At 67.2% G+C, this 41,024-nt stretch carries 37 protein-coding genes and 1 other RNA gene (1 of these 38 only partly in view); 9 read left to right on the top strand and 29 right to left on the bottom strand.

The annotated features are described in order from the left end of the window. On the top strand, positions 1 to 962 hold a 962-nt coding region (locus tag GQ57_RS13440), incomplete at its 5' end, for a ParB/Srx family N-terminal domain-containing protein (protein WP_034198077.1). Between the two features lie 52 nt (positions 963 to 1,014). Here GQ57_RS13440 and GQ57_RS13435 read toward each other — a convergent pair. Genes GQ57_RS13435 through tyrS form a run of 3 tightly spaced genes read right to left on the bottom strand, consistent with a single transcriptional unit; the run spans position 1,015 to position 3,397 of the window. Further along, a complete protein-coding gene (locus GQ57_RS13435; protein ID WP_031398836.1) occupies positions 1,015 to 1,677 on the bottom strand; it encodes a histidine phosphatase family protein in 663 nt (220 codons plus the stop codon). Between the two features lie 23 nt (positions 1,678 to 1,700). Then, positions 1,701 to 2,159 carry a D-aminoacyl-tRNA deacylase gene (gene dtd, locus GQ57_RS13430; protein WP_031398837.1) on the bottom strand — a complete coding sequence of 153 codons (459 nt, stop codon included), beginning with the start codon at positions 2,157 to 2,159 and terminating at the stop codon, positions 1,701 to 1,703. Further along, positions 2,156 to 3,397 (bottom strand): tyrosine--tRNA ligase, encoded by a 1,242-nt coding sequence (tyrS, locus tag GQ57_RS13425; protein ID WP_034198076.1) that lies wholly within the window; start codon positions 3,395 to 3,397, stop codon positions 2,156 to 2,158. The genes dtd and tyrS overlap by 4 nt, the downstream gene beginning before the upstream one ends. Before the next feature lie 142 nt (positions 3,398 to 3,539). Between tyrS and GQ57_RS13420 the strand changes: the two genes are divergently transcribed. After that, complete coding sequence (locus tag GQ57_RS13420) at positions 3,540 to 4,688, top strand: anhydro-N-acetylmuramic acid kinase (RefSeq protein ID WP_034198075.1); 1,149 nt, start codon at positions 3,540 to 3,542, stop codon at positions 4,686 to 4,688. 107 nt (positions 4,689 to 4,795) lie between these two features. Here GQ57_RS13420 and erpA read toward each other — a convergent pair whose 3' ends face one another. From erpA to rplM, 4 genes are read right to left on the bottom strand one after another with little or no spacing between them, the layout of a single operon-like run. Next, positions 4,796 to 5,167 (bottom strand): iron-sulfur cluster insertion protein ErpA, encoded by a 372-nt coding sequence (erpA, locus tag GQ57_RS13415; protein WP_031398840.1) that lies wholly within the window; start codon positions 5,165 to 5,167, stop codon positions 4,796 to 4,798. A 20-nt stretch (positions 5,168 to 5,187) separates the two neighbouring features. After that, the gene (locus GQ57_RS43330; RefSeq protein ID WP_162531554.1) at positions 5,188 to 5,376 is read right to left on the bottom strand and encodes a hypothetical protein; all 189 of its coding nucleotides are present in this window, start codon (positions 5,374 to 5,376) and stop codon (positions 5,188 to 5,190) included. 9 nt (positions 5,377 to 5,385) lie between these two features. Beyond that, complete coding sequence (gene rpsI / locus GQ57_RS13410; protein ID WP_031398841.1) at positions 5,386 to 5,778, bottom strand: 30S ribosomal protein S9; 393 nt, start codon at positions 5,776 to 5,778, stop codon at positions 5,386 to 5,388. 11 nt (positions 5,779 to 5,789) lie between these two features. Further along, positions 5,790 to 6,218, bottom strand: coding sequence for a 50S ribosomal protein L13 (rplM, locus tag GQ57_RS13405; RefSeq protein ID WP_009687896.1), 429 nt, complete (start codon positions 6,216 to 6,218; stop codon positions 5,790 to 5,792). Between the two features lie 311 nt (positions 6,219 to 6,529). Between rplM and GQ57_RS13400 the strand changes: the two genes are divergently transcribed. Both GQ57_RS13400 and GQ57_RS13395 read left to right on the top strand, forming a co-directional pair. Further along, positions 6,530 to 6,808, top strand: coding sequence for a DUF1090 family protein (locus GQ57_RS13400; RefSeq protein ID WP_034198074.1), 279 nt, complete (start codon positions 6,530 to 6,532; stop codon positions 6,806 to 6,808). Positions 6,809 to 7,218: 410 nt separating this feature from the next. After that, positions 7,219 to 7,683 carry an OsmC family protein gene (locus GQ57_RS13395; RefSeq protein ID WP_075122922.1) on the top strand — a complete coding sequence of 155 codons (465 nt, stop codon included), beginning with the start codon at positions 7,219 to 7,221 and terminating at the stop codon, positions 7,681 to 7,683. A 76-nt stretch (positions 7,684 to 7,759) separates the two neighbouring features. Here the strand turns inward: GQ57_RS13395 and rnpB are convergent. The 3 genes from rnpB to pyrC form a co-directional block, all read right to left on the bottom strand. Beyond that, an RNA gene (rnpB, locus tag GQ57_RS38165) (RNase P RNA component class A) lies at positions 7,760 to 8,171 on the bottom strand. A 12-nt stretch (positions 8,172 to 8,183) separates the two neighbouring features. Continuing rightward, positions 8,184 to 9,074, bottom strand: coding sequence for a DUF3025 domain-containing protein (locus GQ57_RS13390; protein ID WP_034198073.1), 891 nt, complete (start codon positions 9,072 to 9,074; stop codon positions 8,184 to 8,186). Then, a complete protein-coding gene (gene pyrC, locus GQ57_RS13385) occupies positions 9,071 to 10,135 on the bottom strand; it encodes a dihydroorotase (RefSeq protein WP_031398845.1) in 1,065 nt (354 codons plus the stop codon). Before pyrC ends, GQ57_RS13390 begins: the two co-directional genes overlap by 4 nt. A 206-nt stretch (positions 10,136 to 10,341) precedes the next feature. Here pyrC and GQ57_RS13380 point away from each other — a divergent pair, with 206 nt between their 5' ends. After that, the gene (locus tag GQ57_RS13380) at positions 10,342 to 11,253 is read left to right on the top strand and encodes a class II glutamine amidotransferase (protein WP_031398846.1); all 912 of its coding nucleotides are present in this window, start codon (positions 10,342 to 10,344) and stop codon (positions 11,251 to 11,253) included. A 644-nt stretch (positions 11,254 to 11,897) separates the two neighbouring features. Beyond that, positions 11,898 to 17,144 (top strand): autotransporter outer membrane beta-barrel domain-containing protein, encoded by a 5,247-nt coding sequence (locus tag GQ57_RS13375; protein WP_034198072.1) that lies wholly within the window; start codon positions 11,898 to 11,900, stop codon positions 17,142 to 17,144. Positions 17,145 to 17,225: 81 nt separating this feature from the next. Here GQ57_RS13375 and GQ57_RS13370 read toward each other — a convergent pair whose 3' ends face one another. The 6 genes from GQ57_RS13370 to GQ57_RS13345 form a co-directional block, all read right to left on the bottom strand. Continuing rightward, positions 17,226 to 17,951, bottom strand: a complete 726-nt coding sequence (locus tag GQ57_RS13370) for an amino acid ABC transporter ATP-binding protein (RefSeq protein WP_031398848.1) — start codon at positions 17,949 to 17,951, stop codon at positions 17,226 to 17,228. Further along, positions 17,948 to 18,625: a glutamate/aspartate ABC transporter permease GltK gene (gene gltK / locus GQ57_RS13365; protein WP_031398849.1), complete on the bottom strand. Its 678-nt coding sequence runs from the start codon at positions 18,623 to 18,625 to the stop codon at positions 17,948 to 17,950. The genes GQ57_RS13370 and gltK overlap by 4 nt, the downstream gene beginning before the upstream one ends. Further along, positions 18,625 to 19,365, bottom strand: coding sequence for an amino acid ABC transporter permease (locus GQ57_RS13360; protein WP_031398850.1), 741 nt, complete (start codon positions 19,363 to 19,365; stop codon positions 18,625 to 18,627). The genes gltK and GQ57_RS13360 overlap by 1 nt, the downstream gene beginning before the upstream one ends. Before the next feature lie 84 nt (positions 19,366 to 19,449). Then, positions 19,450 to 20,343, bottom strand: a complete 894-nt coding sequence (locus tag GQ57_RS13355; RefSeq protein ID WP_034198081.1) for a glutamate/aspartate ABC transporter substrate-binding protein — start codon at positions 20,341 to 20,343, stop codon at positions 19,450 to 19,452. Positions 20,344 to 20,562: 219 nt separating this feature from the next. Then, complete coding sequence (locus tag GQ57_RS13350; RefSeq protein ID WP_031398852.1) at positions 20,563 to 21,849, bottom strand: Glu/Leu/Phe/Val family dehydrogenase; 1,287 nt, start codon at positions 21,847 to 21,849, stop codon at positions 20,563 to 20,565. Positions 21,850 to 22,127: 278 nt separating this feature from the next. Beyond that, positions 22,128 to 23,081, bottom strand: a complete 954-nt coding sequence (locus GQ57_RS13345) for a LysR substrate-binding domain-containing protein (protein WP_031398854.1) — start codon at positions 23,079 to 23,081, stop codon at positions 22,128 to 22,130. Positions 23,082 to 23,299: 218 nt separating this feature from the next. Between GQ57_RS13345 and purB the strand changes: the two genes are divergently transcribed. Further along, the gene (gene purB / locus GQ57_RS13340) at positions 23,300 to 24,688 is read left to right on the top strand and encodes an adenylosuccinate lyase (RefSeq protein ID WP_031398855.1); all 1,389 of its coding nucleotides are present in this window, start codon (positions 23,300 to 23,302) and stop codon (positions 24,686 to 24,688) included. Between the two features lie 69 nt (positions 24,689 to 24,757). Here purB and GQ57_RS13335 read toward each other — a convergent pair whose 3' ends face one another. After that, on the bottom strand, positions 24,758 to 26,179 hold the full coding sequence (locus GQ57_RS13335) for an NAD(P)/FAD-dependent oxidoreductase (RefSeq protein ID WP_034198071.1): 1,422 nt from the start codon (positions 26,177 to 26,179) through the stop codon (positions 24,758 to 24,760). Positions 26,180 to 26,739: 560 nt separating this feature from the next. Here GQ57_RS13335 and GQ57_RS13330 point away from each other — a divergent pair. Beyond that, the gene (locus GQ57_RS13330; RefSeq protein ID WP_034198070.1) at positions 26,740 to 27,390 is read left to right on the top strand and encodes a TetR/AcrR family transcriptional regulator; all 651 of its coding nucleotides are present in this window, start codon (positions 26,740 to 26,742) and stop codon (positions 27,388 to 27,390) included. 73 nt (positions 27,391 to 27,463) lie between these two features. On the opposite strand, the gene GQ57_RS13325 is transcribed toward GQ57_RS13330, so the two are convergent. The 4 genes from GQ57_RS13325 to edd all read right to left on the bottom strand — a co-directional run bounded on the left by GQ57_RS13325 (position 27,464) and on the right by edd (position 32,071). Beyond that, complete coding sequence (locus GQ57_RS13325) at positions 27,464 to 27,967, bottom strand: gluconokinase (protein WP_031398858.1); 504 nt, start codon at positions 27,965 to 27,967, stop codon at positions 27,464 to 27,466. 13 nt (positions 27,968 to 27,980) lie between these two features. Continuing rightward, positions 27,981 to 29,342 (bottom strand): GntP family permease, encoded by a 1,362-nt coding sequence (locus GQ57_RS13320; protein ID WP_031398859.1) that lies wholly within the window; start codon positions 29,340 to 29,342, stop codon positions 27,981 to 27,983. A gap of 219 nt (positions 29,343 to 29,561) precedes the next feature. Further along, positions 29,562 to 30,188 (bottom strand): bifunctional 4-hydroxy-2-oxoglutarate aldolase/2-dehydro-3-deoxy-phosphogluconate aldolase, encoded by a 627-nt coding sequence (eda, locus tag GQ57_RS13315; RefSeq protein ID WP_031398860.1) that lies wholly within the window; start codon positions 30,186 to 30,188, stop codon positions 29,562 to 29,564. Between the two features lie 26 nt (positions 30,189 to 30,214). Further along, positions 30,215 to 32,071, bottom strand: coding sequence for a phosphogluconate dehydratase (gene edd, locus GQ57_RS13310; RefSeq protein ID WP_034198069.1), 1,857 nt, complete (start codon positions 32,069 to 32,071; stop codon positions 30,215 to 30,217). Between the two features lie 293 nt (positions 32,072 to 32,364). Between edd and GQ57_RS13305 the strand changes: the two genes are divergently transcribed. Next, positions 32,365 to 33,213 (top strand): MurR/RpiR family transcriptional regulator, encoded by an 849-nt coding sequence (locus GQ57_RS13305; RefSeq protein WP_031398862.1) that lies wholly within the window; start codon positions 32,365 to 32,367, stop codon positions 33,211 to 33,213. A 93-nt stretch (positions 33,214 to 33,306) separates the two neighbouring features. On the opposite strand, the gene GQ57_RS13300 is transcribed toward GQ57_RS13305, so the two are convergent. The 8 genes from GQ57_RS13300 to dapB all read right to left on the bottom strand — a co-directional run. Next, positions 33,307 to 33,729 carry a CopD family protein gene (locus GQ57_RS13300; RefSeq protein ID WP_031398863.1) on the bottom strand — a complete coding sequence of 141 codons (423 nt, stop codon included), beginning with the start codon at positions 33,727 to 33,729 and terminating at the stop codon, positions 33,307 to 33,309. 16 nt (positions 33,730 to 33,745) lie between these two features. Further along, positions 33,746 to 35,017 (bottom strand): glutamate-5-semialdehyde dehydrogenase, encoded by a 1,272-nt coding sequence (locus GQ57_RS13295; RefSeq protein WP_031398864.1) that lies wholly within the window; start codon positions 35,015 to 35,017, stop codon positions 33,746 to 33,748. A gap of 153 nt (positions 35,018 to 35,170) precedes the next feature. Then, complete coding sequence (gene holA / locus GQ57_RS13290; RefSeq protein WP_031398865.1) at positions 35,171 to 36,265, bottom strand: DNA polymerase III subunit delta; 1,095 nt, start codon at positions 36,263 to 36,265, stop codon at positions 35,171 to 35,173. Between the two features lie 16 nt (positions 36,266 to 36,281). Further along, positions 36,282 to 36,833, bottom strand: a complete 552-nt coding sequence (locus tag GQ57_RS13285; protein ID WP_034198068.1) for an LPS-assembly lipoprotein LptE — start codon at positions 36,831 to 36,833, stop codon at positions 36,282 to 36,284. Positions 36,834 to 36,871: 38 nt separating this feature from the next. After that, positions 36,872 to 39,466, bottom strand: coding sequence for a leucine--tRNA ligase (leuS, locus tag GQ57_RS13280; RefSeq protein WP_034198067.1), 2,595 nt, complete (start codon positions 39,464 to 39,466; stop codon positions 36,872 to 36,874). 290 nt (positions 39,467 to 39,756) lie between these two features. Beyond that, complete coding sequence (locus GQ57_RS13275; protein ID WP_031398868.1) at positions 39,757 to 40,218, bottom strand: ExbD/TolR family protein; 462 nt, start codon at positions 40,216 to 40,218, stop codon at positions 39,757 to 39,759. 24 nt (positions 40,219 to 40,242) lie between these two features. Then, positions 40,243 to 40,911 (bottom strand): MotA/TolQ/ExbB proton channel family protein, encoded by a 669-nt coding sequence (locus GQ57_RS13270; protein ID WP_031398869.1) that lies wholly within the window; start codon positions 40,909 to 40,911, stop codon positions 40,243 to 40,245. A gap of 18 nt (positions 40,912 to 40,929) precedes the next feature. Continuing rightward, positions 40,930 to 41,024 carry the final stretch of a 4-hydroxy-tetrahydrodipicolinate reductase gene (dapB, locus tag GQ57_RS13265; protein WP_031398870.1) on the bottom strand. 703 nt of this gene lie beyond the right edge of the window, so the window shows 95 of its 798 coding nt (coding positions 704-798); the start codon falls outside the window, past its right edge; the stop codon is at positions 40,930 to 40,932.

Below are 41,024 nucleotides of genomic sequence, written 5' to 3'. Positions count from 1 at the left end.
CACCGCAACCGGGCAAGTGGAAGAGCGCCCGCGCGGGCGACCTGATCGACGTGACGCTCGGCGATCTTCGTCCGACGCAGGGCGCGATCGGTTACGACCAGATCTACTACAAGCTCGGCCGCTACGAACTGCAGCCCGACAAGAAATTCGACGACTTCTGCGCGGACGAAGGCCTCGGCGGCATCGCGACAGGCGGCTATGGCGCAAAGTCGGCGCTGCGCGACCCGGCGAGCTACGCGTGCACGACGAGCGACGCGAACGCCCGCGACCGCTCGGTGCTGAACCCGGTCGTGATCGGCCCGAACGGCGACGCGCTGTACCTGACCGACGGCCACCACGGCCTGTCGACCTATTACGAAACGCCCGATGGCGGCCCGGCCCTGCACGTGCACGTCGTCGTCAAGGACAACCTGAGCGACTACGCGGGCGACACATTCTGGCAGCAGATGCAGAGCCGCGGCTATGTGCGCCTCAAGAACGGCGAGGGCAAGCCGATCACGGCCGCCCAGCTGCCGGCCGGGCTCGGCCTGGCGCTTGGAATGACGAACGACCGTTACCGGTCGCTCGTCTATTTCACCCGCGACATCGGCTACAGCAAGCCCGCGCAATCCACCGACTACCTCGAGTTCTACTGGGCCGACTGGCTGCGCGCGCAGCCGGGCACGTTCGCGCTCACCGGCTACGACCTGACGCGCCTCGGCGCAACCGATCCCGATCCGGCGAAGGCCGACACGGGCTACCTGAACGCGGTCTGGAATGCGTCGACGCGCATGGTCGCGGCCACGGATCCCGTGATCGACGGCAAGACGGGCGCCGACCTCGGGCGCGCCGATGCGATCAACGGCGGAAAGAAATACAACAAGGGGGAATTCGACAAGCTGCGCCAGCCGATCACGGCCGACAAACCCGGCAAGATCGCGTACGCGCTCGACTACAAGACGCGCCACGCGCTGCCGCGGTAAGCGTCGCGCGGAAACGGGCTCCGGCCGGCAAGACTGGCCCGAGCCGGCCCGCTCAGAGCACCTTGCGGTACCCGTCGTCGTCGCTCGGCCCTTCCAGATGCGACACGTCGCCCCACTGCACGACCTGCGCGCGGCCGTCGACGTAATCGACGACGTTGATGCTCGTATTGAGCAACGGGTAATGGCGCGGCGCCGATAGCTCGATCGCGTTTGCGAACCGGTACACGCAATCGAGCACGCCGCCGTGCGCGACGCAGGCGATCCGGCCGCCCGGATGCGCGGCCACGATCGGCTCCAGCGCATGCAGCACGCGGTGATAGAACACGCGCTGCGACTCGCCGCCCTCCGGCGCAAAACCCGGATCGCGTGTCTGCCACGCTGCGTATGCATCCGGAAACAGCGTCTCGATCTCGCCGCTGTCATGCCCCTGGAACGCGCCGTACGAGCGTTCGCGCAACCCTTCGCGCAGTTGCAGCGGCAGGCCGAGCGCATCGGCGAAGGGCTGGGCGGTCTGCTGCGCGCGCATCAGGTCGCTCGAATAGACCGCGTCGATCCGTACGCCCTCGCGCGCCTCCCGTTCGAGCCGGGCAGCCAGCCGCTGCGCCTGCGCGAGCCCCGAGTCGGCCAGCGGAATGTCGGTATGCCCCTGGATGCGCTTGATGCGGTTCCAGGCCGTCTCGCCATGGCGGATGAAAAGAATCTGCGTGGAGGCCATCGCGGCGCGTCTCCGGGGAAGAATCAGGGCCGCACTTGCAGCCAGAACGTCACGGGGCCGTCGTTGACGAGCGACACCTGCATGTCGGCGCCGAATTCGCCCGTCTCGACGACCGGATGGCGCGCGCGTGCAGCCGCGACGAAATAGTCGAACAGCCGCGCGCCTTCGTCGGGCGGGGCGGCCGGCGTGAAGCTCGGGCGCAGCCCGCTGCGGGTATCGGCCGCCAGCGTGAACTGCGACACGAGCAGCAGGCCGCCCGCGCTGCCCGCGCCGTCGATGTTCGACACCGGCAGGTTCATCTTGCCGTCGGCGTCGCTGAACACGCGGTAGCCGAGCAGCTTCGCGAGCAGTTTGTCGGCCGCCGCATCGGTGTCGCCGCGCTCGGCGCAGACCAGCGCGAGCAGGCCCGCGCCGATCTCGCCCGTCGTACGATCGCCGACGCGCACGTCGGCGCGCCTCACGCGCTGGATCAGCGCGATCATGCGGTCAGCGTGACGCGCGCGAAGCGGCGCTTGCCGACCTGCACGACGAACTCGCCGGCCTCGACCTTCAGACCCTTGTCCGACACCGTCGCGCCGTCGATCTTCACGCCGCCCTGCTCGATGTTGCGCAGCGCCTCGCTCGTCGACGGCACGAGGCCGGCCTGCTTCAACAGCTGGCCGATCGCCAGCGGCGCGCCGGCGAGCGTGACCGACGCGATGTCGTCCGGCACGCCGCCCTTCGCGCGATGGTTGAAATCCTCGAGCGCACGTTCGGCATCGGCTTGCGAGTGGAACCGCGCGACGATTTCCTGCGCGAGCAGCACCTTGAAGTCGCGCGGGTTGCGGCCGCCTTCGGCCTCGCGCTTGAAGCCGGCGATCTCGTCGAGACCGCGGAACGACAGCAACTCGAAGTAACGCCACATCAGCGTGTCCGAGATGCTCATCAGCTTGCCGAACATGTCGGTGGGCTTCTCGCTGATGCCGACGTAGTTGCCCTTCGACTTCGACATCTTCTCGACGCCGTCGAGGCCTTCGAGCAGCGGCATCGTGAGAATGCACTGCTGTTCCTGGCCGTACTGCTTCTGCAGTTCGCGGCCGACCAGCAGGTTGAATTTCTGGTCGGTGCCGCCGAGTTCGAGATCGGCGTTCAGCGCGACCGAATCGTAGCCCTGCATCAGCGGGTACAGGAATTCGTGGATCGAGATCGGCACGCCGCCCTGGAAGCGCTTCGTGAAATCCTCGCGTTCGAGGATCCGCGCGACCGTGTAGCGCGACGCGAGCTTGATCATCCCGTCCGCGCCGAGCGGCATCGACCATTCGCTGTTGTAGCGGATCTCGGTCTTGGCGCGATCCAGCACGAGCGCGGCCTGCTCGAAGTAGGTCTTCGCGTTCGACTCGATCTGTTCGCGGGTGAGCGGCGGGCGCGTCGCGTTACGGCCCGACGGATCGCCGATCAGCGACGTGAAATCGCCGATCAGGAAGATCACCGTGTGGCCGAGGTCCTGCAACTGGCGCATCTTGTTCAGCACGACCGTATGGCCGATGTGGATGTCGGGCGCGGTCGGGTCGAGGCCGAGCTTGATGCGAAGCGGCTTGCCCGTGGCCGCGCTGCGCGCGAGCTTCTGCGCGAACTCTTCCTCGATCAGCAGCTCGTCGACGCCGCGCTTCGTGACGGCGAGCGCATGCCGGACTTCGTCGGTGATCGGGAAAACAGGCTTGGAACTGGGTTCGGTGCTCATCGGTGCCAGGAAGAATGTCGCAAAAACAGGGATTTTCCCATAACTTGCGCGGGCATCGCTTAACGATGCATCACGTTGCGCGGATAATCGGGCGCAAGGCGCGCGGCACCGGCCCGCGCCGCACGATCCAGGAGAACCCAACGTGCCGCAACGACATCCGCAAAACGCCCATCCGGCCGACGGCATCTACTTCGGGCTGATGTCGGGAACCAGCATGGACGGCGTCGACGGCGTCGCCGTGCGTTTCGAGGCCGGCAAGGCGCCGGCCGTGCTCGCGGAAGCATTCGTCGGCTTCGCGCCGTCGCTGCGTGACGCGCTGTTCGCGCTGCAGCAGCCGGGCGACAACGAGATCGACCGGGAATCGCTCGCGGCCAACGCGCTCGTCGCGCGCTATGCGGTGTGCTGTCACGAATTGCAGCGCACGGCCGGGTTGTCGCGCGACGAGATCCGCGCAATCGGCGTGCACGGCCAGACGGTGCGCCACCGCCCCGAGCGCGGCTATACGCGGCAAATCAACAACCCGGCGCTGCTCGCCGAGCTGACCCATGCCGACGTGATCGCCGACTTCCGCAGCCGCGACGTCGCCGCGGGCGGCCACGGCGCGCCGCTTGCGCCGGCGTTCCATGCAACGGTGTTCGGCGCGCCGGGCGAGACCCGGGTCGTCTGCAATCTCGGCGGCATCAGCAACATCACGATCCTGCCCGGCGAAGGCGGCGACGTGCGCGGCTTCGACTGCGGGCCGGCGAATGCGCTGCTCGACGAATGGGCGACCCGCCACCTCGGCAAGCCATACGACGAAGGCGGCAAGTTCGCCGCGCGCGGCGCCGCCCATGCGCCGCTGCTCGACGCGCTGCTCGACGAACCGTATTTCGCCGAGCCGCCGCCGAAAAGCACCGGACGCGACCTGTTCAATCCGGCGTGGCTCGACGCGAAGCTCGCCGCGTTCGCGCAGGTCGCGCCGGAAGACGTGCAGGCGACCCTCGCCGCGCTCACGGCCGTATCCATCGCCCGCGAGATCGCCCGGCACGCACCGGGCTGCCAGGCCGTCTTCGCATGCGGCGGCGGCGCCCGCAATCCGGTGCTGCTCGACGCGCTCCGGGCCGCGCTGCACGCGGCCGGCGTGCCGGCCACGGTCGATACGACGGCCGCGCTCGGCGTACCGCCGCAGCAGGTCGAGGCGCTCGCCTTCGCGTGGCTCGCGTACCGCTTCACCGCGCGCCAGCCCGGCAATCTCGCGACGGTCACCGGCGCCGCCGGCGATCGCGTGCTCGGCGCGCTCTACCCGCGCTGACGCGACACGCGCCACGCCGCGCCCGCCGCATGGCGGGCGGATGTAAAAAAACGGGGCATGAAGCCCCGTTTTTCATGCCGGCAAACCGGACAGGATCCGTCGTGCGCTCAAACCGAGAACGACGAGCCGCACCCGCAGGTGGTGGACGCGTTCGGGTTCTTGATCACGAACTGGGCGCCGTTGAGGTCGTCCTTGTAGTCGATCTCTGCGCCGACCAGGTACTGGTAGCTCATCGAGTCGATCAGGAGCTGGACGCCGTTCTTGTTCATCACGGTGTCGTCCTCGTTGACTTCCTCGTCGAACGTGAAGCCATACTGGAAGCCCGAGCAGCCGCCGCCCTGCACGAACACGCGCAGCTTCAGGTCGGGATTGCCCTCTTCGTCGATCAGTTGCTTGACCTTGTCGGCCGCTGCGTCGGTAAAGACGAACGGAACCGGCACTTCGGCCGTCGTTGCTGCGGATTCGGTAACAGCGTTCATTGCGAACTCTCCAAAAAGCTTTAGCCGCTATTGTAGGGCCGATCAGAAGATCGTGCTGAAGTCCATGAAATCAACAGGTTCTTGTCGATTTCGTCAAACGCGCCCGCACGGGCCGCGGCGGCACAAGCCTGGAAGCGGACATAAAAAAACCGCCAGCGCGAAAGCTGGCGGTTTTTCCGGCGAACGCCGCCCGAAAGCGGCGAAGCCATGAAGCGGGATTAACGCTTCGAGAACTGCTTGGCGCGGCGTGCCTTGCGCAGACCGACCTTCTTACGCTCGACTTCACGCGCATCGCGCGTGACGAAGCCTGCGCTCGACAGCGACGGCTTCAGCGTCGCATCGTAGTCGATCAGTGCACGGGTGATGCCGTGGCGCACTGCGCCTGCCTGACCCGTTTCACCGCCGCCCGCGACGTTCACCTTGATGTCGAACGTCTGGCCGTGGTTCGTGAGTTCCAGCGGTTGACGCACGATCATCAGCGACGTTTCGCGCGAGAAGTAGTCAGCGATGGGCTTGCCGTTGACGATGATGTCGCCCTTGCCAGCCTTGATGAAGACACGTGCGACTGCGCTCTTGCGGCGGCCCGTGCCGTAGTTCCAGTTACCGATCATGTGGGCTCCCCTTAGATCTCAAGCGCCTTCGGCTGTTGAGCCGAGTGCGGATGCGTGGCTTCAGCGTAGACCTTCAGCTTCTTGATCATTGCATAGCCGAGCGGGCCCTTCGGCAGCATGCCCTTGACCGCCTTCTCGAGCGCGCGGCCCGGGAAGCGTTCTTGCATCTTGCCGAACGTCGTTTCATAGATACCGCCCGGGTAACCCGAGTGACGGTAGTACTTCTTGTCCAGCGTCTTGTTGCCGGTGACCTTCAACTTGCTCGCGTTGATGATGATGATGAAATCACCAGTATCGACGTGCGGAGTGAATTCAGGCTTGTGCTTGCCGCGCAGACGGCGTGCCACTTCGCTGGCAACACGGCCGAGAACCTTGTCCGTCGCGTCAATCACGTACCATTCGCGCGTCACCTCATGGGCTTTTGCGGAAAACGTCTTCATGATCGATCCAAAAAAAATGCTTTGCCCGGTGTGTTCTTCCTGCTTGTCTGTGTGCGCTTCGAGGCGCGGTGCAGGCTCTCCCTGTTCTTTTTCCGTGGGCATGAATGCGGAAAAGCCCTGAATTATAAAGGAAATCCGGCAACGCGGTCAAAGGGAATCCACTTCCGGTGCGCGCGACGGCCGAAATGGGCCAAAATCCGGTCGTGCCCCGACCCGCCAGGCGAACCGAGCGCCTGGGGCGGCACCCGTCGACGCGCGGCATGCAGCCTCGCCGCGCCGGACCGGCCGAACCCGTAAAACAACAAGCCAGCATGATGAAACAACGACTTACGCCCTTCATTGCGGCCGCGCTCGTGGCTGCCTCGGCGCCTGCCGTCGCCGCCCGCGCCGACTGCGAAGCCAAGCTCGACGCGCTCGATGCGCGCATCGCCGAAGCCCGCTCGGCCCATGCCGAGGATCGCGTCGCCCGCCTGCGCGCGGTGCGCGAACGCGTCCGCCACTTCTGCTCGCGCGGCCACGGTCATGCGTCGGCCCCGCAGGCGCCGGCGCCCGCCGCCCGCTCGCCCGGCGCGGCGTCGCAGCCCGCGTAACGATGCCGGGGCGCGCAAGCCGCGCGCCGATGTTTGCATGGGACGAAAAAAAGCCCGAACGGCTGGTTCGGGCTTAATCCACCATAGGAGGAGGGTGGAGGAGACATTCGGAGGTTGCCGCAGCGCGACAACCAATGAGGCTCATTATACGAACGCGTCACCGACTTCACAAGAAAATTTGCATTACGAAATCAAACACCATAATGCGGAATTTTTCAGAACGCGTTTGAAAAATCGATTTTCCCTTTTAAATCAATGCCATGATCCTGCCCGGCAGGCACAAGGATCGCCCTTGCCTAGAGCGAAACCCCTAAATCCGGAGGGGAATTGGCCGTCCGGCGCGCCGTTTGCGCGGCACAGGCGTTGCGCGTCGTGCAGCGCATCAGCCGACCGTTGCGCAGCGGGCTACAATGCCGGATCGAATCCGAATCAGGCAACGCGGGAGTGCAAGCATGGAATGCAAAGTAAGCTGGATGGGCCAGGACGGCATGGCGTTTTCCGCCGAGACCGGCAGCGGCCATCTCGTCACGATGGACGGCGCGCCGGAAGGCGGCGGCCACAACCTCGCGCCGCGCCCGATGGAAATGGTGCTGCTCGGCACCGGCGGCTGCACGGCCTATGACGTCGTGCTGATCCTGAAGAAGAGCCGCCAGGAAGTCACCGGCTGCTCGGTCACGCTGAAGGCCGAGCGTGCGAGCGAGGATCCGAAGGTGTTCACGAAGGTCCACTTCCACTTCACGGTCACCGGGCGCAACCTGAGCCCGACCACGGTCGAACGCGCGATCAACCTGTCGCACGACAAGTATTGCTCCGCGTCGATCATGATCGCGAAAACGGCCGAGCTCACGCATTCGTTCGACATCGTCGCGGCCTGACCCGCGCCGCGCGTCGATCGCGCATGAAAAAAGGGCCGGCGCTCCGCAAGGAGACGCCGGCCCTTTCGCATTCGAACGGCAAAGCAGGCCGATAAGCCGGATTCTGTGCACGTCGCGCGCCGAAGCGCGCCACGCGTGGCAGCCATTCCTCTAGGCGCGCCATTGCTGACGCGCTCAAGCTTCCTACCCGCAGACGAGACGGGGGCCCCGTCCTGCATCCGAAAATGCGCGCCTGCCTACTTGGAATTGCTCCGGGTGGAGGTTACCGTGCCGGCGAACGTCGCCGTCGCCGCGGTGCGCTCTTACCGCACCGTTTCACCCTTACCTGATCCCGGCTTGCGCCGGGCCATCGGCGGTTTGCTTTCTGTTGCCCTGTTCCGCGTGTCGCCACGGATGGCCGTTAGCCATCACCCTGCCCTGTGGAGTCCGGACTTTCCTCGCCCCCGCGCGCCCGAAGGCGGCGAGGCCGCGACTGCCTGGCCTGCTTTGCGACGCGCATTCTAGCACTGCGCGCCGCCGCCGGCAGCACGCGAGCGGCGGCCGCTGCGGAATACGGCCGGGTCGTCGTAGAACGCGGCCTCGGCATTCGCGTCGCACCAGCCCGGCACACCGAGCACCGGAAGCGGTGCGAAGTCGCGGCTCGTCAGCGCGCAAGTCGCAAGTTCCGCGGCGATGCGCGCGTCGACATGCGCGATGCGCCGCGCCCCGGGCCACGAAAAATAGTCGGCGCTCACTTCGACGATCCACGTATGCGCGGTGCAGGACTTGTAGGGCGCGACGAGTTTCCCGAGCAGCGCATGGCCGACGAGCCGCGCCTCGCAGCGCCCCCCCCACGCGGCGCGCGAGGCAATCAGCAGCCGCGGCCAGTCGAACGCGCGCAGCGCGTCGGCGAGTGTGCGGTCGGCCGTCACGAACAGCGCGGCATTCTCGTCGAACAACGTGAGCGCGTCGCGCAACGCGCCGCGCACCGGGCCCACACCGCCTGCCGCGTCGATCGCCGCGGCCTGGCGCGCATTCAACGCCGCCTTGATGCGCGGATACGCGAACCATACGAGCGCGTTGAAGAAGTCGTGCAGGTTGTGGCGGGTCGGGACGCCGCCCGTCTCCGCAATATGGGTCTCGTATGCGATGCCGGGCGGCAACGCGGCCTGCGGCACGAACCGCAACAGCCTGCCGCGGCCGCTCACGCGCGGGCCGTCGGGGCCGGTATCGCGCAACGCGCCGTTCAGCATGTCGAGCAGCGCGGCCTCGCCCGCCCGTGCGGCCGCCTGCGCGGCGCGGCCGGGCTCCGCGTAGGGCGCGAGCCACGGCACGGACCAGTCGATCCGTGCGACCTCCGCCGCCGCGCCGCCGGCCGCATGGCCGGGCTCGCGCGGCGGCGCGCAGGTCACGCGAGTTTCCAGCCGATCGTCTCGCCGCCGCGCAGCGGCACGACCGGCGTATCGCCCGCGAAGATCTCGCGCGGCAGTTCCCATGCCTCGCGACGCAGCGTGACCGTCTCGGCGCTGCGCGGCAGCCCGTAGAAATCGGCGCCGAAGAAGCTCGCGAACCCTTCGAGCCGGTCGAGCGCGCCGGCGTTGTCGAATGCTTCCGCATACAGTTCGAGCGCGTGCAGCGCCGTGTAGCAGCCCGCACAGCCGCACGCGGTTTCCTTCGCGTCGCGCGCATGCGGCGCGCTGTCGGTGCCGAGGAAGAAGCGCGGGTTGCCCGACGTCGCGGCCTCGACCAGCGCGACGCGATGCGTCTCGCGCTTCAGCACGGGCAGGCAGTAGTAATGCGGGCGAATCCCGCCGACGAACAGCGCGTTGCGGTTGTACAGCAGGTGATGTGCGGTGATCGTCGCCCCCAGCAGGCCGGGCGCCGCGTCGGCGTCGCGCACGTAGTCGGCCGCGTCCTTCGTGGTGATGTGTTCGAACACGACCTTCAGGCCCGGGAAGTCGCGGCGCAGCGGCGTCATCACGCGGTCGATGAAGACCTTCTCGCGGTCGAACAGGTCGATCGACGCATCGGTCACCTCGCCGTGCACGAGCAGCGGCATGCCCGTTTCCTGCATCGCCTCGAGCGTCTTCGCGCATTTCGCGAGATCGGTGACGCCGTGGTCGGAATTCGTCGTCGCACCCGCCGGATACAGCTTCACGCCGTGCACGAAACCGCTTTCGCGCGCGCGGCGGATCTCGTCGGGCGGCGTGTTGTCGGTCAGGTACAGCGTCATCAGCGGTTCGAACGTCATCCCGGCCGGCAGCGCGGCCAGGATGCGCTCGCGGTAGGCCTGCGCCTGCGCGGTGGTCGTCACCGGCGGCTTCAGGTTCGGCATGACGATCGCGCGGCCGAACTGGCGCGCGGTGTGCGGCAGCACGGCGGCCAGCATGTCGCCGTCTCGCAGGTGCAGGTGCCAGTCGTCGGGACGGGCGAGCGAGAGCGTCGCCGGGGAGGAAGCGTTCGAGGCAGTCATAGGAGGCGTCGTGAGGAACGGGCGGGCCATCGGCGGGGCCGGAACACGCATGCCGCGGGCCGACTGACGGCAAACCGCAACACGGGGCCTTCGGTCGGCGGAATCCGCTTTTTACCGCTCGGGGCTCGGTGATATGCTAGAAGCCGCATTGTACCGGGGTTCGCCCGGTTCGTTACCCCCCGCTTCAGCCTGCCGCCCCAAGTAAAATGTGCCAACTCTTAGGAATGAACTGCGCCGCGCCGACGGACGTCACATTCTCCTTCACAGGTTTCGCAGCCCGGGGCGGGCTCACCGATCACCATGCCGACGGCTGGGGCATCGCGTTCTTCGAGGACAAGGCCTGCCGCCTCTTCATCGATCACCAGGCATCGGCCACGTCGCCGATCGCCGAGATGGTGAAGCGCTACCCGATCAAGTCCAAGAACACGATCGCGCACATCCGCAAGGCGACGCAAGGTCACATCCTGCTCGAGAACAGCCATCCGTTCATGCGCGAGCTGTGGGGCCGGCACTGGATCTTCGCGCATAACGGCGATCTGCAGGACTACGCACCGGACATGGACGGCAGCGTCTACCATCCGGTCGGCACGACCGACAGCGAGCAGGCGTTCTGCGTGCTGATGCAGGGGTTGCGCGAAGCGTTCCCCGGCGCGCAGCCGCCGCTGCCCGAGCTGTTCGAGCGCGTCGGCGAGCTGACGCGCGGCATCACCGATCACGGCGTGTTCAACTTCCTGATGTCGAACGGCCAGGCGCTGTTCGCGCACTGCTCGACGCGGCTGCACTATCTCGTGCGGCGCTGGCCGTTCTCGACCGCGCATCTCGTCGACGAAGACCTGTCGATCGACTTCGCGAAATACACGACGCCCGAGGATCGCGTCGCGGTGATCGCCACGCAGCCGCTCACCGACAACGAGGTCTGGACCGCGTTCGAGCCGGGCGAGCTGATCATGTTCCAGTGCGGCGACGTGGCCGCGCGGATGCGGATTCCGGTGCCCGAGCGCGTGCTCGAGAAACTGCGCAATCCGTCGCTCGACGCATCGGCGTCGGCGCCGCGCGTCGCACGCGAGGCGCTCGCAACCGCCACCGACGGCGATTCCGACGACGCGATCGACTTTTGAGCCCGGCGGGCACACCGCGCGCCCTTCCCTGTTCGTCACCGCACGCCGAAACGATTCCACACCCCGCCCGACCGCGACGGTCGGCTTCGCGCGCCAGCGATGCGGCAACGCTCGCCGCCGGGGCCAGTCGTTCGCTTCCGGACCGATTCCGTTTCATCCAGGCCACAGTCCGGGGCAAGTCGAAACGATCGCGCGTAACATTTTCTTGATTTAATTAATTTCCAGTCGAAAATAATCAAAAAACAAAATAGATAATCACGCGCATCCAGAACGCATATAATCCGGAAGCCATATTCTAACGCACCCCCTCGACGCAAACCGTGCGCCACCGCACCGATCCGGCAACCGCGAATCCGCCCTTATAAGATCGGCAAAGCCCTTTACCACAAAGACTTTCAGTTCGATTCGCCACACAATTAAAAAATACCGAATCAAATCGGCATTATTGCCACATTCATTATTTTTTTGATAATCGATCGTCCTCTCGATCAGTAGACTCCGCTCATCCCCGGTGTAACGAAGCGCAATAAATGGAGAAGCGGCGATGGCCGCCGCACGTCCATTCCGGCCATTTCCCCACCGCGGACCGAGACTTCACTGCACGGCGGTGAATGCCGCATCAAAACAAGAGAGAGAGGCTTGTCGTGAATCATTCATTTCGATCGATCTGGAGCGAGACTACCGGCTGCTGGGTCGCGGTTGCGGAAACGGCGCGGGCATGCGGCAAGCGTTCGGGCAAGCCGTCCGGCACCGGCCGCCACGCCGCGCGCCCGACGCCGCTGCGCATCGCCGCACTCGGCGCCGCGCTGGCCGTGCTGTCGGCCGGCTCCGCGCACGCATCGACGTGCGGCAGCGGCGCGGCAGTCGCGAGCGGCGGCACCTGCGTGCTCGGCAGTTTCAGCCCGACCGTCAACGACAACCTCGTCGGCGCCACGACCGTGACGGGCGGCGACCGGGTCGGCCTGACGGGCGCATGGACCGGCGCGACCGGCGACATGGGCTACACGCTGATGCCGCTCGACACGACGTCGATCATTTCGGGCAATCCGAACCAGCCGCTGGTGTCGCTCGGCGGCAAGACGCAGAGCGTCGGCACGCCCGATTCGATCACGGGCGGCCGGACGTCCGTCGCGACCTACGATTCGTCCGCCTTCGTCGCGTCGAGCGCGGGCTCGACCGACGTGCCGGTCTACCACGACGTGAACGGCAACCAGTACGTGAACACGCGCATCGGCACGGTCGCGAACTCGGGCGGCACGCTCGACGTGTCGATCGGCAATCCCGCGAACGCGCCCGCGGCGGCCGGCAACGCGATCACGATCGCGGCAAAGCAGACCGACCTGACCTACGCGGACGGCACCGGCTCGACGCCGAGCGTCATCAACTGGAATTCGCGCAACCAGATCTGGTTCATCACCGGCGACTATCTCGCGAGCGGCGGCCCCGTCGGCAGCATCCAGCTCGACGTGCCGAGCTACGCAGGCACCTTCACCGCGTTCGACGGCAGCACGTGGACCGTCACCGACGCCGCGTCGCTCGCCGCGTACAACAACTTTCTCGTGCGTTCGGTCCAGAGCGGCGCGCTCGGCTCGCAAGCGGCCTACGACAACGCGTTCGGCCAGGCCGTGTCGTTCTCCACGCAAACCTTCGAGTACGCGAACGACGTATCGCCCGGCGACAAGAACGCGCTGCCCAGAAACTATCCGACGGCGATGCACGGCACGGGCGCGAACGCGACGCTGCACATCGGCACGGACGGCCAGATCGACTTCCGCGGCTCCAACACGATCGACGCGAGCAGCGCCGTCCTTGCGGAGAACGGCGCGCATTTCATCAACGACGGGCGCCTGTCGGGCGACTTCACGCTGGTACGTCTGCTGACCGGCGCGAGCGGCGTCAACAACGGCGTGATCTCGTCCGGCTACGCGGCCGGCGACAACTTCAGCACGGGCGGCACCGCGCAGCCCGACAACTTCGGCCTCAATGCCTACGTCGAAGGCAGCGGCGTGTATGCGGACGGCGCGGGCACCACGTTCGTCAACAACGGCGTGATGAACGTCGGCGCGTGGAATCTCACCCGCAACCGGCCCGACCTGCAGAACTACGCGGTGGCCGTGGCCGACGGCGCGAGCGCATCGAACGCCGGCACGATCAATGTCGGCGTCAACGCGACGACGCTCGACAGCCAGGTGATCGGCGGCCTCGTCGCCGGCGGCAGCTTCACGAACGAAGCCGGCGGCACGATCTACCTCGGCCGCGCGGCGCAATACGACGCCGGGTCGCCCGAAGCCGTGAACGACGTCGCGCTGTCCGCGCACACGTACGGCATCCTGCTCGGCGCGTCGGGCACCGCGAGCAACCTGGGCACGATCGTGATCGGCTCGCAGACGCAGAACGGCGCGGCGCTGGCGAGCATCGGCTCGTCGTCCGGCACGCTGAGCAACGCGGGGGCGATCGTCGTCAACGGCGCGGCGCCCGGCACGCCGCTCGCCAATGTCGGCATGCTCGCGTCCAACACCGCCGCGACCGTGACCAACACCGGCACCATCACGCTGAACGGCGTCAACGGCATCGGCATCATGGTGGTCGGGACCGGTACGCTCGCGACGGCCGCCACCTCGACCGGCACGATCAACGTGGCCGGCGGGCTCGATCCCTCGTCCGGCACGCGCAACTACGGCGTGTGGGCCGAGGGACCGCTCGCGCAGGCGACGCTCGACGGCGCGCTCAACCTGACGGGCACCGGCGCGATCGGCGTGCATGCGCGCTCGGGCGCGACGATCGACGTCGGCGCCGACGCGGTGCCCGCCTTCATGTCGGGCACGAACCAGATCGGCTTCTACGCGTACGGCGCGGGCTCGAAGATCAACGTCGCCGCGCAGCATCTCAGCGTCGACACCGACGATTCGACGCTGTTCCGCGTCGCGGGCGGCGCAACCTACACGGGCTCTTCGACGGCCGGCGCGCTGACGACCGACGTGAACGGCCAACGCGCGCACGGCGTGCTCGCGACCGACGCGGGCACCGTGCTGTCGACCGGCAACGCGATCTACAACGTCAACGGCGCCAACAGCGTCGCGATCGGGGTCGAAGGCGGCGCGCAAGGCACCATCGACGCGGGCGCGACGATCAACCTGAACGCGGCCGGCGCGATCGCCGGCGTGGTCGACGGCCAGGCGCACGACCTCACCGGCGCGAATGCCGGCGCACCGGTCGCGACGACGCTCGTCAACGACGCCGCCGTCACGTCGTCGACCGCCGGCGTGACGGGCTTCGTCGCGCAAAACCTCGGCACACTCGACAACCGCGACACGGTGCTGCTGACGGGCGCCGGCTCGACGGGCGTCGTGGTCGGCGCGCTCGGCACGGTGAACAACGCGTCGACGATCCGCGTATCCAACGGCACCGGCGCGCTCGTGCAGGGTGCGTCGGCAACGCTCGCCAACGCGGGGGCAATCGAAGCCGACGACGGCGTCGCGGGTGTGCGCCTGACGGGCGCCGGCGCGTCGGTTGCGCTGTCGGGCGCGGGCACCGTGGTCGCGAACGGCAGCGCCGACGGCGTGCTGATCGACCCGACAGTGTCGGGCGGCGGGCTCGCGGCCGGCGCGACGTCGATCGCGGTCGGCGGCACGGGCAAGGGAATCGACAACCAGGGGACGAACGCGACGATCGCGCTGTCAGGCACGCAGATCGGCACGACCGGCAGCGGCGCCGACGGCCTGTCGTCCACCGGCGCCGGCGCGCTGATCGGGATGGACGCCGCAACGTCGATCCGGACGGCCGGCGGCAATGCGCGCGGCGTATTCGTCTCCGGCGCGGGCTCGACGCTGACGGCCAACGGCACGACCGTCGCGACGGCCGGCGCGGGCTCGGCCGCGCTCGTGGCGAGCGGCGGCGCGACCGCGCTGCTGTCGGGCGCGCGGATCGCCGCGTCGGGCGCCGCGGCCGACGGCCTCGTCGCACAGGGCGGCGGCCGCATCGGCGACACGGGCTCGACGATCGCCAGCGCGGCGGGCAACGGCGCGACCGCCGACAGCGGCGGCGCGCTCGCGCTGACCGGCACGACGCTCAAGGGCGCGACGGCCGGCGTACTGACGTCGGATTCGCTCGCGAGCGGCGCGACGAGCTCGGTGCTCGTCGACGGCGGCAGCGTGACGTCGACGGCCGGGCCGGCGTTTGCCGCACGCGGCGGCACGGCCGACATCGCCGTGCGCAACGGCACGGTCGTGACGACCGGCAACGGCACGCTGCTCGCGCTCTCGAACGGCAGCAACGCCACTTTCACCGCGTCGGCCGTGAATCTGGCCGGCGACATCGTGTCCGACGCGTCGAGCACCGGCAACGTGCTGCTCGCGAACGGCACGACGCTGACCGGCAGGATCGATCCGGTCGCGCTGACCGTCGACAACACCAGCACGTGGCGCATGACGGGCAGCTCGGTGCTGAGCAGCCTGACCAACGCGGGCGCGGTCGCGTTCGCCGCGCCGACCGGTGCACCGACGCTCGCGGGCAGCTACAAGACGCTGACGACCGGCAGCTACGTCGGCAACGGCGGCACGATCGCGCTCAACACGTTCCTCGGCGCCGACGCATCGCCGACCGACCAGCTGATCGTGAACGGCGGCGCGGCGAGCGGCACGACGGGCCTGAAGATCGCCAACACGGCCGGCACCGGCGCGCAGACGCAGGGCAACGGGATTCCGGTGGTCGTCACGACGAACGGCGGCACGACCACCGCATCGGCGTTCCAGCTCGCGGGCCCCGTGCAGGCGGGCGCATACGAGTACCGGCTCTATCGCGGCGGGCAAGGCGACGCGAACGGCTGGTACCTGCGCTCGCAGCTCGAGCAGACGGACCCCGGCGACCCGATCCACCCGTCCGGCAACGGCGACGGTGATGGCAACGGCAACGGCACGCTCGCGTACCGGCCGGGCGTCGCGGGCTACGCGCTGACGCCGCTGCTCAACGTCGACTACGGTTTCTCGACGCTCGGCAGGCTGCACGAACGCGTCGGCGACATCGACAACCTCGGCAAGGAGCAGCCCGGCAATCACGACGGCGTGTGGGGGCGCATCGGCGGCCAGAGCCTCGATGCGAACGCGGGCCGCTTCGCGGCCGACGAGCGCACGTTCTTCGCGCAGTTCGGCAAGGACTGGACGCTCGACCAGGCGCCGAACGGCGGCGCCAGCACGCATGCGGGCGTGACAGCCAGCCTCGGCGTGTCGAACGCGAGCTTCAGCGACATGGCGCGCGCCGACACGGCCAGCCTGTCGACGTCGACGGGCTCGGTCGAGATGCACGCGCAGAGCGTCGGCGGCTACTGGACGCGCTACCTGACCGACGGCACGTACTTCGACAGCGTCGGCCAGGTGACGCACTACGGCAACCGCTATCGCGACAGCTACGGCAACGATGCGTCGCAGAACGGCTTCGGCGTCGCGCTGTCGCAGGAAGTCGGCAAGCCGTTCGCGGTCGGCGGCCTGCCGATCGCGGTCGAGCCGCAAGCGCAGCTGATGTATCAGTACCTGAAGCTGAACGGGTTCAACGACAACGTGTCGGCCGTATCGGGCACGGCGACCAACGCGCTGCGCGGCCGCGTCGGCGTGCGCTTCTTCCGGCCGAACCTCCAGTCGGATGCGGGCGGCGGCGCCGCGACGCCGTACTTCACGGCCGACGTGCTGCACGACTTCCTGTCGCCGGGCCAGACCGTCGTCGGCGGCACGCCGTTCGCGACGCATCTCGGCCGCACGTGGTACGAGCTCGGCGTCGGCGTGACCGCGGGCCTCGGCAAGTCGGGCGAGCTGTATGCGAACGCGAAGATCGCGCGCAACATCGGCGGCGACTACCGGCGCGGCATCGTCGGGCAGGTCGGTTACCGCTACAGCTGGTAACGCACGCGTCGCACGCGCGAAAAAAAACCGCCCGGCATTCGCCGGGCGGTTTTCGTTCGGGCGCGCGCGATGCGCGAACGCTCAGTGCAGGATCTTCGCGAGGAAATCCTTCGCGCGTTCCGATTTCGGATTCGAGAAGAAATCGTCCTTGCGGTCGTCCTCGACGATCGCGCCCTTGTCCATGAAGATCACGCGATGGGCCACCTTCTTCGCGAAGCCCATCTCGTGCGTGACGACCATCATCGTCATCCCTTCCTGCGCGAGTTCGACCATCACGTCGAGCACTTCGTTGATCATCTCGGGGTCGAGCGCGGACGTCGGCTCGTCGAACAGCATCGCGATCGGGTCCATCGACAGCGCGCGCGCGATCGCGACACGCTGCTGCTGGCCGCCCGACAACTGGCCGGGGAACTTGTGCGCATGCGCCTTCAGGCCGACGCGATCGAGCAGCTTCAGGCCCTTCTCGTTCGCCTCGTCCTTGCCGCGGCCGAGCACCTTGATCTGCGCGAGCGTCAGGTTCTCGGTGATCGACAGGTGCGGGAACAGCTCGAAATGCTGGAACACCATCCCGACCTTCGAGCGCAGCTTCGACAGGTTCGTCTTCCGGTCGCCGACCGACTGGCCGTTCACGAGGATCTCGCCCTGCTGGAACGGCTCGAGGCCGTTCACGGTCTTGATCAGCGTCGATTTGCCCGAGCCCGACGGGCCGCACACGACGACCACTTCGCCCTTCTTGACCTCGGTCGTGCACTCGGTAAGGACCTGAAACTGGCCGTACCACTTCGAAACGTTCTTGATGGAAATCATCTTGTGACCTTTTTCTGGAGACCCTTGACGAGCACAGACGCCAACGAGCAAATCACGAAATAGCATGCGCCGGCGAACAGGACCATCTCGACGGTCGTGCCGTCGCGATCGCCGATGTTGGCAGCCGTGCGGAAGAAATCCGCGAGACTGATCACGTACACGAGCGACGTATCCTGGAACAGGACGATCGCCTGCGTGAGCAGCAGCGGCACCATGGCGCGGAACGCCTGCGGCAGGATCACGAGGCGCATCGCCTGCGCGTAATTCATGCCGAGCGCGAACGCGGCGTTCACCTGCCCGCGCGGCACTGCCTGGATGCCGGCGCGGATGATCTCCGAATAATACGCGGCTTCGAACAGCGAGAACGCGACCATCGCCGATGCGAGGCGAATGTCGATCGTCGGCGACAGCCCGAGCACGCCCTGCAACAGCTGCGGCACGATCAGGAAGAACCACAGCAGCACCATCACGAGCGGGATCGAGCGGAACACCGTCACGTAGCCCTGCGCGAACCACGCGAGCGGCTTGACGCCCGACAGCCGCATCAGCGCCAGCAGCGTGCCCCAGACGATCCCGACCACGATCGCGATCAGCGTGATCTGGAACGTGACGACCGCCCCCGTCCACAGCGTCGGCAGCGCGCCGGGAATACTACTCCAGTCGAACTGATGCATCACTTGCCTCCGATATAGCCGGGCAGCCGCGTACGGCCTTCGATCCAGCGCATGAACGCCATCACGACGAGGTTGATGATCACGTACGCGAGCGTGACCGCGATGAACGACTCGTAGGTCTGCGCGGTGTAGTCGACGAGCTGGCGCGCCTGCGCGGACAGGTCGAGCAGGCCGATCGTGGACGCGACGGCGGAGTTCTTGAAGATGTTCAGGAATTCCGACGTGAGCGGCGGCACGATGATCCGGTACGCGACGGGCAGCAGCACGTAGCGATAGGTCTGCCACTGCGTGAAGCCCATCGCGAGGCCGGCCGCGCGCTGGCCCTTCGGCAACGCGTTGATCCCCGAGCGCACCTGTTCGCACACGCGCGCGCCGGTGAACAGGCCGAGACAGACGATCGACGCGGTGAAGAACTGCGTGGTCGGCGGCAGCTGCTTGATCCAGGTGCCGATCGACGCGGGCAGCAGTTCGGGTATCACGAGATACCAGACGAAGAACTGCACGATCAGCGGAATGTTCCGGAAGATCGACACATACAGCGTGCCGATCGCGGACAGCCATTTGTTCGGCACGGTGCGCAGCACGCCGAACAGCGAACCGACGATCAGCGCGATGACCCAGGCGACGAGCGACACCTCGATCGTCACCCAGAAGCCGGACATCAGCCATCCGAAATAAGTCGTCGGCTCGCCGGTCGACACGGGGCTCAGGAAAATGCCCCAGTTCCAGTGGTAAGACATGGGCAAGACTCCAGCAAAAAGAAACGGAAGAAGCGTGGCCTCTTCCGTCTCATTAGCGTCATTTCTGCATCAACGTCCGTGCGGTCAGTCGAGCGCCTTGTCGTTCGGGTTCGCGTACAGCTTCTTCATCGAATCGGACAGCGGGAAGTTCAGGTTCAGCCCCTTCGGCGGAATCGGGTTCTCGAACCACTTCGCATAGATCTTCGCGGCTTCGCCCGACTTCTCGACTTGCGAGATCGCGTCGTCGACGACCTTCTTGAAGTCGGCGTCGCCCTTGCGCATCATGCAGCCGTACGCTTCTTCCGATTGCGGCGTACCGACGATCACCCAGTCGCCCGGCTTCTTCGCCTTCGCACGCTCGCCCGCGAGCAGCGCGTCGTCCATCATGAACGCGACCGCGCGGCCCGATTCGAGCGTATTGAACGAATCGCCGTGATCCTTCGCGCTGATGATGTTCATGCCCATCTGCTTGTCGTTGTTCATCTTGCGCAGCAGGCGCTCCGACGTCGTGCCGGCGGTGGTCACGACCGTCTTGCCCTTGAGATCCGCGAAATCCTTGATGCCCGAATCGTTCTTCGTCATCAGGCGGGTGCCGATCACGAAGATCGTGTCGGAGAATGCGGCCTGCTGCTGGCGTTCGGCGTTGTTGGTCGTCGAGCCGCACTCGATGTCGACCGTGCCGTTCTGCACCAGCGGAATGCGGTTCTGCGACGTGACCGGGATGTTCTTCGTCTGCAGGTTCGGCAGGCTCAGCTTCTTCTTCACCGCGTCGACCACCTTCATCTGGAATTCGCGCGAATAGCCGACCACCTGCTGCTTTTCGTCATAGTAGGAGAACGGGATCGACGACTCGCGGTGTCCCAGTGCGATCACGCCCGTGTCCTTGATCTTCTTCAGCGTGCCCGTCTCCTGAGCATGCGCGCCGCTTGCGAACGCGCAGAGCGCCGCGACCATCAGGACTGCCTTGTGGTATTTCATTTTGGTCATCTCCTTGGCTAAAACCCGCGCCAGTGTATCAAAGTAATATTTTTGAAAGTACTGGTTGTTTACCGCACGCCGAAGCGTCCGGTGCGCAGCCTTCCTCCCGGCTGCGCGCGCCCCGAATGCGCGCGCGGGCGGTGCCGGATCCGGCACCGCCCGCGAAGGTTCATATCCGCAATCGGGTGGATTGCGTCATGAATTGATCATAGTCGACGATCAGGGATAGAGGCCGCGCATTTCGCGCGCCATCAGGATGCGCTTGCACGCAACGATGAACGCCGCCGTGCGCACCGACACCTTGTGCTCTTCCGCGACTGCCCACACGCCGGAGAACGCTTCGCGCATCACGCGCTCGAGACGGTGGTTGATCTCGTCTTCCGTCCAGAAGAAGCTCGAGAAATCCTGCACCCATTCGAAGTACGACACGGTCACGCCGCCCGCGTTCGCGATCACGTCGGGGATCACGAGCACGCCGTTCGCGGTCAGGATGTCGTCCGCCGCCGTCGTCGTCGGGCCGTTCGCGCCTTCGACGATGATCTTCGTGCGGATCTTCGCCGCGTTCTTCTCGGTGATCTGGTTTTCCAGCGCCGCCGGGATCAGGATGTCGGTTTCGACCGTCCAGAACTCGTCGTTCGGCATCGGCTCCGAACCTTCGAAGCCCGCGACGCCGCCCGTGCGAGCAACGTGGTCGAGCAGCTTGTTCGAATCGAGGCCGGCCGGCTGGTAGATCGTGCCCGTGTGATCCTGCACCGCGATCACCTTCGCGCCCGCTTCCTGGAACAGCTTCGCCGCGATGCCGCCGACGTTGCCGAAGCCCTGCACCGCGATGCGTGCGCCCGCGATTTCGAGGCCCTTCTTCTTTGCCGCTTCCGAACCGACGACGAACACGCCGCGGCCCGTTGCTTCCTTGCGGCCGAGCGAACCGCCGAGCGCGATCGGCTTGCCGGTCACGACGCCGGTGGACGTCTGGCCCTGGTTCATCGAGTAGGTGTCCATCATCCACGCCATCACCTGTTCGTTGGTGTTGACGTCCGGCGCCGGAATGTCGGTGTTCGGGCCGATGATGATGCCGATTTCGCTGGTGTAGCGGCGCGTCACGCGCTCGAGCTCACCGCGCGACAGCTTGCGCGGGTCGACGCGGATACCGCCCTTCGCGCCGCCGTATGGCACGTTCACTGCTGCGTTCTTGACCGACATCCATGCGGACAGCGCCATCACTTCCGACAGCGTCACGTCCTGGTGGTAGCGCACGCCGCCCTTGCCCGGGCCGCGCGACACGTTGTGCTGCACGCGATAGCCTTCGAAGTGCGCGACGGTGCCGTTGTCGAGCTCGATCGGCACATCGACGACCAGGATGCGCTTCGGGCGCTTCAGCGTTTCGAGCCAGCGCGACAGCGAACCGAGGTACGGCGCGACGCGATCGACTTGCTGAAGGTAGTTGCCCCACGGGCCGAGATCGTCGGCGTGCAGGTAGGACGGGATGGACTGCAATTGCGAAGACATGGATGCTCCAACGGTCAACAGGTGCGCACATTGTCGAAAAACCCGTTTTTTTTATCCAATGCCGTTTGCTTATTCGATTATGCGTTTCTTGCATGATCGCGATTTTTCGCAAATCTGCAGTCGATTTGCGCAAGAACGCACGCGATCGGTCGTGCATCGCGTGCGTGAAAAATCGTCGAGCGGGGGCGCGGGCCGGCCGCCGGACAGCCGCCCGACAGGCGCCGCAAGCTCGCCGACAGCCGGCCGGGCGCGATCTTGCGCCGGCGAGCCGCCGGCGGTTAACCGGCAGTTTCGCGCAACTCGTCGCGCACGACGTCCCACAGCGCGCGCACGAGCTTCTGACGCGGCTCGTCGCCTTGCAGCGTGAGCTTATCGCAGTACAGCCGGATCTCCATCGTGAGCGTGAACGGATGCGCGCCGCCGCGCGCCGATCTGTCGAGCCGGATCAGGCGGCCGCCCGCGACCGCATCCTCGACCGCGCTGTGCGGCAGGAAGGCGATGCCGTGGCCCGCGAGCGCCATCGCCTTCAGCCCTTCGGCCATGTCGGTTTCGTAGACGCGATCGAGGAACAGCCGGGTCGGCGCGTTCGCGACGATGACTTCCGTCATCCGGCCGAGATACGCGTTCGGCGTATACGACAGGTACGGCACGCGCGCGTCGGCCGCGCCGGGCAGCGTATAGCGCGGCCGCCCCGCGCGGCCGGGCGCCGAGAACGGGCTGATCGGCTCGCTGCCGAGGGTCAGCATGTCGTAGCGCGCCGGATCGAGCGCGACCGGATGGCTCGGGTGGTGGTAGCCCATCACGAGATCGCAGCCGCCCTCGACGAGCGACAGCACCGCGTCGTGCACGTTCAGCGCGCGCAGCCGCGTGTGGACCTGGCCCATCTTCGCCTCGATCCGCTGCAGCCAGCGCGGGAAATACGTGAGCGACAGCGTGTGCGGCACCGCGAACTCGATCGTCGGCACCGGCGCGCCCGCGTGGCCGCGCAGCAGCGTGCGCGCCTCGTGCGCCTGCGACAGCATCGTCAGCGCCTGCTCGTAGAAAATCTGCCCGGCCTGCGTGAGCCGGGTCGGATAAACCGAACGATCGATCAGTTCGGTCGCGAGCCACGCCTCGAGCGCCTGGATGCGCCGCGAAAACGCCGGCTGCGACACGTGCCGCAATTCGGCGGACCGGCTAAAGCTGCGCGTTTCCGCGAGCGAAACGAAGTCTTCGAGCCATTTCAGTTCCATGCGGGCGGGCGCGGCGGGCGGCGGTCGGGAAGAAGCCTGCATTCTACCGGCGGGCGGGCCCGCCCGGCGGCGCGCAGGCCCGCTGCGAACCCGCGCCCGCGCGGCGGCGGCGCGCGGCGGCGCCCGCTACCCGCCCGCACCCGGGGTCGTCGCGCACCGATGGTAAAATGCCGGATTCTCCTCCCCTCGCTCGACCCGGCCCCAAGGCCCGCCCGATCATGTCCGACACTCGTCCCGATACGCTTTTCGCCCTCACCGCGCTCTCGCCCATCGACGGCCGCTACGCCAGCAAGACCGAAGCGCTGCGCGACTGGCTCTCCGAAGCCGCCTTCATGCGCCACCGCGTCACCGTCGAGGTGCACTGGCTGATCGCGCTGTCGCGCGCCGGCTTCGCGGAAGTCCCGCGCTTCTCCGATGCGTCCGAACAGTTCCTGCTGCAGCTCGCCGAGCGCTTCACCGCGCACGACGCCGCCCGCATCAAGGAAATCGAGCGCGTGACGAACCACGACGTGAAGGCCGTCGAATACTGGCTGAAGGAATCGGTGAAGGGCCAGGAAGAGCTCGAGAAGGCAAGCGAATTCATCCACTTCGCGTGCACGTCCGAGGACATCAACAACACGTCGCACGGCATGATGCTCGCCGGCGCGCGCGCGCACGTGATCGTGCCGGCGCTGCGCACGGTCCATCAGCGCCTCGTCGCGCTCGCGCACGCGCTCGCCGACCAGCCGATGCTGTCGCGCACGCACGGCCAGCCGGCCAGCCCGACGACGCTCGGCAAGGAACTCGCGAACGTCGCCGCGCGCCTCGACCGCGCGATCGTGCGCATCGAGAAGGTCGAGATCCTCGGCAAGATGAACGGCGCGGTCGGCAACTTCAACGCGCACCTGTCGGCCTATCCGGAATTCGACTGGGAAGCGTTCTCGCGCGACGTGATCGAGAACCGCCTGAAGCTCGCGTTCAACCCGTACACGATCCAGATCGAGCCGCACGACTACATGGCCGAACTGTTCGACGCCGTCGCGCGCGCGAACACGATCCTGCTCGACCTCGACCGCGACGTGTGGGGCTACATCTCGGTCGGCTACTTCAAGCAGAAGACGAAGGCCGGCGAGATCGGCTCGTCGACGATGCCGCACAAGGTCAACCCGATCGACTTCGAGAACTCGGAAGGCAACCTCGGCCTCGCGAACGCGACGCTGCGCCACCTCGCCGACAAGCTTCCGGTGTCGCGCTGGCAGCGCGACCTGACCGACTCGACGGTGCTGCGCAACATGGGCGTCGCGCTCGGCTACTCGCTGCTCGCGTACGACTCGCTGATCCGCGGCCTCGACAAGCTCGAAGTGAACCCGCAGCGCCTGAACGAAGACCTCGACAACTGCTGGGAAGTGCTCGCCGAGCCGGTGCAGACGGTGATGCGCCGCTACGGCATCGAGAACCCGTACGAGCAGCTGAAGGAACTGACGCGCGGCAAGGGCATCACGCGCGAGGCGCTGCAGGAATTCGTCGGCACGCTCGCGATCCCGCAGGAGGCGAAGGATCGCCTGCTCGCGATGACGCCCGCGTCGTACATCGGCAAGGCCGTCGAACTGGCGAAGCGGATCGCGTAAGCGCCAGCGCCGCCTGACGAAAAAAGCCCGATGCGAGCAATCGCATCGGGCTTTTTGCTTTCCCGCGCCTCAGAACGAAATCATCCGGCCCGGATTGAGCGCGCTCATCACGCTCATCGCCGCCTTCGCCGCGGGAATCGCGATCGGCGACAACTGCCGGCCGAGCGGAATCGCGCGGTGATCGATGCCGGTCAGCATCGAGAAATCGTCGTTGCGGCCGACGAAATCGTCGCAGATCGCCTTGCCGATCCGCACCGTCTGCGCCACGCCGTGGCCGCTCCAGCCCTGCACCATGTACATCGGCACCCGGCCGTCGGTCTTGCGGCTGTCGGTCGCGCCGTTCAGCGTGAAGTCGCTGACGCCGCTCCAGCAGTAGTCGAGCTCGAAGCCGCCGTCGTGTTGCGGAAACACCGTGTTCAGCCGCGTCAGCAGATACGCGTTGACGTCCGGCTGCGCCCAGCAGGTGCCGGTGCCCTGCCCGCCGAACAGCACGCGGTTGCCGCGCACCGGACGGTAGTAGTCGATCTGGAACTGCGTGTCGTACACGGGCATGCCGGCCGGCAGCAACGTCGCGACATCGACGTCGAGCGGCTTCGTCACGCTCACGTACGTGAAGAACGGCACGGTCGTCGTCGCACCGTCGTCGAGCAGCCGGAACGTCGTGTTGTGCAGCGCCAGCACGACGCCGCGGCGCGCGGTGATCGTGCCGCCCGGCGTCGTCGCGACGACGCCCATCGGCGTCTCGTCGAGCTCGAGCACCTCGGTGCCCTCGAACAGCGCGCCGCCGTTGAGCCGGAACCCGTGCACCAGGCCGCGCACGAGCGCGAGCGGATGGATCTGGCCGCCGATCGCGTCGACCGCCGCGCCGTGGTACAGCCCCGAGCGCACGTATTCGTCGTGCAGCTGATGGCGGCCGACGAGCGTCACGCCCGCGTCGCCGAGATGGCGGCGCGCATCCGCGCCGTCGAGCAGCGCGCTCATGTGGCCCGGGTGGACGGCCGCCGTGACGTGGCCGCGCTTGCGGTCGAGATCGAGCGCGTAACGCGCGCCGATCGCGTCGATCAGGTCCATCGATTCGGTCGATGCGAAACGCCACAGCCGCTTCGCATCGTCGTGCGACAGGTGGTCGATCATGTCGGCGGCTTCCCAGCGCGCGAGGCCGGGCGTGAGCTGCCCGCCGTTGCGGCCCGAAGCGGCCGAGCCGACGTGATGCTTGTCGACGAGGATCGTGTCGACGCCCGCTTCCGCGAGGTGCAGTGCGGCCGATGCGCCGAGCAGGCCCGCACCGATCACGAGCACGTCGCATACTGCGTCGTGTGCGAGCGGCGCGCTGTTCGCATGCGGCGACAGCGACGCTTCGTACCAGTTGGCCGGGCGCTCGCCGTCGTAGCGGGACGGATCGCACCAGTTCCAGTTGTCTTTTTCGATGTTCAGTTGCGTTTGTTCGAAACGCGATTCGCCCTGGATCAGGGGTTGATTATTGATAGTCATGATTGCACTTGCATGGTGGGGCCTGCTCACGCCAATAACGGGCTTGCGAACGTGCGTTGCCGGCCGGAGTGCAAGGAGTGACGAGCACCGTTTGGCCGAGCCGGACAAGCAACGATCGACGCCGCAATACGGCCGGCAACGCACGTTCCCCTGTTCGAAACAGCATTCGTGGGGCTGGCCACCGGAAGGGCCGATCGCTGCGTCATGCTCCTTGCGAATACGTCGGGTATTCGCTTCGTCGCAATCCTTGCGCTCGGCCCTTCTGGTAGCCAGCGCAAGCCCGTTATTGGCGTGAGCAGGCCCCAGGCCGCCTGTCGAAGAGCCTTCTGGCTTCGCGGGTGGGGCAGCCGGTTCCACATGGGTGTCAACGAGAAAAGGGGCGCGATGGCCCGTGTTGACGGCGGGCACGCTCGTGCCGCCTGGATCCCGGACTGTGCGAAAGCACGTATTGAAAGGTGCCGGGACACCCAATTTCTACACCGCAGAAATAATTCTACAGTGTAGAATCAGCTTTCGTCAAGTTTACAGTCGGTGCCGCACCGGCACGCCAGCCCGTATCGATGAAAGACAAACCCGCCCAGGGCCCGCGCGGCCTCGACAAGGATGCAATCGTCGCGGCCGCGCTCGCGCTGCTCGAAGACGTCGGCGAAGCCGCGTTCAGCGTGCGCAAGCTCGCGCAATCGGTCGGCTGCGACCCGATGAGCGTGCTGTACCACTTCAAGTCGAAGGACGGCCTGAGCCGCGCGATCGCGAACGCGCTGTCGCGCTCGCTCGTGCCGGTCGACGCCACACTGCCGTGGCGCGAGCGGCTGCGCGACCTCGCGCGCCAGTACCGCACGCTCGCACTGCGCTACCCGGCCGCGTTCGCGCTCCTGCAGCGGCACATGAGTACCGGGCCTGCCGATCTCGCGCACATCGAGGCCGTGCATCGCGCACTGGCCGACGCCGGCATCCCGGGCGCGGCGCTGCCGTCGGTGTGCGTCGGCTGGTATGCGAGCGTGATCGGGCTTGCCGCGGCCGAAGCCGGCGGCCTCACGCGCGCCGCGAACGACGTCGAGCTCGCGGAAATGGAAGCGCTGTCGGACACCGCGCATCCGCTCGTCAAGGCGGCCGCCCCGCTCTATGCGCAGCTCGATCCGGCGGCCGTGCACGACACGATGCTCGACGTGCTGCTCGACGGCATCGCGCAGCGCGCACACGCGGCCTGCTGAGCAGCGGGCCGGCCGCCAACGAAAAAGGCGCCCCGAGGGGCGCCTTCTGCATGACGATTGCCGCGAACCGCGCTCAGTGCTGCTGCGCGAAGCCGATCTTCAGCATGACCTGATCGACGATCTGTTCGGGCGTCAGCTCGATGCTGACCTCGATCGCTTCGTCCGGGCCCGGCTCCTCGAGCGTGTCGAGCTGGCTCTTCAGCAGCGACGGATCGAAGAAATGGCCGGTACGGCTCTTCAGGCGCTCGTGCAACACCTCGAACGAACCCTTCAGATACACGAACCGCACGTCGGCGTCGGTGCCGCGCAGCACGTCGCGGTACGAGCGCTTCAGCGACGAACAGGTGAACACGGCCGTCTCGCCCGCGCGCTGCTTTTCCTCGATGGCCGCGCGGATCGTGCGCAGCCACGGCCAGCGATCGTCGTCGGTCAACGGAATGCCGTTGTGCATCTTTTCCTTGTTCGCGGCGCTGTGAAACGCGTCGCCGTCCGTATAGCTGCACGACAGGCGTTCCGCCAGCATTTCGCCGATTCGCGACTTGCCCGCGCCCGACACGCCCATTGCGATCAGAATCATTGACTACCCCTTGTTACAGAACCACGCTCAGCAGCAGTGTAAAACCGAGGCCGAGCACCGAGATGATCGTTTCGAGCAACGACCAGGTCTTGAACGTCTGACCGACCGTCATCCCGAAGTATTCCTTGATCAGCCAGAAGCCGCCGTCGTTCACGTGCGAGAAGATCAGCGAGCCCGAGCCCGTGGCGAGCACCAGCAGCTCCGGGCTGACCGTCGTGCCGGCCGCCGCCGCGATCGGCGCGACGATGCCGCAGGCCGTCGTCATCGCGACCGTCGCCGAACCCGTGGCGAGACGCATCAGCGCCGCGACGAACCAGCCGAGCAGCAGCGGCGACAGGTGCGCGTGCTTCGCGGTCTCGACGATCTGCTGCGAGATCCCGCTGTCACGCAGGACGCCGCCGAAGCCGCCGCCCGCGCCGACGATCAGCGTGATGCCGGCGATCGGCGCCAGGCACTCGCCGCAGAACTTCTGGATCTGGTCACGGTTGAAGCCCTGCAGCTTGCCGAACGTGAAGAAGCTCACGAGCACGGCGATCAGCAGCGCGACGTCCGAGTTGCCGGCGAAGCGCAGCAGGCTGTTCGGCAGCGATTTCGGCGTGAACAGCAGGTCGGCCCAGCTGCCGATGAGCATCAGTACGACGGGCAGCAGGATCGTGAACAGCGTGATGCCGAAGCTCGGCAGCTCGCGCTTGCCGCCATCCGTGCGTGAATCGACGAACTGCGCGGCGAGCGGGTTGTTCTCCGGCAGCTTCACGAACTTCGAGATCGTCAGCGCGAACAGCGGGCCCGCGATGATCGCGGTCGGCACGCCGACGATCAGGCCGAACGCGATCGTCTTGCCGATGTCGGCGCCGTATTGCTGGACGGCCAGCAGCGCGGCCGGGTGCGGCGGGATCAGGCCGTGCACGACGGACAGGCCGGCCACCATCGGCAGGCCGACGACGAGCAGCGACTTGCCGGTGCGCTTCGCGACGTTGAACGCGATGGGGATCAGCAGCACGAAGCCGACTTCGAAGAACACCGGCAGGCCGACGATGATCGCGACGAACATCATCGCCCAGTGGATGTTCTTTTCACCGAACCAGTCGATCAGCGTGGTCGCGATCCGTTCGGCGCCGCCCGATTCGGCCATCATCTTGCCGAGCATCGTGCCGAGGCCGACGACGATCGCAATGTGACCCAGTGTGCCGCCGGTGCCCGCCTCGAACGACTTGACGATCTTGTCCATCGGCATGCCGACGACCAGGCCGAGGCCGAGCGAAACGATGATCAGCACCAGGAACGGGTAGATCTTGTAGCGCGCGATCATCAGGATCAGCGCGGCGATCGCGATCAGCGTGAATACGAGCAGCATGCTGCCTTGGACAGCCCCCATGTGGCACTCCTCCTAGAATTGTTCGAACCGGGCGAGCAGTTGCGAGTATGCCCGGCTGTGCAGGTCTCCGAAACACGGGGGGTACCCACCCCGTCAGGACGCTGAATTTTACTTATCTTTACGGCCGACGGATAGAACCGGTTCCATCAGCAAAAACCCTCGGTAAAACAAGCACTAAGCGCCTGTCTCCGAGGGTCGGACCAGCAGGGGATGCAAGTCTTAGCGGGGAAGCTGGCTCGCGGCTTGCGCGAGGCGCGTGACTTCGGCCCAGTCCTGCGCGGCGAGCGCCGCCTTCGGCGTGAGCCACGAGCCGCCGACGCACACGACGTTCGGCAGTTTCAGGAAGTTCGGCGCCGTTTCGACGGTGATGCCGCCGGTCGGGCAGAACTTCAGCGCCGGGAACGGGCCGTGGAACGCCTGCAGCATCGGCACGCCGCCCGCCTGCTGCGCCGGGAAGAACTTCACGATCTCGTAGCCGAATTCGAGTGCCTGGATGATGTCGCTCGGCGTCATCACGCCCGGCAGCAGCGGCAGGTCCGCGTCGAGCGACGCGAGGTGCAGGTCCTTCGTGAGGCCCGGCGACACGCCGAACTTCGCGCCCGCGCGCTTCGCCTGCGCGCAATGCTCCGGCTTCGTGATCGTGCCGACGCCGACGACGATGTCGTCCGCGAGCTGGCTCGCGCGCTGGATCGCTTCCAGGCCGGCCGGGGTGCGCAGCGTGATCTCGAGCACCTTCACGCCGCCCGCGTGCAACGCGCGCGACACGTGTTCGCCCTGCTCGACCGAGTCGAATGCGAGCACCGGGATGACCGGGCCCAGCTTCACGATTTCACCAATCGTCTTCATCAGATTTGCTCCTTGAACCTTGAAATTCATGCGTGGGCGTGGGCGGCCGTTTCGCCGACCAGCGCCCCGAACACCGATGCGCCCTGCTCGGCCGGCGCGGCGGCCGAGCGGAACACGCCGAACAGTTCGCGCCCGAAGCCGACCTCGTTGTCGGCCTGATGCAGCGGCTGCGCGACCGGGCGCGCTTGCCACTCGGCCTCGTCGACCGTGATGTCGAGTACACCGGCTTCCGCGTCGATCACGAGTGTATCGCCCGTCTTCACCTTGCCGAGCGGGCCGGCCAGCAGCGCTTCCGGCGACACGTGGATCACGGCGGGCACCTTGCCCGACGCGCCCGACATGCGGCCGTCGGTCACCAGCGCGACGTGGAAGCCCTGATCCTGCAGCACGCCGAGCAACGGCGTCAAACGATGCAGCTCGGGCATCCCGTTCGCGCGGGCGCCCTGGAAGCGCACCACCGCGACGAAATCGCGCTTCAGCTCGCCGCGATCGAACGCTTCCTGTACCGCTTCCTGCGAATCGAACACGATCGCGGGCGCCGTCACCTTGCGGTGCTCGGGCGCGACCGCCGAAATCTTGATCACGCCGCGGCCGAGCCGGCCCTGCATCAGGCGCAGGCCGCCGTCCGGCTGGAACGGGTCGCCGATGCCGCGCAGCACCTTCGGGTCGTGGCTCTCGGCCGCGCCGTCGACCCACGTCAGCTTGCCGTCGATCAGCTTCGGCTCCTTCGTGTAGTGCGCAAGCCCGGGGCCGGCAACCGTCGTCACGTCCTCGTGCAGCAGCCCGCCTTCTAGCAGGTTGCGCACCAGGAACGCCACGCCGCCCGCCGCATGGAAGTGGTTCACGTCGGCCTTGCCGTTCGGGTAGATCTTCGCGAGCAGCGGCACGACGGCCGACAGCTCGTCGAAGTCGTTCCAGTCGATCAGGACGCCGGCCGCGCGCGCGATCGCGACGAGGTGCAGCGTGTGGTTGGTCGAGCCGCCCGTCGCGAGCAGCGCGACGATCCCGTTGACGATCGCCTTCTCGTCGACCACATGACCGATCGGCGTGTAGCGGCCGCGCTCGACGGTCAGGTCGAGCACGCGGCGCGCGGCCTCGGCCGTCAGCGCGGTGCGCAGCGGCGTGTGCGGATGGACGAATGCCGAACCCGGCAGGTGCAGCCCCATCAGCTCCATCAGCATCTGGTTGCTGTTCGCGGTGCCGTAGAACGTGCAGGTGCCGTGGCCGTGATACGCGGCCGATTCGGCCTCGAGCAGTGCGTCGCGGCCGACCTGGCCGGTCGCGAACTGCTGGCGGATCTTCGCCTTGTCGTCGTTCGACAGGCCGCTCGTCATCGGGCCGGCCGGCACGAAGATCGTCGGCAGGTGGCCGAACTGCAGCGCGCCGATCAGGAGGCCCGGCACGATCTTGTCGCAGATGCCGAGGCAGAGCGCCGCGTCGAACATGTTGTGCGTGAGCGCGATCGCCGTGCCCATCGCGATCGCCTCGCGCGAGAACAGCGACAGCTCCATCCCCGGATTGCCCTGCGTGACGCCGTCGCACATCGCCGGCACGCCGCCCGCGAACTGCGCGACCCCGCCGTTCTCGCGCGCGGCGGCCTTGATGATCTCGGGGAAATCCTTGTACGGCGCATGCGCGGACAGCATCTCGTTGTACGAGGACACGATGCCGATGTTCGGCTCGCGAATCGCCTTGATCGCGAACTTGTCGTTGCCTTCGAGGCCCGCGAAGCCGTGCGCGAGGTTCGCGCACGACAGCGCGCCGCGCGCCGGGAACTTGCCCTGCGCGCCGTCGATGCGCTGCAGATAGGCGGAACGGGTCGATTGGCTGCGGGCGATCACGCGTGCGGTGACCTTTGCCAGAGTGGGGTGCAGCGACGTCATGCTGGGCGCTCCTGTATGCCGGCCGACACCGGCGGTTGGAATCGTGGGGACGGTCAAGTGCATCGACAGAACGAAGCCAGTCTAGTAGAAAAACTACAAGCACGCAATGCGGCTTGCGTCATGCCCACGCCTTTTTTCCGCTGAAAACAAGGATATACCTAGTGAAAACCCTGATTTCCACCGATGCCGCCGTACCGAAATCGCAACAATGTCGCTAGTATTTTTATGTAGATTTTCTACAATTCGATTGCGATACACTCGCGCATCCGAACCCGATTCCTGTCTGCCACCCCATGCTGCCTCGCATTGAAGCGATCCGCACCGAGTTGCGCCCGTCCGAGCGCAAGCTCGCCGACTACATCCTCGCCGCGCCGCGCGAGGTGCTCGACCTCGCGATGACCGAGTTGTCCACGCGCGCGGGCGTCAGCCAGCCGACGATCGCGCGGTTCTGCCAGGCGCTCGGCTGCAGCGGCTTTCGCGAATTCAAGATCCGGCTCGCGCAGAGCGTCGCGCCGGGCGTGTCGTCGGTGTATCGCGACGTCGAGCCCGACGAACCGGCGCCCGGCATCATCGGCAAGGTGTTCGACCGCACCATCGGCGCGCTGATCGAGGTGCGCAACAGCCTGTCCGCGGGCAGCGTCGCCGAAGCGATCGCACTGCTGTCGAACGCGTCACGCATCGAGTTCTACGGCGCCGGCGGCTCGGGCATCGCCGCGCAGGACATCCAGCACAAGTTCTTCCGGCTCGGCGTGCCGAGCGTTGCGTATTCCGACCCGCATACGTTCTCGATGTCGTCGGCGCTGCTCGGGCCGCACGACGTCGTCGTCGCGATCTCGAACACCGGGCGCACGCGCGACATCGTCGACGCCGCGCGCTCCGCGCTCGCGTGCGGCGCGAAAGTCGTCGCGATCACGCAGAGCCATTCGCCGCTCGCGAAGCTCGCGACGGTCAGCCTCGCGTCGAACGTCGCCGAGGAAACCGACGTGTTCTCGCCGATGACGTCGCGGATGTCGCATCTCGCGATCGGCGACATCCTCGCGGTGGGCGTCGCGCTGTCGCGCGGCCCCGCGCTGATGGAGCGTGTCGGCCGCGCGAAGGAAGCGATCACGCGCCGCCGGATCGACGACGGCACGAAGGATTGAGCAAATCGCACACCCCGCGCGCAAACGACAACGGCGCCCCGAGGGGCGCCGTTGCGCATGAACCGGCGGCAGGCACCCTGCCCGCCGCGCCGCTCAGAACGGCTTGATCACGACCAGCGCGACCGCCGCGAGCATGCCGAGCACCGGCAACTCGTTGAACACGCGATACCACTTGTCCGAGCGCTTGTTCTCGCCGCGCTCGAACACTTTCAGCAGGTGCCCGCAGTACGCGTGGTAGACGATGAGCAGCAGCACGACCGTCACCTTCGCATGGATCCAGCCCTGCCCCTGCCCGATGCCGATCGCGAGCCAGAGCCACAACCCGCAGGCCAGCGCCGGCACGGCGATCATCGTCATGAAGCGGAACAGCTTGCGCGCCATCAGCAGCAGGCGCCGCACGGCGGCCGGATCGGTTTCCATCGCCAGGTTCACGTAGATGCGCGGCAGGTAAAACAGCCCGGCGAACCACGCGGCGATCAGTACGATATGGAAGGTCTTGACCCAGAGCATTGCCATCGGTTGTGCGCCTCGCTTACTGACGGCCTTCGCCGTGCCCGAGCACGACGTATTTCAGCGACGTCAGCCCTTCGAGGCCGACGGGGCCGCGTGCGTGCAGCTTGTCGTTCGAGATGCCGATTTCCGCGCCGAGGCCGAATTCAAAGCCGTCCGCGAAGCGCGTCGACGCGTTGACCATCACGCTCGCCGAATCGACTTCGCGCAGGAAACGCATCGCGCGGTCGTGATCCTCGGTGACGATCGCGTCGGTGTGATGCGAGCCGTAGTGGTTGATGTGCTCGATCGCGGCGTCGAGGCCGTCGACGACCTTGATCGCGAGTACCGGCGCGAGATACTCGGTACGCCAGTCTTCGTCGGTGGCATCGACGAGCGGGCCTACCCCTGCATCGGCGAGCACCGTGCGCGCGGCCGCATCGACGCGCAGCTCGACCTGCTTGTCGCGATACAGCTTGCCGAGCGGCGGCAGCAGCGTCGCCGCGATCCCGCTCGCGACGAGCAGCGTCTCCATCGTGTTGCAGGTGCCGTAGCGGTGCGTCTTCGCGTTGTCGCAGACGGTCAGCGCCTTGCCGAGATCGGCGCGATCGTCGACGTACACGTGACAGATGCCGTCGAGATGCTTGATCATCGGCACGCGCGCCTCGTTGATCAGGCGCTCGATCAGGCTCTTGCCGCCGCGCGGCACGATCACGTCGACGTATTCGGTCATCGTGATCAGCTTGCCGACCGCCGCACGATCGGCGGTTGCGACGACCTGCACCGCGTCCTGCGGCAGGCCGGCCGCCTCGAGCCCCTCGCCGATCAGCTTCGCGAGCGCCGTGTTCGATTCGAGCGCTTCGGAGCCGCCGCGCAGGATCGTCGCGTTGCCCGACTTCAGGCACAGCGCGGCCGCGTCGATCGTCACGTTCGGGCGCGATTCGTAAATGATGCCGATCACGCCGAGCGGCACGCGCATCTGGCCGACCTGGATCCCGCTCGGGCGGAACTTGAGGTTGCCGATTTCGCCCACCGGATCGGCCAGCGACGCGACCTGGCGCAAGCCTTCGACCATCGTCGTCAGTGCCTTGTCCGACAGCGTCAGGCGGTCGACGAACGCCGCATCGAGCCCCTTTTCACGGGCGCGGGCGACGTCGCGCGCATTCGCGTCCTTCAGCACCTGCGCGTCGCGTTCGATCGCGCGGGCCACGGCGTCGAGCGCCGCGTTCTTCGCGGCCGTGCTGGCGCGCGCCATCGCGCGGGATGCGTGCCGGGCGCGACGGCCCAGGTCGGTCATGTACTGATCGATATCCATCGTGTGACTCGAGAAGCGAGCCGCGCGGAGCGGCATGAATTCGTGGGGAAGCGCGGGGCGGCCATTCGGCGGGTAAGGCGGCAGGATGGCCGCGCCGACTATCGAAGCATTGTAAGCGGGTTGCGCAGCGTGCGCTGAAGGCCCGAACGGGACTTAACGCCGCACGCGACCCGCGGTCGGCGGTCGTTCGCCGCGGGCACCGGCCACCGTCATCGCGAGCTGAAACAGGCCGTCCCACGGATCGGGCGGCGGCTCGTCCTGCGTGCGGCGCCCCGGCATGACGGCCGTGAGCCCCTTGACCTGCCGGTCGAGCTTCGCGGCGAACGCGAGCGCCTTCTCGAGCCCGCCTTCCGACACGCGGTTCAGCGCGGGGCCGATCAGCCGCTCGCGCGGCCCCCATACGCGGTTCTCGCGCAGCAGCGTCGCCAGCGGCTTGCCGGCCGTCGTGCCGCGCTTGATCCGCAGCAGCGTGCGCAATTCCTCGACAACGGCCCACATCACGAGCACGATCGCCTCGCCCTCGCCCTTCAGCCCGTCGATCATCCGCGCGAGCCGCGCAGCATCGCCGGCGAGCATCGCCTCGTTCAGCTTGAACACGTCGTAGCGCGCGACGTTCAGCACCGCGTCGTGCACCAGCTCGAACGACAGCGCGCCCTGCGGATACAGCAGCCCGAGCTTCTGGATTTCCTGATGCGCGGCGAGCAGGTTGCCTTCGACACGCTCGGCGATGAACTGCAGCGCGCGGCGCCCGTCCTCGCCAGGCGCGGCCCGCTGGCCCTGCAGCGCGAGACGCTGGCCGATCCAGTTCGGCAACTGCGCGCGGTCGACCGGATCGATCTTCAGCGCGACGCCGCCGTTCTGCAGCGCGGTGAACCACGCGGATTTCTGCGTCGCCGCGTCGAGGCGCGGCAACGTGACGAGCATCAGCGCGTCGGGGTTGGGCGTGGCCGCGAGCGTCTTCAGCGCATCGGCGCCTTCCTTGCCGGGCTTGCCCGACGGAATGCGCAGCTCGATCAGCTGGCGCTCGCCGAACAGCGACATCGCCTGGGTCGCGCCGAGCAGCACGCTCCAGTCGAAGCCGCGCTCGACCGTATGCACCGAACGTTCGGTGAAGCCGGCCGCGCGTGCGGCCGCGCGAATGCGGTCGCACGCCTCCTGCGCGAGCAGCGGCTCGTCGCCGTAGACGGTATAGAGCCCCGCCACCCCCTTCGCGAGGTGCGGCTCCAGCGCATCAAGTCGCAGTTGCATCGATGCGTGCGCCCGATCAGAGCGGCGGCGGCGGCAGCGGCGCGCGCGGCCAGACGCCCGGCACCACGTCTTCCGGCGCCGGCGTCAGCGAGTGGACGATCGCGAGACGCCGCATCAGCTGGTCGACCGCGTCGTTCTGCATGTCGCCGTACAGGATGTCGGCTTCCTGCGCCTTCGCGTTCGTGTACTGGTCGCTGTACGTCATCGCGCGATTCAGCGCGATCACGCTCGTCGGGATCAGCACGGTGCCGTCCTTGCTCGTCAACGTGTAGTTCAGCGTATAGAACAGTGCATATTCCTGCGCCGAGCCGAACTTGTTGAGCGTCAGCGTGTTCTGGTTGCGCGCCTCCCACATGCGCAGCACGGCATCGGCGCCGTCCGCCGACTTGACGATCTTCGTGTCGCTGCCGGCCTCGACGAGGCGCACGAGCCGCGCCTCGACGGGGGCCGGCGCGCCGACCACCAGCAAGTGCTTGAACGCGTAATTCTGCTGGCCACGCAACTGGAAGCCGCATGCCGACAGCGCAACCGCGCTGCCGACGAGCATCAAAAACGATCTGCGGATCACCTTCGCTCCTTCTGGGTACGTCGGAAGGCCGGCGGCCGTCAGACGACGATGTTCACGAGACGGCCCGGCACGACGACGATCTTCTTCGCCGGCTTGCCGTCGCTGAACTTCGCGAACGCTTCGTCGGCCACCGCCGCGGCTTCGATCGCCTCGCGGCTGGCGTCCTTCGCCACCTTCAGCGCGCCGCGCACCTTGCCGTTCACCTGCAGCACGAGTTCGATCTCGGCCTGCTCGAGCGCGGCCTCGTCGACCTTCGGCCACGGCGCGTCGAGCAGCGGGCCGAACTCGTCCGCATAGCCGAGCGCCTTCCACAGCTCGAACGTGACGTGCGGCACGACCGGGTAAAGCACGCGCAGCAGCACGCCGTACGTCTCGCGCAGCACGCCGGGCGTCGCGCCCTTCGCGCCGTCGATCGCGTTCAGCATCTTCATCGCGGCCGACACGACCGTGTTGTACTGCAGGCGCTGGTAATCGAAATCGGCCTGCTTCAGCACACTGTAGATCTCGCGGCGCAGCGTCTTGTCGGTTTCGCCGAGCGCGGCCGCATCGAAGCCCGCGCGCGCGGCGAGCGCTTCGCGGTTCGTCGCACCGAAGCTCCACACGCGGCGCAGGAAGCGGCTCGCGCCCTCGACGCCCGCACCCGACCACTCGAGCTGCTGCTCGGGCGGCGCGGCGAACATCGTGAACAGGCGCGCGGTGTCCGCACCGTACTGGTCGATCAGCACCTGCGGATCGACGCCGTTGTTCTTCGACTTCGACATCTTCTCGATGCCGCCGAGCACGACCGGCTGGCCGTCGGTGTTCAGCGTCGCGCCAACCGGGCGGCCCTTGTCGTCGAACGTGACGGTCACGTCGGCCGGGTTGTACCAGGTCTTCTTGCCGGACGCGTCTTCACGGTAGAACGTTTCGTTCAGCACCATCCCCTGCGTGAGCAGGTTCTTCGCCGGTTCGCCGAACTTCACGAGGCCGAGGTCGCGCATCACCTTGGTCCAGAAGCGCGAATACAGCAGGTGCAGGATCGCGTGCTCGATGCCGCCGATGTACTGATCCATCGGCATCCAGTAGTCGGTGCGCGCGTCGACCATGGTCTCGGCGTCCGGCGCCGTGTAGCGCGAGAAGTACCACGACGAATCGACGAAGGTGTCCATCGTGTCGGTTTCGCGCTTCGCGGCCGCGCCGCACTTCGGGCACGCGCAGTTCAGGAACGCTTCCGACTTCGCGAGCGGGTTGCCCGAGCCGTCCGGCACGAGGTCTTCCGGCAGCACGACCGGCAGGTCCTGCTCCGGCACCGGCACGTCGCCGCACGACGGGCAGTGGATGATCGGGATCGGCGTGCCCCAGTAGCGCTGGCGCGACACGCCCCAGTCGCGCAGGCGCCACGTGACCTGCTTGTCGCCGAAGCCGCCGGCATTCAGGTCGGCCGCGACCGCGTCGACGGCTTCCGAGTAGCGCAGGCCGTCGTACTTGCCGCTGTTCACGCAGACCGCGGTTTCCTTGTCGCCGTACCACTCCTGCCATGCGTCGAGCGAATACTGCTGGCCTTCGGCCGAGATCACCTGCTTGATCGGCAGGTCGTATTTCTTCGCGAACGCGAAATCGCGCTCGTCGTGGCCCGGCACGCCCATCACCGCGCCTTCGCCATAGCTCATCAGCACGTAGTTGCCGATCCACACCTCGACCGGCTCGCCGGTCAGCGGGTGCTTGACCGAAAAGCCCGTCGCGACGCCCTTCTTCTCCATCGTCGCGACGTCGGCCTCGGCGACGCCGCCGCGCTTGCATTCGTCGATGAACGCGATCAGCTCGGGCTTGTCCTGCGCGAGGCGCGTGGCGAGCGGATGCTCGGCCGCGATCGCGCAGAACGTGACGCCCATGATCGTGTCGGCGCGCGTGGTGAACACGCGCAGCAGCTTCTTCTCGCCGTCGAGTTCGTACGGGAAGCCGAAGTTCACGCCGAAGCTCTTGCCGATCCAGTTCTGCTGCATGATCTTCACGCGCTCGGGCCAGCCGAGGCCGTCGAGATCGTTCAGCAGCTCATCCGCGTACTGCGTGATGCGCAGGTAATACATCGGGATCTCGCGCTTCTCGACGAGCGCGCCCGAGCGCCAGCCGCGGCCGTCGATCACCTGCTCGTTCGCGAGCACGGTCTGGTCGACCGGGTCCCAGTTCACGGTGCCCGTCTTCTTGTACGCGATGCCCTTCTCGAGCATCTTCAGGAACAGCCACTGGTTCCACTTGTAGTAGTCGGGCTTGCACGTCGCGATTTCACGCGACCAGTCGATCGCGAGGCCCATCGACTGCATCTGGCCCTTCATGTAGTCGATGTTGTCGTAGGTCCACTTCGCGGGCGGCACGCCGTTCGCCATCGCGGCGTTTTCGGCCGGCATCCCGAACGCGTCCCAGCCCATCGGCATCAGCGTGTTGTAGCCGTTCATCCGCAGATAGCGGTACATCACGTCGTTGATCGTGTAGTTCCGCACGTGACCCATATGCAGCTTGCCGGACGGGTACGGCAGCATCGACACGCAGTAGAACTTCGGCTTCTGCGAATCTTCCTTCGTCTTGTAGGCATCGGCTGCGCGCCAGTCGCCCTGGGCGGCGGCTTCGACGTCGGCGGGTACGTATCTCTCGTGCATGGTGTGGTTCGGACTAGGCTTTAAGCGGCGCGACGGCGCGCGCAGGAGTGGATCGAAAGTCGTGCTTGCCCGGCAGGCCTGCAGGTTCGCTGCGGCCGGAGCGGCTGCCGGTTGCCGGGTACTTCCCGGGTGACCCGAAGCATGCGCGGGTCGCCCGGAAAATTCCGGGTTGCCTGGAAACCGCCTGCCAACCGGGAAAAACGTTGATTATACCGCCCGCGCCGCCCCATTCGGCCGGTCTTGCGGCGTGCGGCCCGATCCCGCGGCAGGTACGGACCTGCCGGAGCCGCTCAGCGATTCGCCGGCACGGCGGCCGGTGCGGCGGAACCGCCCGCCTGCGGCGGCACGTCGGTCACGAAGCCGATCCGCGTGAGGCCCGCCGCCTGCGCGGCGCCCATCACCTGCGCGATCACGTCGTAGCGCGTCGCGCGCGACGCGCGCAGCCGCAGCTCGGGCGGCGCGCCGCCCGCGGCGGCGGCCCGGAAGCGCGCGGGCAGCGCGTCGAGCGCCACCGGCGCGTCGTCCCAGTACAGCTTGCCCGCGTCGTCGATCGACAACGTGACGGATTGCGGCGTATCGCGCGCGACGCCGGCCGCGACCTTCGGCAGGTCGAGCCGGATCGCATGCGTCATCAGCGGCGCGGTGATGATGAAGATGACGAGCAGCACGAGCATCACGTCGATCAGCGGAGTCATGTTGATCTCCGCCATCGGCGCGGACGTCTTGTGGTGCTCGAGCCCGCCGAATGCCATGGTCGTTCCTCCCGGACGGGCGCGTCAGGCGCCCTGCGCGCACACGAACACGTGCAGGTCGCGCGCGAAGCCGTCGAGCTCCTCGGCGAGCTGCCGCACGAGCCGGCCGAGGATGTTGTAGGCCAGCACCGCGGGAATCGCGACGACGAGCCCGAACGCGGTCATGATCAGCGCCTCGCCGACCGGCCCCGCGACGTTCTCGATCTGCGCCTGCCCGCTCGCGGCGATGCTGCCGAGCGCGTGGTAGATGCCCCACACGGTGCCGAGCAGCCCGACGAACGGCGCGGTGCTGCCGATCGACGCGAGCAGCACCTGGCCGAATTCGAGCCGCCTCTGCGAACGCAGCATCGCATGCCGCAGCGCCCGCAGCACGCGTTCGCCGCGCTCGACGCGGGCGGCCAGCGCGGCCGGGTCATGATCGTCGGCCGCATCGCGCGCGGCTTCGGCGAGCGGCACGAACACGCGCTCGCGATCGGCGCCGGCCAGCGCGGCAATGCCCGCGTCGAGGGACGGCGCGCGCCAGAACGCGGCGAGCGCGCGCGGCCCCTGCCGCTTCGCGCGGACCAGCAGCCAGGCTTTCATGAACAGGAAGCACCAGCTGGCGATGGACATCGCCAGCAGCACATAGGCGACGGCGTGCGTGATCGCATCGCCGCTTTCGAGGTAGTGGACAACGCCGGTGGGAATCGCCATCGGAGTTTCCCCGTGGGCTCAGCGCAGGCCGAGCACGTCCTGCATGTCGAACAGGCCGGCGCCGCGCGCCGACAGGAAGCGGACCGCACGCAGCGCGCCCTGCGCGTACGACA

It is taken from the genome of Burkholderia sp. MSh2, from assembly GCF_000731655.1.
GTDB classification, from domain to species: Bacteria; Pseudomonadota; Gammaproteobacteria; order Burkholderiales; family Burkholderiaceae; genus Burkholderia; species Burkholderia paludis.
This window is presented reverse-complemented; position numbering and strand designations above follow the sequence as displayed.

Coding starts and splice junctions, on each gene's coding strand:
- GQ57_RS13435 (WP_031398836.1), bottom strand. CDS start 1,677: ATGGCCTCCACGCAGATTCTTTTCATCCGCCATGGCGAGACGGCCTGG.
- purB (WP_031398855.1), top strand. CDS start 23,300: ATGTCCGACACTCGTCCCGATACGCTTTTCGCCCTCACCGCGCTCTCG.
- rpsI (WP_031398841.1), bottom strand. CDS start 5,778: ATGATCGGTAACTGGAACTACGGCACGGGCCGCCGCAAGAGCGCAGTC.
- GQ57_RS13325 (WP_031398858.1), bottom strand. CDS start 27,967: ATGATTCTGATCGCAATGGGCGTGTCGGGCGCGGGCAAGTCGCGAATC.
- leuS (WP_034198067.1), bottom strand. CDS start 39,466: ATGCACGAGAGATACGTACCCGCCGACGTCGAAGCCGCCGCCCAGGGC.
- GQ57_RS13305 (WP_031398862.1), top strand. CDS start 32,365: ATGCTGCCTCGCATTGAAGCGATCCGCACCGAGTTGCGCCCGTCCGAG.
- GQ57_RS13400 (WP_034198074.1), top strand. CDS start 6,530: ATGATGAAACAACGACTTACGCCCTTCATTGCGGCCGCGCTCGTGGCT.
- rplM (WP_009687896.1), bottom strand. CDS start 6,218: ATGAAGACGTTTTCCGCAAAAGCCCATGAGGTGACGCGCGAATGGTAC.
- GQ57_RS13370 (WP_031398848.1), bottom strand. CDS start 17,951: ATGATTTCCATCAAGAACGTTTCGAAGTGGTACGGCCAGTTTCAGGTC.
- tyrS (WP_034198076.1), bottom strand. CDS start 3,397: ATGAGCACCGAACCCAGTTCCAAGCCTGTTTTCCCGATCACCGACGAA.
- GQ57_RS13345 (WP_031398854.1), bottom strand. CDS start 23,081: ATGGAACTGAAATGGCTCGAAGACTTCGTTTCGCTCGCGGAAACGCGC.
- GQ57_RS13355 (WP_034198081.1), bottom strand. CDS start 20,343: ATGAAATACCACAAGGCAGTCCTGATGGTCGCGGCGCTCTGCGCGTTC.
- eda (WP_031398860.1), bottom strand. CDS start 30,188: ATGAAGACGATTGGTGAAATCGTGAAGCTGGGCCCGGTCATCCCGGTG.
- GQ57_RS43330 (WP_162531554.1), bottom strand. CDS start 5,376: ATGGCTTCGCCGCTTTCGGGCGGCGTTCGCCGGAAAAACCGCCAGCTT.
- edd (WP_034198069.1), bottom strand. CDS start 32,071: ATGACGTCGCTGCACCCCACTCTGGCAAAGGTCACCGCACGCGTGATC.
- gltK (WP_031398849.1), bottom strand. CDS start 18,625: ATGCATCAGTTCGACTGGAGTAGTATTCCCGGCGCGCTGCCGACGCTG.
- GQ57_RS13380 (WP_031398846.1), top strand. CDS start 10,342: ATGTGCCAACTCTTAGGAATGAACTGCGCCGCGCCGACGGACGTCACA.
- GQ57_RS13275 (WP_031398868.1), bottom strand. CDS start 40,218: ATGGCATTCGGCGGGCTCGAGCACCACAAGACGTCCGCGCCGATGGCG.
- GQ57_RS13330 (WP_034198070.1), top strand. CDS start 26,740: ATGAAAGACAAACCCGCCCAGGGCCCGCGCGGCCTCGACAAGGATGCA.
- GQ57_RS13320 (WP_031398859.1), bottom strand. CDS start 29,342: ATGGGGGCTGTCCAAGGCAGCATGCTGCTCGTATTCACGCTGATCGCG.
- GQ57_RS13300 (WP_031398863.1), bottom strand. CDS start 33,729: ATGGCAATGCTCTGGGTCAAGACCTTCCATATCGTACTGATCGCCGCG.
- dtd (WP_031398837.1), bottom strand. CDS start 2,159: ATGATCGCGCTGATCCAGCGCGTGAGGCGCGCCGACGTGCGCGTCGGC.
- erpA (WP_031398840.1), bottom strand. CDS start 5,167: ATGAACGCTGTTACCGAATCCGCAGCAACGACGGCCGAAGTGCCGGTT.
- GQ57_RS13335 (WP_034198071.1), bottom strand. CDS start 26,179: ATGACTATCAATAATCAACCCCTGATCCAGGGCGAATCGCGTTTCGAA.
- GQ57_RS13270 (WP_031398869.1), bottom strand. CDS start 40,911: ATGGCGATTCCCACCGGCGTTGTCCACTACCTCGAAAGCGGCGATGCG.
- GQ57_RS13295 (WP_031398864.1), bottom strand. CDS start 35,017: ATGGATATCGATCAGTACATGACCGACCTGGGCCGTCGCGCCCGGCAC.
- holA (WP_031398865.1), bottom strand. CDS start 36,265: ATGCAACTGCGACTTGATGCGCTGGAGCCGCACCTCGCGAAGGGGGTG.
- GQ57_RS13395 (WP_075122922.1), top strand. CDS start 7,219: ATGCCGGATCGAATCCGAATCAGGCAACGCGGGAGTGCAAGCATGGAA.
- GQ57_RS13360 (WP_031398850.1), bottom strand. CDS start 19,365: ATGTCTTACCACTGGAACTGGGGCATTTTCCTGAGCCCCGTGTCGACC.
- pyrC (WP_031398845.1), bottom strand. CDS start 10,135: ATGACTGCCTCGAACGCTTCCTCCCCGGCGACGCTCTCGCTCGCCCGT.
- GQ57_RS13350 (WP_031398852.1), bottom strand. CDS start 21,849: ATGTCTTCGCAATTGCAGTCCATCCCGTCCTACCTGCACGCCGACGAT.